The organism is Paenibacillus sp. FSL H8-0104, assembly GCF_038050215.1.
GTDB lineage: Bacteria > Bacillota > Bacilli > Paenibacillales > Paenibacillaceae > Paenibacillus > Paenibacillus amylolyticus.
Genome location: NZ_JBBOTC010000002.1, coordinates 1 through 57,671, shown reverse-complemented (window position 1 = coordinate 57,671; position 57,671 = coordinate 1). Strand labels below are relative to the sequence as shown.

At 39.8% G+C, this 57,671-nt stretch carries 55 protein-coding genes and 2 pseudogenes (1 of these 57 running past the window's edge); 42 read left to right on the top strand and 15 right to left on the bottom strand.

What is annotated here, in order from left to right; genetic code table 11:
- On the top strand, positions 1 to 2,077 hold the 3' portion of the coding sequence (locus tag NST38_RS30825) for an S-layer homology domain-containing protein (protein WP_341344334.1). Its footprint begins 749 nt before the window's first position; only the last 2,077 of its 2,826 coding nucleotides appear in the window; the start codon falls outside the window, past its left edge; it ends in the stop codon at positions 2,075 to 2,077.
- A 962-nt stretch (positions 2,078 to 3,039) separates the two neighbouring features.
- Positions 3,040 to 3,174, top strand: coding sequence for a hypothetical protein (locus NST38_RS30820; RefSeq protein ID WP_341344333.1), 135 nt, complete (start codon positions 3,040 to 3,042; stop codon positions 3,172 to 3,174).
- A 2,032-nt stretch (positions 3,175 to 5,206) separates the two neighbouring features.
- Here the strand turns inward: NST38_RS30820 and NST38_RS30810 are convergent.
- The 3 genes from NST38_RS30810 to NST38_RS30800 all read right to left on the bottom strand — a co-directional run bounded on the left by NST38_RS30810 (position 5,207) and on the right by NST38_RS30800 (position 7,574).
- On the bottom strand, positions 5,207 to 5,629 hold the full coding sequence (locus NST38_RS30810) for a hypothetical protein (RefSeq protein ID WP_341344331.1): 423 nt from the start codon (positions 5,627 to 5,629) through the stop codon (positions 5,207 to 5,209).
- Positions 5,616 to 6,386 (bottom strand): ParA family protein, encoded by a 771-nt coding sequence (locus tag NST38_RS30805; RefSeq protein ID WP_341344330.1) that lies wholly within the window; start codon positions 6,384 to 6,386, stop codon positions 5,616 to 5,618. The genes NST38_RS30810 and NST38_RS30805 overlap by 14 nt, the downstream gene beginning before the upstream one ends.
- 336 nt (positions 6,387 to 6,722) lie before the next feature.
- Positions 6,723 to 7,574, bottom strand: coding sequence for a helix-turn-helix domain-containing protein (locus NST38_RS30800; protein WP_341344329.1), 852 nt, complete (start codon positions 7,572 to 7,574; stop codon positions 6,723 to 6,725).
- A gap of 751 nt (positions 7,575 to 8,325) precedes the next feature.
- Between NST38_RS30800 and NST38_RS30795 the strand changes: the two genes are divergently transcribed.
- The 10 genes from NST38_RS30795 (at position 8,326) to NST38_RS30750 (ending at position 21,312) form a co-directional block, all read left to right on the top strand.
- Positions 8,326 to 9,447, top strand: coding sequence for a replication initiator protein A (locus NST38_RS30795; protein WP_341344328.1), 1,122 nt, complete (start codon positions 8,326 to 8,328; stop codon positions 9,445 to 9,447).
- A 135-nt stretch (positions 9,448 to 9,582) separates the two neighbouring features.
- On the top strand, positions 9,583 to 9,711 hold the full coding sequence (locus NST38_RS30790) for a hypothetical protein (protein ID WP_341344327.1): 129 nt from the start codon (positions 9,583 to 9,585) through the stop codon (positions 9,709 to 9,711).
- A 277-nt stretch (positions 9,712 to 9,988) separates the two neighbouring features.
- Positions 9,989 to 10,153, top strand: a complete 165-nt coding sequence (locus NST38_RS30785) for a hypothetical protein (RefSeq protein ID WP_341344326.1) — start codon at positions 9,989 to 9,991, stop codon at positions 10,151 to 10,153.
- A gap of 157 nt (positions 10,154 to 10,310) precedes the next feature.
- Positions 10,311 to 10,658: a hypothetical protein gene (locus tag NST38_RS30780; RefSeq protein WP_341344325.1), complete on the top strand. Its 348-nt coding sequence runs from the start codon at positions 10,311 to 10,313 to the stop codon at positions 10,656 to 10,658.
- A gap of 21 nt (positions 10,659 to 10,679) precedes the next feature.
- A complete protein-coding gene (locus NST38_RS30775; RefSeq protein WP_341344324.1) occupies positions 10,680 to 10,895 on the top strand; it encodes an aspartyl-phosphate phosphatase Spo0E family protein in 216 nt (71 codons plus the stop codon).
- A gap of 733 nt (positions 10,896 to 11,628) precedes the next feature.
- A complete protein-coding gene (locus tag NST38_RS30770; protein ID WP_341344323.1) occupies positions 11,629 to 11,976 on the top strand; it encodes a type II toxin-antitoxin system RelE/ParE family toxin in 348 nt (115 codons plus the stop codon).
- Between the two features lie 65 nt (positions 11,977 to 12,041).
- On the top strand, positions 12,042 to 12,362 hold the full coding sequence (locus NST38_RS30765) for a helix-turn-helix domain-containing protein (protein ID WP_341344322.1): 321 nt from the start codon (positions 12,042 to 12,044) through the stop codon (positions 12,360 to 12,362).
- 219 nt (positions 12,363 to 12,581) lie between these two features.
- Positions 12,582 to 12,965 (top strand): type II toxin-antitoxin system RnlB family antitoxin, encoded by a 384-nt coding sequence (locus NST38_RS30760; RefSeq protein WP_341344321.1) that lies wholly within the window; start codon positions 12,582 to 12,584, stop codon positions 12,963 to 12,965.
- Positions 12,966 to 16,921: 3,956 nt separating this feature from the next.
- Entirely contained in the window at positions 16,922 to 17,740 is an 819-nt protein-coding gene (locus tag NST38_RS30755) for a hypothetical protein (RefSeq protein WP_341344320.1), read from the top strand.
- 434 nt (positions 17,741 to 18,174) lie between these two features.
- Positions 18,175 to 21,312: a hypothetical protein gene (locus NST38_RS30750; RefSeq protein WP_341344319.1), complete on the top strand. Its 3,138-nt coding sequence runs from the start codon at positions 18,175 to 18,177 to the stop codon at positions 21,310 to 21,312.
- Between the two features lie 797 nt (positions 21,313 to 22,109).
- Here NST38_RS30750 and NST38_RS30745 read toward each other — a convergent pair.
- Together NST38_RS30745 and NST38_RS30740 are read right to left on the bottom strand one after the other, a co-directional pair.
- Positions 22,110 to 22,799, bottom strand: a complete 690-nt coding sequence (locus NST38_RS30745) for a hypothetical protein (protein WP_341344318.1) — start codon at positions 22,797 to 22,799, stop codon at positions 22,110 to 22,112.
- Between the two features lie 65 nt (positions 22,800 to 22,864).
- Entirely contained in the window at positions 22,865 to 23,350 is a 486-nt protein-coding gene (locus NST38_RS30740) for a GNAT family N-acetyltransferase (protein ID WP_341344317.1), read from the bottom strand.
- Positions 23,351 to 24,102: 752 nt separating this feature from the next.
- On the opposite strand from NST38_RS30740, the gene NST38_RS30735 reads away from it, so the two are divergent.
- A complete protein-coding gene (locus NST38_RS30735) occupies positions 24,103 to 24,621 on the top strand; it encodes a DUF3916 domain-containing protein (protein ID WP_341344316.1) in 519 nt (172 codons plus the stop codon).
- 631 nt (positions 24,622 to 25,252) lie between these two features.
- Here NST38_RS30735 and NST38_RS30730 read toward each other — a convergent pair.
- Positions 25,253 to 26,122 (bottom strand): LysM peptidoglycan-binding domain-containing protein, encoded by an 870-nt coding sequence (locus NST38_RS30730; protein WP_341344315.1) that lies wholly within the window; start codon positions 26,120 to 26,122, stop codon positions 25,253 to 25,255.
- 410 nt (positions 26,123 to 26,532) lie between these two features.
- On the opposite strand from NST38_RS30730, the gene NST38_RS30725 reads away from it, so the two are divergent.
- The 5 genes from NST38_RS30725 (at position 26,533) to NST38_RS30705 (ending at position 30,956) form a co-directional block, all read left to right on the top strand.
- The gene (locus tag NST38_RS30725; protein ID WP_341344314.1) at positions 26,533 to 27,393 is read left to right on the top strand and encodes a hypothetical protein; all 861 of its coding nucleotides are present in this window, start codon (positions 26,533 to 26,535) and stop codon (positions 27,391 to 27,393) included.
- 99 nt (positions 27,394 to 27,492) lie between these two features.
- The gene (locus NST38_RS30720) at positions 27,493 to 28,578 is read left to right on the top strand and encodes a hypothetical protein (protein ID WP_341344313.1); all 1,086 of its coding nucleotides are present in this window, start codon (positions 27,493 to 27,495) and stop codon (positions 28,576 to 28,578) included.
- Between the two features lie 221 nt (positions 28,579 to 28,799).
- Positions 28,800 to 29,363, top strand: coding sequence for a hypothetical protein (locus NST38_RS30715; RefSeq protein WP_341344312.1), 564 nt, complete (start codon positions 28,800 to 28,802; stop codon positions 29,361 to 29,363).
- 4 nt (positions 29,364 to 29,367) lie between these two features.
- Positions 29,368 to 30,039 (top strand): CPBP family intramembrane glutamic endopeptidase, encoded by a 672-nt coding sequence (locus tag NST38_RS30710; RefSeq protein ID WP_341344311.1) that lies wholly within the window; start codon positions 29,368 to 29,370, stop codon positions 30,037 to 30,039.
- A 248-nt stretch (positions 30,040 to 30,287) separates the two neighbouring features.
- A complete protein-coding gene (locus tag NST38_RS30705) occupies positions 30,288 to 30,956 on the top strand; it encodes a hypothetical protein (RefSeq protein ID WP_341344310.1) in 669 nt (222 codons plus the stop codon).
- A gap of 246 nt (positions 30,957 to 31,202) precedes the next feature.
- Here NST38_RS30705 and NST38_RS30700 read toward each other — a convergent pair whose 3' ends face one another.
- Genes NST38_RS30700 through NST38_RS30690 form a run of 3 tightly spaced genes read right to left on the bottom strand, consistent with a single transcriptional unit; the run spans position 31,203 to position 32,809 of the window.
- A complete protein-coding gene (locus tag NST38_RS30700) occupies positions 31,203 to 31,934 on the bottom strand; it encodes a metal-dependent hydrolase (RefSeq protein ID WP_341344309.1) in 732 nt (243 codons plus the stop codon).
- 19 nt (positions 31,935 to 31,953) lie between these two features.
- Complete coding sequence (locus NST38_RS30695) at positions 31,954 to 32,313, bottom strand: hypothetical protein (RefSeq protein WP_341344308.1); 360 nt, start codon at positions 32,311 to 32,313, stop codon at positions 31,954 to 31,956.
- 40 nt (positions 32,314 to 32,353) lie between these two features.
- Complete coding sequence (locus tag NST38_RS30690; RefSeq protein WP_341344307.1) at positions 32,354 to 32,809, bottom strand: hypothetical protein; 456 nt, start codon at positions 32,807 to 32,809, stop codon at positions 32,354 to 32,356.
- Between the two features lie 411 nt (positions 32,810 to 33,220).
- Here NST38_RS30690 and NST38_RS30685 point away from each other — a divergent pair, with 411 nt between their 5' ends.
- Both NST38_RS30685 and NST38_RS30680 read left to right on the top strand, forming a co-directional pair.
- Positions 33,221 to 33,433: a hypothetical protein gene (locus NST38_RS30685; protein ID WP_341344306.1), complete on the top strand. Its 213-nt coding sequence runs from the start codon at positions 33,221 to 33,223 to the stop codon at positions 33,431 to 33,433.
- Positions 33,434 to 34,171: 738 nt separating this feature from the next.
- On the top strand, positions 34,172 to 34,957 hold the full coding sequence (locus NST38_RS30680) for a hypothetical protein (RefSeq protein ID WP_341344305.1): 786 nt from the start codon (positions 34,172 to 34,174) through the stop codon (positions 34,955 to 34,957).
- A 140-nt stretch (positions 34,958 to 35,097) separates the two neighbouring features.
- On the opposite strand, the gene NST38_RS30675 is transcribed toward NST38_RS30680, so the two are convergent.
- Positions 35,098 to 35,709, bottom strand: a complete 612-nt coding sequence (locus NST38_RS30675; RefSeq protein WP_341344304.1) for a hypothetical protein — start codon at positions 35,707 to 35,709, stop codon at positions 35,098 to 35,100.
- An 839-nt stretch (positions 35,710 to 36,548) separates the two neighbouring features.
- On the opposite strand from NST38_RS30675, the gene NST38_RS30670 reads away from it, so the two are divergent.
- The 3 genes from NST38_RS30670 to NST38_RS30660 all read left to right on the top strand — a co-directional run bounded on the left by NST38_RS30670 (position 36,549) and on the right by NST38_RS30660 (position 37,931).
- Positions 36,549 to 36,683: a hypothetical protein gene (locus tag NST38_RS30670; RefSeq protein WP_341344303.1), complete on the top strand. Its 135-nt coding sequence runs from the start codon at positions 36,549 to 36,551 to the stop codon at positions 36,681 to 36,683.
- Between the two features lie 638 nt (positions 36,684 to 37,321).
- Entirely contained in the window at positions 37,322 to 37,513 is a 192-nt protein-coding gene (locus NST38_RS30665; RefSeq protein ID WP_341344302.1) for a Y-family DNA polymerase, read from the top strand.
- Positions 37,514 to 37,568: 55 nt separating this feature from the next.
- Positions 37,569 to 37,931 carry a helix-turn-helix transcriptional regulator gene (locus tag NST38_RS30660; protein WP_341344301.1) on the top strand — a complete coding sequence of 121 codons (363 nt, stop codon included), beginning with the start codon at positions 37,569 to 37,571 and terminating at the stop codon, positions 37,929 to 37,931.
- A 465-nt stretch (positions 37,932 to 38,396) separates the two neighbouring features.
- Here the strand turns inward: NST38_RS30660 and NST38_RS30655 are convergent, their stop codons facing one another.
- The gene (locus tag NST38_RS30655; RefSeq protein ID WP_341344300.1) at positions 38,397 to 38,933 is read right to left on the bottom strand and encodes a hypothetical protein; all 537 of its coding nucleotides are present in this window, start codon (positions 38,931 to 38,933) and stop codon (positions 38,397 to 38,399) included.
- Complete coding sequence (locus tag NST38_RS30650; RefSeq protein WP_341344299.1) at positions 38,930 to 39,466, bottom strand: hypothetical protein; 537 nt, start codon at positions 39,464 to 39,466, stop codon at positions 38,930 to 38,932. The genes NST38_RS30655 and NST38_RS30650 overlap by 4 nt, the downstream gene beginning before the upstream one ends.
- 87 nt (positions 39,467 to 39,553) lie before the next feature.
- Here NST38_RS30650 and NST38_RS30645 point away from each other — a divergent pair, with 87 nt between their 5' ends.
- The 11 genes from NST38_RS30645 (at position 39,554) to NST38_RS30595 (ending at position 48,050) form a co-directional block, all read left to right on the top strand.
- Positions 39,554 to 39,733, top strand: a complete 180-nt coding sequence (locus tag NST38_RS30645) for a hypothetical protein (protein WP_341344298.1) — start codon at positions 39,554 to 39,556, stop codon at positions 39,731 to 39,733.
- An 80-nt stretch (positions 39,734 to 39,813) separates the two neighbouring features.
- The gene (locus NST38_RS30640; protein WP_341344297.1) at positions 39,814 to 40,011 is read left to right on the top strand and encodes a hypothetical protein; all 198 of its coding nucleotides are present in this window, start codon (positions 39,814 to 39,816) and stop codon (positions 40,009 to 40,011) included.
- Positions 40,012 to 40,605: 594 nt separating this feature from the next.
- Positions 40,606 to 40,917, top strand: a complete 312-nt coding sequence (locus tag NST38_RS30635) for a GIY-YIG nuclease family protein (RefSeq protein WP_341344296.1) — start codon at positions 40,606 to 40,608, stop codon at positions 40,915 to 40,917.
- Between the two features lie 11 nt (positions 40,918 to 40,928).
- Positions 40,929 to 42,191 carry a DNA sulfur modification protein DndB gene (locus NST38_RS30630; protein ID WP_341344295.1) on the top strand — a complete coding sequence of 421 codons (1,263 nt, stop codon included), beginning with the start codon at positions 40,929 to 40,931 and terminating at the stop codon, positions 42,189 to 42,191.
- A gap of 208 nt (positions 42,192 to 42,399) precedes the next feature.
- On the top strand, positions 42,400 to 43,389 hold the full coding sequence (locus NST38_RS30625) for a S1 family peptidase (RefSeq protein WP_341344294.1): 990 nt from the start codon (positions 42,400 to 42,402) through the stop codon (positions 43,387 to 43,389).
- 123 nt (positions 43,390 to 43,512) lie between these two features.
- Positions 43,513 to 45,033: a lipase family alpha/beta hydrolase gene (locus NST38_RS30620; RefSeq protein ID WP_341344293.1), complete on the top strand. Its 1,521-nt coding sequence runs from the start codon at positions 43,513 to 43,515 to the stop codon at positions 45,031 to 45,033.
- A 391-nt stretch (positions 45,034 to 45,424) separates the two neighbouring features.
- Positions 45,425 to 45,751, top strand: coding sequence for a hypothetical protein (locus NST38_RS30615; protein WP_341344292.1), 327 nt, complete (start codon positions 45,425 to 45,427; stop codon positions 45,749 to 45,751).
- Positions 45,687 to 46,493: an alpha/beta hydrolase gene (locus NST38_RS30610; protein ID WP_341344291.1), complete on the top strand. Its 807-nt coding sequence runs from the start codon at positions 45,687 to 45,689 to the stop codon at positions 46,491 to 46,493. Before NST38_RS30615 ends, NST38_RS30610 begins: the two co-directional genes overlap by 65 nt.
- Before the next feature lie 555 nt (positions 46,494 to 47,048).
- Positions 47,049 to 47,465: a helix-turn-helix domain-containing protein gene (locus NST38_RS30605; RefSeq protein ID WP_341344290.1), complete on the top strand. Its 417-nt coding sequence runs from the start codon at positions 47,049 to 47,051 to the stop codon at positions 47,463 to 47,465.
- Between the two features lie 111 nt (positions 47,466 to 47,576).
- Positions 47,577 to 47,864 (top strand): hypothetical protein, encoded by a 288-nt coding sequence (locus tag NST38_RS30600; RefSeq protein WP_341344289.1) that lies wholly within the window; start codon positions 47,577 to 47,579, stop codon positions 47,862 to 47,864.
- A gap of 33 nt (positions 47,865 to 47,897) precedes the next feature.
- Positions 47,898 to 48,050 carry a hypothetical protein gene (locus NST38_RS30595; protein ID WP_341344288.1) on the top strand — a complete coding sequence of 51 codons (153 nt, stop codon included), beginning with the start codon at positions 47,898 to 47,900 and terminating at the stop codon, positions 48,048 to 48,050.
- Between the two features lie 351 nt (positions 48,051 to 48,401).
- Here the strand turns inward: NST38_RS30595 and NST38_RS30590 are convergent, their stop codons facing one another.
- The gene (locus NST38_RS30590; protein WP_341344287.1) at positions 48,402 to 48,629 is read right to left on the bottom strand and encodes an HTH-like domain-containing protein; all 228 of its coding nucleotides are present in this window, start codon (positions 48,627 to 48,629) and stop codon (positions 48,402 to 48,404) included.
- A 335-nt stretch (positions 48,630 to 48,964) separates the two neighbouring features.
- Here NST38_RS30590 and NST38_RS30585 point away from each other — a divergent pair, with 335 nt between their 5' ends.
- The 7 genes and pseudogenes from NST38_RS30585 to NST38_RS30550 all read left to right on the top strand — a co-directional run bounded on the left by NST38_RS30585 (position 48,965) and on the right by NST38_RS30550 (position 55,281).
- Positions 48,965 to 50,251: a hypothetical protein gene (locus NST38_RS30585; RefSeq protein ID WP_341344286.1), complete on the top strand. Its 1,287-nt coding sequence runs from the start codon at positions 48,965 to 48,967 to the stop codon at positions 50,249 to 50,251.
- Between the two features lie 84 nt (positions 50,252 to 50,335).
- Positions 50,336 to 50,728, top strand: coding sequence for a hypothetical protein (locus tag NST38_RS30580; protein ID WP_341344285.1), 393 nt, complete (start codon positions 50,336 to 50,338; stop codon positions 50,726 to 50,728).
- A 312-nt stretch (positions 50,729 to 51,040) separates the two neighbouring features.
- Positions 51,041 to 51,399, top strand: a pseudogene (locus NST38_RS30570) (cyclic-phosphate processing receiver domain-containing protein).
- Positions 51,400 to 51,506: 107 nt separating this feature from the next.
- Positions 51,507 to 52,031, top strand: coding sequence for a pyruvate kinase (locus tag NST38_RS30565; RefSeq protein WP_341344283.1), 525 nt, complete (start codon positions 51,507 to 51,509; stop codon positions 52,029 to 52,031).
- Between the two features lie 332 nt (positions 52,032 to 52,363).
- Entirely contained in the window at positions 52,364 to 52,969 is a 606-nt protein-coding gene (locus tag NST38_RS30560; RefSeq protein WP_341344282.1) for a hypothetical protein, read from the top strand.
- A 304-nt stretch (positions 52,970 to 53,273) separates the two neighbouring features.
- Positions 53,274 to 53,567 (top strand): hypothetical protein, encoded by a 294-nt coding sequence (locus tag NST38_RS30555; protein WP_341344281.1) that lies wholly within the window; start codon positions 53,274 to 53,276, stop codon positions 53,565 to 53,567.
- 415 nt (positions 53,568 to 53,982) lie between these two features.
- Positions 53,983 to 55,281, top strand: a complete 1,299-nt coding sequence (locus NST38_RS30550; RefSeq protein ID WP_341344280.1) for a DUF6602 domain-containing protein — start codon at positions 53,983 to 53,985, stop codon at positions 55,279 to 55,281.
- A gap of 719 nt (positions 55,282 to 56,000) precedes the next feature.
- Here the strand turns inward: NST38_RS30550 and NST38_RS30545 are convergent.
- Complete coding sequence (locus NST38_RS30545; protein ID WP_341344279.1) at positions 56,001 to 56,435, bottom strand: hypothetical protein; 435 nt, start codon at positions 56,433 to 56,435, stop codon at positions 56,001 to 56,003.
- 252 nt (positions 56,436 to 56,687) lie between these two features.
- Here NST38_RS30545 and NST38_RS30540 point away from each other — a divergent pair, with 252 nt between their 5' ends.
- A complete protein-coding gene (locus NST38_RS30540; RefSeq protein WP_341344278.1) occupies positions 56,688 to 57,341 on the top strand; it encodes a stalk domain-containing protein in 654 nt (217 codons plus the stop codon).
- Between the two features lie 69 nt (positions 57,342 to 57,410).
- On the opposite strand, the pseudogene NST38_RS30535 reads toward NST38_RS30540, so the two are convergent.
- Positions 57,411 to 57,671, bottom strand: a pseudogene (locus NST38_RS30535) (IS30 family transposase); the annotation flags it as partial.

Genomic DNA, 57,671 nt, shown 5'->3' with positions numbered 1-57,671 from the left:
GATTCAACGAAATGGCGTTAATATCGGCTCTGTTGCAACTTTGGAGTATACCGATACAACGGCTGTAGAGGGTGAAACTTATCAGTACACCGTTAAATCAGTTGATGGAAGTAACACAAGTGCCGCTTCCCCTTCCGTCACGGTTACCGTAACGGCTAATCCAGAAACACCTGTATTCCTGGATGTACCTCTTCATTTGGAAGCAACACCAAAAGCAACATCCATTAAGCTGACTTGGGACGCTGTCGAGGGAGCAACAAACTATATCATTAAGCAAGGTCAAGCTATCATTTATGAGGGTCCATTAACAACCTTCACACATACAAACCTGCCTAGTGGTACAACTTACGAATATTTTGTATATGCATCGAACGGTACGATTGAAAGTGGTCCTGCAATTGCTAGTGCAACAACACTAGTTGCTCAACTGCCGTACCCCGTTAACTTTAGAGTAACGGATCTACAGTATAACAACATCCGGTTGGAATGGGATGCTGTCGAAGGGGCCGACGAATATCTCATTACTCGTAATGGGATGTCAATCGGGATACCCATGGGTACATGGTGGTCTGAAGACGGAGACGACATAGCACCAGGCGCAACTTACACTTACCGAGTAGCAGCATACAAAGGTGCAATGATGAGTAAGGAAGCCGTTATCATCGTAACTATTCCAAATGAACCGATTGAGGGCGAGGCCCCTACAGGCGATCTCGTCGTTAAAGCGAATCGCGTTTCTCATAATCGTGTAGGTCTTAGCTGGTCAACAGTCACAGGCGCAACGCATTACGATGTGTACCGAGACGGAAACTACAAAGTATGGTCTGGTAGCTTGAACGCTGTGAATGACAACAATGTTGGTCCAAAAGAAACGCATACGTATAAAGTTGTAGCTGGTAACCAGTGGGGTACATTGTCCTCTAATGTAATTACGATTACGACACCTGCAACTCCACAAAGCATTGTGGTTACACCGTCTGAACCAATGGAAGGTACAATCACGTTCAACTACAAAGTTATTGATGGTGCCGTGATGTATACGGAACGTAATCCACAAACCAAAGCAGTACCGCTGGGTGATGGAACCTATAAGGTAACGTATTACAATGCAGCAACGGGTGAGTCCCGTGATTTGGGAATTCAAACTCCTGTTAACGGTATGTTGAAATTTGTTGAAACTGGTGTTGAGCCAGGCAAAAAATATCAATACGACATCACAGCTGTAGTGCTTAAAGCTAACGGTACAGAAGAAGTTGTAGCACACGAACAAGTAAGTGTGGACACGCCGGCTGACGGCAGCGGCGCAACTGTTCCTGGAACAACACCAGGTGGAGACACTGGGACAACTACTCCTCCTTCCACTGGCGGAAATAACGGCGGATCTACTGGTAGTAATGGAACTAGTGGAGGATCAACTGGAGGAAGTACTACAACTCCGACAGTTGGTAATCAAGGTTCTGTTCCTGGAACTGCCGTAGATCCTACTGAAGGTGAAGGATCTACAGACGATAAAGGAACTGAAGTTGAAAACAATACAACCTTCTCCGATATCTCCGGAAACTTCGCAGAAGAAGCCATTAAACATCTGACAGCTGCCGGGATCTTAAAAGGTTATACAGACGGTACATTTGGTCCGAACCAAAAAGTTACCCGTGCAGAGTTCGCGATCATGACAACACGTGCGATGGGTTACAAAAATTCCAGTTCCAATGTACAAGCATTTAAGGACCTCAATGAAAAGGCCTGGTATGCTGAAGAACTATTGGCAGCGCTGGATGCGGGAGTAACGAAAGGATTTACGGACGGGACTTTTCGCCCGAATGTATCCATTCTTAGAGAGCAAGCGGCCGTGATGATCGCAAACATCTTGGAGAAGAATAACTTTAAAACCAGTGTAGGTGAGAAGAACTTCATGGATGATACAGAAATTGCTGCTTGGGCCCAGTCTTCTGTTATGTTGCTGAAATCCAACGGGATCGTAGAGGGTCAAAATAACAGCTTCTATCCTAAGCGTGAAATCACTCGTGCTGAAGCAGCCGTGATGATCGACAGAATGCTTAATTTTTTGAACAACTAGTTTCGACTTAAACACCGAGAATTAAATATCTCGGTGTTTTTTTGTAAAATAAATGATAAATAAATACAACAAAATATGCACACACAATAACTAATTATTTATATAATTATAAAATGTGAAAATTTTTCATTATTTAATTCTATATAAATTAATAATGTAAGAATTTCTTCATTTTTTGTAACAATATTATTCTGATTTAATTTTTGATTAAACAATGCTTAAATAATTTATACATTTTTTAGCATATATATGTTAATAATTCTGTGCATTAGATTTCACTCTCTTAAAAGCGGTCAAACTTATACGATTCTTTGATTAAAGGAGCCCGGGGGATAGCCTTTAGTTTTCTCAAACTCATTCAATAGAAAGTACAGTTACATGTTTTTAGTTAGACGGACAGAAATCCCTCACTCTCCTCTACTCAACTTGTTCCTTAATTACCCTATGCGAACCTGTATGCTGATTCATCTTCTCTAACATGGAGAGATCATTACATGCCGCATATCGCGATTAATATATACTACTCAGAGATTAAGTATTTCTAGATCCATCTTAATCTAAGCAGCCGAATGATCCAACGAGCGAATTGAGCGGTGAGATAGCCAAGATACATAGCCAATGTGACCGCTACATCTCATACCACTGTCGGGAATGCTTTACGTCGCTATACCTGCTCATGCCGCTTGACGCTATGCTAATCCAGCATAAACGCTATAGCGGAGATTCGTGTAATGGGACAATATTTACTACGAAGAATTTATGCTTTGTTAATCAGATAGAGGGCTGTAGCGAATGGCTGTATATAAGGTGGCATTGCTATTAGTAGGTGGAGCTGCAATCCTGGCCTTCGGGAAGATGGATAAAACCGGTATATTAACAAACTCAATCAGATGCTTGCAGCGACAAACGAACAGTTGAAGAACTGACGTATATGGACGCTGGAGTGCTTTCTCATAGCGAGTATGACGCTGATAAAATGTACTCTGGATGTCGCAGGATCTATCTGGGGGCACGATCTGCTAGAGCTGCTACTCGGACAAAAAAATGTACTTGACCGCTATGTGGACAAAGTTAAGGCAGGTGTACGACTCCTCTAGTCAGATCTCTCGCATCTCATATACGAAGATTCTTTTAGTGGAGGTAGAAAGGTATGGAAGATAACCGAGGCCTGATCTTCTGGGACGATGTATTTGCCATACGCTAGCTCTACGCGGCGCATAACGCTGTAAATATCAAGAACTACAAGACAATTACGTTATCGATGTTCCTCAGCTTTCCCAATTAGTTTGGGAGATGGTTGATGAGTACCAGGCTGCTAAGGAGTAGCCACCATGCCCACAACGGATAAATTATAGCGTCCCCTCTCCCCTATTCATCTAACGGCTATGCGACTACAAGTAACTCCGAAGATTAATCATAGTCAGTCTCATGGCCTCATGTTTTATTTAGACTACTGCTGATAATATAAAACAAAGTTAACCTATTGAAAGCGAGATGATCCTTCATGGCAAAGCATACTGTTACACCTTTTGGATGGGCCATCAAGCGACGCCTGGCGGAACTTGAGCTCCATCAAAAAACATTCTGTGAACTCCACAACATCCCAGAGGCCCGATTGTCTGATCTGATCCATGGTAGACGAAAGTCAATAAATTATAGAGAGCAGGTGATTTCACTCCTAAACCTACACGAATTCGATAAGTGTAAATCGGATTCTCCCCCCTTTAAATGATACAAATTTCTACAGAAGGGAGATTATATGATAAACCATTCCTTTGGACCTTATTACGTGGGATATTCAGATGAACTACATCACTCGTAAGAACATTCAATGAAAGTGCTCGCCTGTATACTAAACCATACGTCGATCTCTATGAACCGTCTGAAAATCATCGTGACCCCTTGATCTTGAAGCGTATTGTCGTTCTAAGCGAGGAAGACGAGAATCTTTATCTGATGGATTAGCCATTGCCCTACTAAGTGCTTTGAATATGCGAATGGTGATTGTGGAGCCGAACCAGTCTGCCTCCAATCTCGATCAGCATGTGTTGATAAGGAGATGAACCACTGCATAGATAGATTCGGCCCCCTTTTTGTTTGAGCGGGATTTGATACAAGGTAGACTCTTTCCTGGATCTTAGTTCTAAAGGAATCAGGCAAACAACAGACTGATTATAAATTTTAGACCAACAATCTAATCTTAGACAGTTAGAAGCTCCTCTGTGTAGGAGCTTCTAAAAATCTCCTAGAGGAACTTTATGAACTAAACAATATTTTATACCTTATTGTTAATGCTAACATTAATGTTAGCATTAACAATAGCGTTTGTAATATAACTAATGTTAGTGTTATCTTTTGACTCTTTGAATCAGTGGTAGGAAAGTAAGTAGCAGTATGATACATGATGAAAATCCTAGACTAATCGTAGACATCCTTGCCCCTAAGGCACTTATCACTCATCAATTTCAGAATAGAATTGACTATATGGAGATTGATGAAAAAGGCTGTACGCTGTTACAACGCGATGTATGACCGATTACACAAGCCATAGTAATGGTTGGTAGGAATCTACAACCGGGCATCATAATTCATGGTAGGACCATGCCAAGACTCATCTAGATCGGGCAACGATTAGGCGTGATGCTCGCATGTATCGGTATTTAACGGAGCCGGAGTGCAAGACTCATTGTGTTTTCTGATGAAGACTTTGAGTAAATAGCAAACGAGTTCCCATTCACACAAGGATAAGCCTAACGCGTGCTGTATAAAGCGTGCCGGCAATTCAATCGTAATTTAAGTACTTGAAGCGATATTGATGCCAAGCGAGTAAAAAATCAAATTTTACAACTCATGGACAGCTGCAATTCCTCATCATATATCACCAAGGATTATATAGGGAATAATTTTCTCGAGACAGGCTCTTTAAGTGGAGTTACACATGTCTCAGGCATCCTTGCATTTCTTTGTCGCTTACTACCTTACAATACAATAACGTTAATGCTAACCTTAGTGCTAACATTAACAATAACATTATTCTTTATATATTTATCTTTGTACTCTACTCCGTAGGATGGTACACATTTTGCGAAAAAACGCCTGCCTCAGTAGAGACAAGCGTTTTCGTAAACGTTATTTAATTCTGCCTTGGCTGCGGTAATACTGTTCGAACAATGCGTTAACGATCTCAGTCATCGCCCCTCGGCGCTTGGAGATGTCATCGTTAATTAACTCTGCGAGATCATTTCTTATATAGAAGTTTTTCTGAGTATGTGTCTCGCGTATTCCTTGTTTAGGCTGAGCAATAGGAATAGACGTAAGATTAACATTAACACTAGCATTTAGGTTATTATAGGCATTTTCCTCGGCAATATCCTCTGTGCTAGCATTAATGCTAACGTTAATGTTATCGTTTGAAGTAGCATTATTGTCATTGCTATCTTTAGGATTATTGCTTGGTTTTGACTTAGGAGGATTAATAAAGAGGCTACTAACTTCTATGTCCTTTTTATCAGAGGCCCTTAAACTGCGTCTTAAATCATCAGCCTTCGACACGCTTCATCAACTCCTCAACAAAAGGCTTATACTGCGCTACGGCGGCTTTGATCTCGTTGTTATCGAAAAGCCCTTTAATAGCCACTCTACCGGCCGCTGCGTTCCGTGTTAACACGGAATCAAAACAAACATCCCCGTAATCTTCTGCAACCTGTTCGATGAGCACCTTATTATCCGATCGCCTTGCGTCAATAAGCCCGCGTAAGATGCCGGCAACGCGCAGATCCGGATTGACTAATTTTCGGACCTCATCGCTTGTTTTGAGAAAGCGGCCCAACGCGGAATAACAGAATTTACTTGCTTCAAACATCGCCACAACGTAATCAGACGCTGCCAGGGCGTTTATTGTTTGATCGCCAAGTGCCGGCGCTGTATCTATGATGATGAAATCATAGTTATCTCGAACGGTGGAGAGGGTTTGCGCAAGGACTAAGGCAGGTTCTTGTCCAGCGTAGTCATTGTACAACCACCGCGAGAACGTTGCCAATAGATCCTCCGCTGGCATTAGGTGCAACGTATCCGTGATCCGGCATATGTAACCAGACGCATCCTGTTCTTCCATTGCCTCAAGAACTGTCATGCCACGGAAATCCTCAACGTCACGTAGCGTGAGTAGCTCCGTTAAGTTCCCCTGGGAGTCCATATCAACCGCAAGTACGCGGTAATCCTGCGAGAGCAAGTATGAAACGATTCCGCTGGTCGTGGTCTTTGAACTGCCACCTTTTTGTATTCCAAACGTTATTATTTTCGCTGGCATTAGCGCTAACACATCCTTTAGCAATCAAATAAAAAGCTTAATTCAACCGTTTTACTAGTATCAATGCTAGCATTAAGGTTAGTGTTAGCATTCATCCTAGGCTTTACGCTAATAACTGTCAAGGCGGGTATCCCAGAACAGACGGTAAATACTCATCGTCAGTCGTTGCTAGCGAAGTAGCTTCTTATCCATTTTAACACGGCTTATACACGTATCGCCGATCATTTCATAGAAAGGGTACGAGAGAGAGTAATACAGCTCTTTTTAGCTCAGGACATCTTACATACTTGAATCTAATGCTGCATAAGTTATTCTGCCAGTCATCAAATAAAAACATTAAGAGACTTGGCCAATTTTCAGCAATTCGATCTCTGATCGCACCTTTAAATCCTCATTGCTGAAGGTAGACTTGAACCACGAGATCGGGTTATCAATCTTGTTTTTTAACAAACGCTCCGTGAATCTCTCAAGAGCTCGATAAATAGCGTCAAAATGGTACTTTTGTATGCTGCTCTCGATGTGTGGATATAGCGCTGTAATCAGGCGTGGGGGAAGGTTAAATAACTTGCAGCATGATAAAAATTCCTCTTGGTGGAAACAAATTGTGCCGGTGCCTTGGAATTTAATCATTTTTTCTACCACGTCTGCATATCGTGCATATTGTGCCAGTTCAGACAAGTGCTCGCGCGTAGTTGGTGTATCTTCTTCTTCTTTTAGTTCTGTAGAAGTATAAAGATCTAAAGAATCTTGATTAATAAAACCTGAATTATAGGGTGCATGCTGTGCAGATAAAAAATCAGTTTCAGCTGCATCTTGTGCATATCGTGGTGCATGCTGTGCACTTTCAGTCACTTCTGGTTGGAACTCATGAGCTGCTGCAGAAGAAACGACCTCAGAATACTGATTCGATGTCTGTTTTACGGGACGTCCTTCGATTTCTTTGAAGCGAGATTTCTTTTCAATGAGATTACGGCTAACCAAATCTTTAACAACATACTGGGCTTTGCGTTTGGACATCCCACCAGCTGCAGCAATGGTGTCGTAATCCGGAAAAGCATGCTCGTGTTCCGTTTGATAGACCTTAATTACGATCATGATCATTTTTTCATAGGTTTTGAGATCCTCGTTATTGAGTATACCTTTTAAACCCTTGAGCAGATGCTGGTCGGGCGAAATAAAATTAGACATGATTAGTCCTCCTTGGAGTGAGATCATGCCAATTCCCTTGAATTTCAAAACAATTTTCAATATAATAAGGGAACCGGCAGGTTAATTCGCTTTTGAGCGACTTTAACACGCCCCCAGGATATCTGTTTTTTCCAGAAACAGTTACCTGGGGTTATGTTCTTGATTGTTGTTGTTTAATTCTTGTTTGCTATCTTGAGGTGCAACTCTAGATAGCGGGTGTTTCAGTGTTTTGTTTTAAGTGGCCTTCAGGCCTGCTCCCATAGGGGAGCTTTTTTTTTAGCTATTTTTCGAGAACATGTGGCATAAACTACTAATTTCAGCTTTATAGCCATTGTATTTTTTGGTATTGAGAGAGTCAAGGTATCGGGGTTGAAAGGACGTTTTGCGAATATCGGGGTTGATAGGACATTATATCGGGGGAGAAAGGACAGTATATCGGGGTTGAAAGGACGTTTTAACGGGGGAGAGAGACAAATTGTCTTTTGAAAAAAAATTTTTGTATCGGGGCTGAAAGGACAGTCAGGTATCGGGGTTGAAAGGACATTTGCTCCATATCTCCATTACTCCTTATCTAGTAAGCAAATGTTATTTAGATCATCCCCAAACGAAATCATGTCAAAGTATCGGGGTTGAAAGGACATTATATCGGGGCTGAAAGGACATTTTTGTCTAACCTGTGGTCAATCATTTAAGCTATGGTATTCTATATACAATACGAGAAAAGAGTAACTAAGAAAGGAGCTGTTACTTTATGGCGCCTCGGAGAATTAACATCGAACCATGGATCAATAAAATAACAGCACTGAATCTACCTGCTGAAGACCCGAAAGTACAGGAACTGATTAATAAGGCAGCTGACCAACTGAAAACGTTTAGTAATGGGGTTGCATCAAAGCATATACAAAATGAGGGTGCCGGTGAACTCAAACTGTCGAAAAGACTGGTTCAGGAGCAACTTACGGATGAAGAAAAAGAGCAGATCAATAAAGAAATTTTCAAACATCAAATAAAACAATGGATCTGGGCGCAATCACAGATCCTTAGACGCGTAGCTTATTACAGTAAGCCCACTCATCCCTATGGGCACATCTTTTCGGAGAGTGCGATCAGTTCGGTATCGACTTCGAAAAAGACAGATACATCTACTGAAATGGGGGATACCCCTGTCCGAGATAATCGAAGAACCAAAATATATCATCCGGCAAAGAAAGAGCTGACGCTTCAGGACGCCAAGGTACTGATCGGAATTCATAAGCTTTGGGAAGTCAACGGGAAGAAGAAAGAGTTTGAGTTCACCATTTATTCTCTTGCCAAGGCCATGAATCGGGACACTGGTGGTAAAACGTATCAAGAGATCTGGCAATCCCTAGCATTACTCCAGGAGAGTATGTTCGAATTCACCTTTTACCATGAGAAAGGGTACATTGATTCATTAAATCGGATTTATCTCTTTCAAGCCATTGGACGACGTGACGTAAATAAAACATTTAAAATCATGTTCTCTGATCCCATCTACCGTTCATTACAGTCAGGTGCAATTGCTTACCTAAGTCTAGCCATTTTGGAAGATTTAAAAACAGGAACAGCTCAAAATCTGTATCTGTTTTTACCAGCACAAGTAGCCCAAGGGATTACACGCTGGCCACTCGATGAATTATCTCTTCTCATGGGATTAAAAGCCAACCGACCGGCGAAGAAAAAGCAAATTGTTGAGGAAGCTTGTGAGAACATGAAGGAGCTTTCTCTTCTTGATGGGTATAAACTACATGAGGATGAAACTGGAGAAAGTTTTCTTGAGATTCGGCCCTCCAAACTGTTACTCACTTCAGGAAATAGCGTTAAAACTGCGGAACAACTTACGTTCTCACTCTAAGAGGATGTAAGTTGTTTTCTGTTTGCGTCCTTTCAACCCCGATATAGATAATAAACCCGTCAAGGACATCGTGTTCTGTACAGTTCTGATCGACGTAGAGAAGGTAGCCCGATTAGAAAAGCGGAGCGATTCAACGTGAAGATTGAGATTACCCCAGCCAGTACCTTCGATAAAGTGTTATTCTCCCCGTATTGGTTCGCACTCATCTGGAGAAAGAATATCAAACGGTATCCGCTCGTTAAGGGAGTCGTTCGAATCCGCTAATAGTAATATATCGTATTCTCCTTACATTTATACTAATGTTAATGCTAGCATTTAGGTTAGTGTTAATATTCAGTATAAGCTTAACGCTAAGAACGCCGACATGATTTATCATGGCGGTGTTTTTTTGCGAAATTCGACGAACAGACAGGCAGACTCCTGATATCTAATCGATAGTTCGCCTGAGAGTATCGTATTTTCTGATTTTAAACGAAAAACGCCGGCAAGCCGGCCGATAAACAGGACGAAGAAAACACGAATACAGAGGGAGATTTTGATGATGATGAACCTGGATAACTATAACGCAATAAGCTCGCTGCCAACAGATCTGATCACAGGAGACATCATTGCCTTTGGGGAGGAAGTTGAACAGGTATTTGACGACTTCCTGATGCTCACCAAAGATGTGATTCCTAACGCATCGAACAACGAAGCTTCACCCTGACACCTACATTGTGGGGAAATGAAGTTGATTTTGATCGGATCAGCTTTGCTGCAGCAAGTGGGGAGCTCCCATGGGAAGCCCAAACAGATGATTTTTTTACGAAGTATACGCCGATACCCTTTAAATCGAAAACCAAAAAACATTAGGAGTGATTGAAATGAACATGAACATCAATAACTACAATGAATTAAGCCCGCTGCCGGTGGATGTACTGACGAGGAAAGTGATCCCGTTTGGTACGAAGATTGTGATTTTTAATGACAATTCGATCTCGATTGCAGATGATGGTATTGTAGCAAGTTTTTCTGTAAGCGCTCCCTTTACGATTAGCAAAGATTGGTGGGTTACTCAAGTCAAGCTTGAACGGAATGCTTTTGCCGATGCTGCAGGATACCTGGCATGGGAATACGAACAAGCCGATCTCGCGATCTCGGCTACCTGTATTTTGCTCCAGAATCTGAATTACAGCCGGTTGCCGGCTTATAGACTAGTTGCTGCTGTATAAAGGAGGAGGGATATAAAAGATTTGAAAAATCCAAGTTCATCAAAAGCAATACAGAATCAAATACTTATTCTCCAGATGGATCTGGTAGAACTACGTTCAGAAATGGTAAGGATCGGATTCGAGTTTGGCCTTCACAGTAAAGAAGTGATTGAGGCTTCTCAGAAACTGGACATAAAGATCAATCAACACATGGCACTCAAAAAACAACTGCATCAATGCAAAAAACCGACTACCTAAGTAATCGGCTTTTCCTTTGAGGCGTAAAACTTCGCGGATCTTACGCCTCTCCATACTAACAAAACAGGAGTGACTGTACAATGGGACAGAGATCTCTTTGCTGTTGAAAGGGCGTCCAAGTCATAAAGCTTAAGGGATCAGCTCTGCCGTCTTTGAAATTTCTTCACCACGACTGTTCAAGCAATCTGAACTGATGATTTTTCGCGAAATGTCCTTAAGATGCCGAGCCTCGAATGAGGTTCGGCCTTTTTTTTATGGTCGCAGTCAGTACGAACCTAAATATAGAACGTAAAAGCATCAAATAAGCCGCTTACGCGGCCAATAAAATGAGTGACTTAGAACACTAAAGGTCTGCAGTAGACGGAGACTCAAACTAATACATTGAAATGAGGAATAAATGTTGGCCGACTTTACTACAAAAGACAAAGTAACCGCTGCAATTGCAGTTATCATCTGGATGTCATTAATTATCATGGTTACAAACCATCTGAGCTAAAACCAAAAGGCTCTCGAGCAAATGAGCAGCATGGGAAGGATGTACATGGACTCATCGTTGACGAAAATGCTGAGCTACTATTCGAAGATGTAGTCAACGTTTTTGGAGTGAAGCTCTCCATCACGGAGAGCTTTTAGTTATATTTGATAAATATTGTTCTTCTATATCATTGGTGATATATTTATATCGAGGATGATATAATATTATTCTTGCTTAATAGAGAGAAAGAGGTTGTTCATGGCGGAAGTTATATTTTACTACACGGAGAAGGGCAATTCAGAAGTTGAAAAGGCTCTTACCGAACTAAACGTAAGTGCGAAGAAGGGTAATCGACAGGCAAACGTAGCACTTGAAGCAATCGAATACTCGATTGATAAAGTCGAACATGGAATGCCTCATGCTAGGCAGCTCGAAGGACCACTATATGAAATACGAGCCAAGCGATACCGGATTACCTATTTTCGATGGGAAGGTTACATAGTGCTTTTAACGATATTTCTGAAAAGCACTCAACAAACTCCCCGCTCTGAAATTGACAGGGCTCTAAAACGCATGAAGGACTGGGTTTTAAGGCAAGGCTCGTAATGTAGTGAAACATGTATAAGGTAAAGATAAACCTTTTGCCCGATCAAAGTGGGGGTGATAACAAGATGAAAAACAATGATCATCTCAGGACATGGAAAAAGTTCAAAGAAGATAAATTGGACTATAAGACTGAGATTGAAAAACAAGTTATCAGTGAGATGGCCAAGTTGGTTGTACAGATCGTTGAAAGAAGGAGATCTCTCGGACTTACCCAAACCCAAGTTGCAGAGCTAGCAGGGATTACCCAGGCACAGGTAGGAAGGTTGGAAACTTCGTCAACCATCCCAAGCATTGAAACAGTGGTGAAGGTCGCTATTGCTTTGGGTATGACTATCAATCTGAGTTCCTACGAAGAACAATCGGCAGCACGAATGACATACGTCTAAGTATGTCTCATATCGTTTAATATTTAATATGTAGTATGTAAACGCCATGAATATTGGGGCCCCAAAGGGTCTCTTTTTCTTTGGCCAAAAAAGATAAAAGGAATTAAGTCATTTGAAAATAATCCTAACCCATAATGGGTTAGGATTATTTTTTTGAGAAAAGCGCGGCTTTCGCCGCCAATACACTGTATGAGAAAAGCAAAATGAGGAGCTGACGATATGCATACTACAACCATTATCCCAACTCAGGATTTTTTGATTTCCGATTTATCAGGTGGTCATTATGATAAATTGGTCATTGGCAGACATAGTGAATCCCGTATTTTGGGGATTAAACACCATATGCCGGAGGGTTTCACTGGTCGAATTATTATAGACCGCGTGACTTTGCTAGGAACTAAAAACAACGAGCGGTTTCTAGAACTACAGATAGTTGAGGGGAAAATAGATCCCGATTCTTTAACATATGTGAAGCTGAAACTCAAGGACGACATCCGTGTTTTGAGTAATCGTACTCTGGTTCATCATAGCCCTGATTCCCTTGAAGCAAGTGTGCTTACTATAATCGAGAAAAAAATGCTACTAAAAGGATTATCTATATAATTGCGATTACCGAACCAATTCATAGGTTCGGTAATTTTTGCCGACGGAAAAATCGATATTCATCGGAAAGTGTGAATCAACTGGTTGCATCGGATTTCGAAATTTACCCATGAAGGTTTTGAAATCATATGTGTACCTTTCGATCAAGGCTCTATTCATTGGGTCGAATGACGAACTGATCGAGGTAAAGATCATGGTTCATGCTTATTAGAATCCGGTGTTGGTTGAATCAGCCGATGAAAAGATCAGAATGGTAGAAGACTTAATAATACCATCACAAAATTCCATAGGAATTATAACCCTCACCTTAGTGGCGAGGGTTTCTTTTTTAAAACAGATGAGAAGAAATTAGAAAGTAACAACAGAGGGAGAATAGTTTTATGTATAGACTGCACCAGTTACCGTATTCTAAGAAGTAATAGTGCGAACTGATTGCGGAATTTTATGCGAAATAATCTCAACATTTAGTTACAATATATTTTAATTAATGATAGATATGAAATAACGTGTCGAATTCACATCAAATAAAAGTAGAGAAAAAATGTCGCATTATTTACACAGAGAATATTTTATTAGCATTAATTGCGGCTTTTTTTGTTAATATTATTAAATATATTGTAAGAGTCAGAATATACTCATAAATATACGTATAAATTGTTTGATAAAATACACAATGGATGATATGTGTATTTTATCTGCAAATTTCGAATGATTTATTACGATATAAATACGAAAATTATTTATTAATTAAACGAAGTGTATAAAAATATATAAATTATTTAGGATAAAATGTAATAAAAATCACACATGACATGGTTTTTGTCGATTGGAGCAAAATATACCCAATCTAATCCCAATAATATGTCTAAACACTATTTCCCATCAAAAAGATGAGTCAAATCGACAAGAATTAAGTAAAATAGAGCAGCTAAAAGTTGTAGCAAAGCTACTTGATCCATATGGATCGTCCCCTTGTTTCCGTTGTTACCCATCGGTAGATATTTGATAAAAAGTACAAATGATTTTCAGTCATTGTATCTTAAATATCTCTTCGTAAAACGGCTGAGACATGGTATTCAATCAACACACACCTTGTATTACTTGGGTGCATCCTCACTCTTGAAACCGTGTCGTTCCTACCATCTAACAAACCCGTATAATAACCTCTTGGAACCGTCAATCATACTGCTGATAGACGGTTCTTTTTGAAAGCAGAATAGGCCGATCTAAAATGGCTAACAGAGATATTCACCAAGTTCAATTGATAACCGAGACGAATTATGCGGGCCCCTCGTCACTCCCAAATGCATATCGTTCCTACCCACACAATCCATCCCGAGAGAAGCTCTCCTGAACCGTCAATCTCAGACCAGATTGCCGGTTCTTTTGTTTTAACAGAGTGTCCCCTATAATCGATCAGTAGAAAAAAATCTAAAACTACATCCGATCGGTAAACGGGATGAACTTTGCGGGTCCTTCGTCACTTCCAAAACCATTTCGTTCCTTTCCACACAATTCATCCAAAAGAGTGATTTCCAATGACCGTCAATTACTCATCGGATCGGAGAGACGGATCTTCACAAAACAGAATGGACCACTTTGATTGGCTAACAGATAGGGGAGAAGCAGCACCCCATTGTCAGATCCGAATCGTAAGCTGGATGAATTGCACGGGTCCCTCGTCACTCCCAAAGCATGTCGTTCCTACCCCCACAACCCATCCCAAAAATCCATCTCTAAGACCGTGCGGAACAAACTTTTCTTAACGCGTACTTTGTACGCACAAAACCATTTTCTTGACGAAATAACCCCCAATTAATTGCGCCCAGTCATCTTGACGGATTAATTGTCTTGCTAAATCAAAATCGGCTGAATTAACGCTCCGCATGATTTGTTTGACTAACGTACCCTAGCCCAAATTGTTTGAATAACTCCGATCGCTGTGTGCAAAAAAATCGGCGTGAATACTGCCCCGAAAACCCCCGCCCCGGAAAAGAGCCAGTCGCAAGCGACCGGGTCGGAAATACCGGGCTGACAGACGCCCGGAATTGATGTACGTTGCAGCAATGTTGGCATACGCCATGAATCGTCGTTCGGCTCACGACAATTTTCATGAATCGCGTAATAGCGCCGTTCTTACGAAACGGAATATGCGGCGTATTTACTGTTTCTCTCGCAGAGACCGCTTCGAACACTTGCCACGCCTAACTTTATCGTCATCACACACAACTGATACGTTGAATCGGAAACAGCTAGGGTAAAGAGCATAAGAAACACGTATGACATTCCGCTTTCGCTCCATGTCAGTCGGCATAGCCGACCGTGTTTCCTACTGCGTCGTTTCGATGCGCTGCATCTCGCTCCTTGCCACTTCGGGGTGCTCATTAGAAGCTTCCTATTCGGGCGCTTCTAACATGTAAAACCATCACTTCACTCTCGTTCAAAACACGTGGTTTCTCTCTTTCGTTTCGTAAAAAACACGTGGAAGTTCAACCGCGCAGTTGCCTTCGGCAAAGCAGCTCAAACGAGTACGTTTGAGCTGCAAGGCGCGATAGAAACATTGTACGTACACCGACCTGAAAAACCGGTCGACAACGACATGCGTTGCCAACTCAGAAGAACCAATTCGGTGTACAAAACAGACGCTAAGAGTGAACTCTATTTTGTTTTCCAACAATGTGCGGTACCAACTAAACAGTAGCAATTCGGCATGCAAAAATGGCATCCGATTGAATACAAAAGGGATAACATAGGTACACCGATCTGATTAACAGTCGACAACGACGTGCGTTGCCAACTCTAAAAGTAAATTACCGGTGTACATAAAAGATCTATCAGACACAAAAAAACGATGTCTCTAATAACTACTCCACCGATCTAATAACCGGTCGCCAACGCATGCGTCGTCAACAAAAAAGTACCTAATCGGTGGAACTAAATGGCATCACTTTTTAGATCAAATGCGACTGCTAAAGATATATAACTTGACCCCTAACGACAATGCTTGCCAACGAAAATTGTCTTCGGTAGACATGCTCCCTTACCCAAAATAGACCGATATCTTTAGATGAAAATCCAGATGATTTCTGAATTAACACTCAAGAGATATTAAGAAAAAGCATAACGAATTCACACCTTTTTAATTGATAGCTGGTTAGGAGAAGAGGCAATAATAAGGGCGATCGCTTTAAGCGCATTCGACTTTTTTGTTAAATAATGAAGAGGGAAGAGAACAGATGCTTCCTTTCAGCAGACTTATTTACTACTCGTTAGAGCATTAGTTCCACCTAGAATTTTTCAAAATCATCTAACAATTTCAAAAATAGTTAAACGTTATAAAGTGCAAATGATATACATTACATTTTCGCTTAGTTTTACCTTCTGAAAATGAATGAATGAAATTATTTAACCCCATGATCGTGTTTGTTCTCCGCAGGGTAGATATAGATCATTTATGAGGTCAGATCTTGTATTTTACTTTTAAAGTGCAGATGTTTGCTCAGCGTAAGTTGAAAAGGTCATTACTGTCTTCCAATCCCTTAAAACTAACCTTACTCATTATTATCGACTATGAGTAACACTCAAATTGTTTGGCATCCCCAAGATCTCATTATTAAAAATCACATAATTCCATTCGGTCATATATAGTCTTATATCTTTATAGCCGCATTTCTGCACAAGTAAAAACGCAGACATGTAGAGGTTCAAATAAATATACAGTACTAAAATCAAAGGGATATGATAAACTGATGGCAACATTTGTATTTTTAATCTCGTTTTTAGTACTAGACTGTGACATGCCCAACACAAGATGATTTCAATAATATTGCGCCAACTTGGTGTCGTCATGTCCGGTATAAAGAGTGAGGCTAGTAAAAAGTAATCGGTTTACATAATTTATAATAAGTAATTTTTTCAACTAAAGAGTCGCTTACATAAGTAGAAAGGTGAGAACTATGAAGACAAAATCCATAAACAGCTTAAAAGATAAAAATATAATACGAAGAGAACACCTCAAATATCGGAAGGTATCACTACCTAGATTCAAAGACTTCGATCGACTTGTTGAGAATCCATTCGCAGAAAAGTTTAGAAAACGTATTTTCAAGAACGATATTTATTTCACAATGAAACCAGCCTTTGTTGTATGGGTATATATCAAAAATCTACTGCTGGCTAATATCCCAGCTTTCGTAATCCATGCCATTCTCAACTTCCTGAGTTTCATGAATAAGATTGTACTGGGCGAAGATGTTTCATTAGCAACTTCTGCAGGTGGACTCCAGCTGCTTATTCTGGCGTATGGGATTTGCACTATGCTTGGGATTCGCAAAATTAAAGACCATATGGCGTATTTCAATAACACCATGCTAGTTAGTAAACACGATATTAATCGAAAACTTGTTACAATGATTTGGAGAGAGATCGAGCGTGGTGATAATATAGAAATCGATGTAATGGATCACTACCGCCTAAAATTTATGAAGCTAAGTCTGTTCCCTACAACAAGAGAGCTTGCTCTTGAAGAACAGCTATACAGTACAAATCAAAAAAGCAAACATGAAGTTGTCCGTCAAGGTGCTGAAATGCGCTACAATCGTCTGAGCCTGGATAACAGAAGAGAAGAACACATTGCAGCCAAACACATCGCAGATTGGAAACAAGATGAATATGGTGGCCCCAATGAATACGACTTGCTGGTTCGTAAATATCGACACCGTGTAGCACCAGTCATTCGAGACATCATCAAAGATTTGGAAGAAAGCACAATATAGAAAAGCATCCAACGTATAATCGTTGGATGCTTTTCTTTTGCTACTTTAAGATATTGGGTCAAGCTTGGCTATAAATAAACAATTGAAAGGGAAACCCAGAGGGATTTCCCTTTTTTTACTCAATGATGTTTTGGAATACTAACTTAGGTCTCAGGTTCCATAGAATGCATTCGAGGAAATTATACGCAATCTCCCGGAATAATCTAAGGACGAACGATTGCCGATAAATGAAGCAGGTATAAGTTTTTATAATTTGGGTTTTCTATAATAAACGTAGAGGATAGTTGAGAACTTCGCAACTAAGGTCGGTATCAGTATCGAAAGTCCCCCAGTTTGAACTGTAAGCAAGCACAGAATCATGCTACTACAGTTCAAACGGGGAACTATGTTCGTAATAGTGAATTCATGAACAACAAGAGGAGGGAGAGGAGACCATGACCTATACATATAAAGCAGACGATATGTTCTACGATGTATCGTCTTTAAACAACGTATTCTTTGTGACCTGGTGGCTACCTGCAGCTAAGGCTATTATCATATCTTATTTGGATGACAGTCAGATCCTCCAGGGAGAGGAGAGCGAAAACAATATACGCGAGTATATCTATAAGCAGAATCCGGATCTTCGAGAAATTAAGACTGAAATTGTTTTCGAACATATTGGGACTACCGGATTCATTCGCGAGTTTAACCCAGATCCGGATGAGATTGGCGGCTATCTGGGATTGCAGAGCTTCGCCAAACGTTTGGGGTTAACTAACGCCTCCACATACTTGAATGCACACGTTCAAAAACGGCATGAAGAGGTGAACGGGGTTAAATACGATCCTGCCTTTTATCCGGTTAAACAAACGGACCCGGATTATAATGAACAACGTCATGGCTACCGATTCGGTTATAACTCGAAAAATTATCACATGACCATGTTATCAGCGTTGCTCTCACAGATACATCCAGGTTACTTCACCCGCCATTATATTAATAGCCCTGTGCTCGTTGAGCGGGGAATACCACTTACGGCTGCATTTCTTCGTGATTACCATAATGAGCTGCTGGAAGAACCATGGCGAACAGATATGCCCAAACGGCTTGCATATGCCGAGAAAGCAAATCAGGATCAGAAAGAAGATTACACGCTTCTTGGATGGTTAATGCGAAAAGGATGGCTATTAAGCGGTCGTTATATTGACGTAGCTCGCTTAAACGAAAAATCACAGGGTATTGAGCTCAAACGTTTACTGGGTACTCTCGGACTCCACATTAAAGAATCCCACAAAACTGAAAATAAAGATCAGATCGATACACTTGAGGAATTCGCTGATCGATTGAGCTGCAGCATCTACGATGTACTCAATCTCCAAACGTTGTTTGAGCAGAACCTATATCAAAAATCGTTCACTATACGTGGCCGGTTACTCTCCGATTATCCTCAAACGATCTACAGTCAGCGAAAAGGCATTGCTCCGGAGGATCAAGAAGCACAAGTTGATACGGGGAACTACTTGAATGTACGCAAAAACCGTCTTACTCGCGACTCGTCAAGTGCATCGTTTGTTGAATTCGCCATCGCTCCGTATAAGCCGATCAAGGACATTGAGAAGATTTCCTTCATGTATCCATCAGAAATCGAAGCAAAGAAACTCGGTATTGTCCCAACCGATATCCTTGAAGAGACAAAAGCTTATTTCGAGCAACACGTTACCCGAGATCCACACGATCCTGCTCACCAGGACTTCATGCAGATCTACCGGCTCTATGATGCCATGCGTGGCCGAAACTTTAACAGCTCGAAAACTTATAGAGAACATTATCCGGATGGAATCGAAAGTCTAGATAAATCCTATATCAGCAAACTCAGGGCCACATATAATACCAACTTGTTCTATCACCATAAGGATGAGAAGGGCCATGTGTATCGTTCATCTTGTTTTGTAAACTTCTCGATCGGGGGAGTTCACGGGGCTGAGATCAATGTAACGCGCCTACATGAAGATCAGGAAGAATGCCAGCGGGATAACGCCATACAAGAATACGTGGAAAGTATGTATCCATCTATAACCGATGCCCTCAGCGGTGACTTATCGGTGAAGATTCCCGATCATCTACCGCTATCCAAAAGACTTGAAAGTAAAATCAGCGCGGATCGCAAAATTAAAATCCAAGAGTTTACGAAATTTGGTTCGCTGAAGCCGGATGCGGTATGGCGCGACAAAATGAATGCAGATCTATTCAAGAGAAGTTCTTCCGGGAGCTGGTTGGTTCAGTCTAAGTATACGTATGTCAGCGCTGGAGCAAGCCAACACCAGGATTACGAGTCTTTTTATCCGCTTCTCCTTTCTCGCTTATCTGTCTTTCTTAATCCAAGCTACCACGGATATAAGGAGAATGGTGAACCGACAGATCCGTATTACGATATGTATTTGGAACGTGCTGCTAAGAAGGTACAATCCAAAGATCATTCCCTACCATTTGAGGTACGACACGACGCAGAGTTGGAACAAGAATCTCGCAAGCTACTCATTAATGCAGCTTCCGGTATGGGTGATGCTAAATTCGATAATCATATTCGCGTTAACAATGCCATTATCTCGATGCGGATCATTGGCCAGCTTTTCGCTTGGCGGATCGGACAGGCACAAACTCTGGCCGGCGCTCGTGTACCTTCCACGAATACGGATGGATTGTATACGATGGACATCTCGGCCGAAGAGAACGATCGCATTCTGCAGGAAGTCTCGAGAGACATGTATGTCAAAATCGACTCCGAACGAATCGATCAATTCGTATCCAAAGATTCCAATAACCGCTTGGAAAGCCATAATGGAAAGATTATATCCGCTAAAGGGGGAACACTTAACTCCTGGGAAGGTCCTCAGCTTACTCAAAGCTTAGATCATCCGGCAATCGTTGATCATATACTGGCAAAATACTTGTCCAGTAAAGCATTTGTAAATCCGGTCAACCAAGGGTTTAAACGGCCACTCGTCGATAAAATCCTTCGTGACTTCGTTAGTGATCATTTACGCGCTGGCACGCCGCAAACCGCGCTGAGATTCTTTCAGTGGATCATTTCAAGTTCAGGAGATACTCACCGCTATGTGTATGCATACTCGTTGCATAAAGACACCGGAGTAGTCACCCTCGAAACATTGCCGCGTCATAGCCGCGTGTTCCTAATTAAAGACGTTGGAAGGAAAGTGGTGCAAGAAGTAAGGCTCGCAACACGGAGCCTCATAAATATAGCAACTTGGGATAAGCGGTACAATGAATATCAAAGAGGCGATCGCTCTTATTCTACCCTTTGGGAGCATGATGAGGATGCGCTACAGATCTTACTCCAAAACGGGTTCGACCTAAAAGTACATAACTGTAATCGTACATCTATGTACTACAAAGACGAAGCCAAAACGCAAAAAATTAAAGCAATGTCCGACAATCAGCAAGTCGCGATATTCAATAGTAGTATCGCTGATCTGCCCAGTGATCGCGCAGCTGCTATGATTCAAGCGCTCGACATGAGTGCGTACGCAAACATGGTAGAAAAGACGTTCCAGTTGTGGTCGAATCTATAAGAAATACAATCAAACTGTACGAGAACCAGTAGTCGATGCGGCTGAGTGGAACAAAAACGCATCTCAGCCCATCAACCAGCTAGCAACTTGCAATATAAATCAATTTAGCCTAGTAAACAGTTAAGGACAAGAAAACCTCTGGCTTCCGAGTACACAGCGGGGAGGATTAACGTAAACGATATGAATTCAGACCAAGAGAAGGCATACATCATGGTCGATTCTGAAGATACAGGGATATGGTGAAAACTCATTGACTGGTCAGGCATTGAATGGATCACGTGGGAAATCAAAGATAGAAAATACTAAGAGAATGTACGCCGTTAACCATTTACCTCCTAAAATATTTATGGAGTAAAGGGTATATGGACGTATCAATTACCGTCAGTACATCAGTTTTTTATCCTATGAACTAATTAGAAGGACGCTCTTACATCCTAATGAGCGTCAATTTTTTTTTATTACGATATGTTAACGGTAAGGTGTAAAACATATATCTCCTTCTCTAGGAAACCCGAGAAGGAGATATCAATAAAGGATGTGAAAGGATAAGCAAGTCCAGAACAGCTGGAAAAGAAGAATTATGACTCCATATACCAAACGCCCAGGCATGCTTGCCGCGAATATACTGAGGTGTTTGGTATCTCATTTATCACCTTCAAAATTTACAATTTGAGTTGGAGAAAGTTTAATAGAATGGAATATTTAAAGTCAAAGAAGCCAACCACTAGTATGATTGACTTCACTTGAACTTATTGAGCTAACTTTCCCGTTAGTTTAATGACGGCAGGGGATTCTGATCATATATTCATTAACGATATTTGCCGGACTAACTTATTGTCTTTATTAAAAAGAGCAACTTCATTCAAAGAGACCCAATGTATTTTTCCGAGATGTTGAACATAAGCCCATTCGTTTGGACGATCCCGAAACACCTCTGTACGAAGAACTTCTTGATTTGATTTATCAAAGACAATTAAGTTACCAATTACAAAAGTTACTTCATGCACAATATATAAACCTGCTTTTAATCTTCTGTCAGGACTTGAAATTATTCTTCTCCAAATCCATTCGTTTCTCATTTCTGCTTCAATCACTTTTGAGAACGCTCGCTCGAAGGAATCTGAATCCCATCCTTTTTCAGGAATGACCTTCTCAAGCCCTTTTCTGAGCAAATCAAGTGTTACTTCTTTCTTTTGTTGATCATTCATCGAGAAGAATGAATCAACATGAAACTGTATTTGTGTTTCACAAACTCCTCCATAGGTAACTACTCTAGGATCAGTAATTTCAGATACACAACTAATTAATACCTTCCAAGCATCATTCGTTTTATATTTTCCGAAATGACGTTCGTAAAGAGAAGCAATGCAGCGTATTTCATCTCGGAATTGCACTCTTTTTTTTCTCCAATTGACTTCATAATCTTCAGGTGTTCCATCTCTATTAGAGTAAGGAATATCTAAGTCAAATTCTTTTAAAGTAGGCAACTTATGATACTCCTTTCCCAGTCAGCTTCAACTAAATAATATTTTATGGCCGATCGGTTCCTAAACTACATTGAAGTAAAGTTCAATGACCTCTTTAAATCAACCCTTGTATAAGTTTTCTGATATGTTGTCCCGTCTTCAGTGTGGAATAGAGTTGTTCTTGAGTATGGCTCAGTAATTCTTTTATATCCAAGCTTGGTTAAAAGCTTTATCATTTTCGGATTCCCAATTGGGTCAACACTAACGAATATTTCAGAATAGCCGAGTTTCCTTGCAAGTTTTTCACGATGTCTAATTAAAACCGAACCAATACCATTGCCACGATAATTTTCATTTACATATAAGTCACTTAATTTGGGCGAAAAGTTGTTACTATTAAGTTTTAGAAGACCGAACCCCATAATTGTTGATCTATCCATTTCAGCAACAAGGAGATACACTTCCTTTTTTTCTTGTTGGTTCAAATACGTTGTAAATAAATCCTTGTTATTTCTCACATTAAGTAAAACGCTGATATCTTCTTTCTCTGCCAAGCGTATGCTGTATTCCATACCCACCTACCTCCCCTACACTTCAGACTCTCACCGATAGTATAGCTCCTACATATTATCATAACAGAACTAACCTGCCCGCTAGTTTAATGAAAAGTTGTCCTAATGGGGACTCAAGGCAACTTTATGCTTCCATTTTCGACTTATGGCAAACTCATACTGCCCAATACAAGCGTGTTTGGACATTAATATCGGTAAATATCTGATTCTTTTATGGATTAAGCCCCACGTTCCAGCTTGATAAAAAACACAGAGCTGACAGCATAACTTATAAGATTGCAACGAATGCGATACGTTGAAGCGCATGAATGTTTCTCTTTGAACCTTCCCACTATAGCCAAAGATTGAAGTGTAGGATTCTTACGAAAAAAAAGGTGACCACCTCTTTTTCAGCAGGCGATCCCTGCGTTTACCCATTTCAATGATACTCAACCTTCTAAAAGAAGCGAAACATTATACAGATTAAGCAAATAAAAAATTACTGAATCACCCAGTAAACAATGAGAAAAGATCATCAATTTCTTGTCACAGATTTATCAGTAGCTGGAGCTGGTAGAAACCATCATTATAGACACGTACCCGCAGGAGGGTTAAAGTAGACCAACATGTATAATGTCCACAGAACAGACGGCAAATTTCGTGAATCACTATAATTGTTACAATGAACAAATGACTCGTAATTTTTGATATAAACGCTGATATGATTTATAATCATTAATTCTGAGATTAAAGAGAAGGGACGACTCCTCGTCATGAAAACTATCAACAGCAAAATCCGGGGCGCCCGACGAAATGCTGATCGTATCATCCAACGTATTGAAGAACATACCGAATCTTTTCCGGAGATTAGTTCGTTTCAAAATGATTGCTGCCATATAGAAATGCCGGCATCCCAGGAATTTCTTCGTTCTGAACGAACACCAATGAAAGAAAAGCGTCGCTGCCTTCAAACCTTAATTGATCGTGCAGAATACTTAATCCAACAGCGGCCTAAAAATAACGAATTATTTCAGGTCATGGTGGTTTTAGACATGGGCGACCTCTGGAGTTCACAAATTATCATTGGTACAAAAGATGCTGATTTTGATCGTTTCATTCATCCGATCAATCCGAACATTCGTCGATTTGAACAACCTGATCCAGGGAAGCTAAGACGTGATTGGGGCCTTGATATCCCACATCACTGGAAAATTACTGGTTTTCGTGAATTTATCCGTGATGAAAAATGTCAGCTCGAAGGCGAAATCTGGTTTGTCGGTGAGTGGAGCTGACCTGTATCAATTCTAAATAACCGCAGTATCCACTACCCATTAATTATTGGGGGCGAGAAAATCTGCGGTTTTTTGTTGTAATAATTTCGTATTTAATGTTAAATAAATAATTGAATTTTTATAACTATTTCTAATATCGATTTTTTGATCGAATTATATCTTATTTAATATCATAAAAATTACATTTTAATCAGATATAATTTTTTTAGTAATTTTATTCACATTTTATATGACAAAGAAGAAGAATAAAGTAGGAAAGTAAATACACGGTATGAACGCCTTTTGAGGAAGAGATCTCGAAGAAGAGCGCTATCTAATTGAAAAGATACAACCATTCAACGCGATAGGGTTGACCAACTCTTTTACCGACTTGTTATGGAATACTGAGATGCGTTGCTCTCAATGATGCATTAAAAGAAATTCAGATGGGAGGGGAAGAGAATGGAAAACGGTCACGGCTGGGGAGCTTAATTGTTAATCACATCGTTGATACAGTATTACATACACCATCATGTAAGCATGTAGGCTAGCATTAGTGCTACATCTGAGCGTTCAGGACACAAGAAGCCATATGGTCAAGAATGTTACTAAAAATAAACCCACCCAAAGTTAAACTGGATGGGCTTATTATTTATTTTCCGCTAAGATCCGGTTGTTGCGTATCCCCAGGAAACAGTAAAATTTGACCAGCTCGGATAACATCTGCATCATTAAGACCGTTCACTTCAAGGAGTTGTCCCAATGAAACACCGAAAGCTTTGCTCAAGGCGAGCATCGTGTCGCCGTCTTCCGCAACATAATACAAATAATCGGTTGAGTTCAAATCTTGGACCAATTTAAGCCGTTTAGAGCCGTTGATTTGGCTGGCGGACTTACGTTCTGCTTCAACGGCAACATCCACTGCAGAAGTCTTCTCAGAAGTGCTAGACGCCACTGGATCGACACTAGGCGTGGCTGTAGCGGATGTCGATCCCTCAGTAACCGGTGAAGGAGATCCAGCAACCTGATTATCCTTCACGTCTTCCGACCGCGTTTGGAAGGATTTAAGGATCATTTCCGCTTCGACGTCCGGTAAATCCCCCACATAAGTCAAAAGATCTTCTTTCGTCATATTCGCACCTGGTATAACAACGATACGAGGGAAAGAAGTCGTTTCCTCCTCTGGATCTAGCTGCGAATCACCGGAAACCGAAGTCACAGCAGTTGCCGGCTGAGCAGCACTTGCACTCAAAATCTTACCGGGTAAATCCGTAGTGAAAAACAAAACGAAAAACAGCCCTACACATGCAATTGTGACGACAGATACGATGTTCGCATGCCGGGTTCCACTACTAGGATCGCCGTATTGAGAGTATTTCTCTTTAACCATCGTTCCAAGATTTTGAGCATCCTTGTTAAAAAGGTTCGAATCGGGAACGGACGCCGCAGGCTCTCCAATACTATTCGACTCCTGTTCTAATAGCGGCGAGTCTTTTTTTCGATGGATCTTAATAAACGACATTATGTATTCACTCCCTTTGCTGATTTAAGTATAACGAATCCTTGTAATAGTCACAATAGAAAATACGCCATATTTTTATTATAAATCACTGAACATACAGCACTTTGTATAACTTATTATTAAATATTGAATGGATTCGAGTAAGAAATTCACTTATGATAAGACGGATACCGCCTATCGACTTATTGATGTACACGTGTCGAAAAATGTATGTAGCTGGGAAAGCAGGTCATATCCCCATTTCACCTATATATCTTTTGCTTATGAACATAAGTATAACCGCTTAAAATGTTTATAAATAAACTATAAAATATTGTATGTGTAGCGTTTTTGAAGTATAATTTAATTAAAATATATTAAAATTTATCTTGATCATTGTAATCCAATAACCTAAAAAAGGATCAATAAATATGACAAAATTAACAAGAGAACAATGTGGAGTCGCAGTAGGCGACATGATAACTATTCGTGGTACCGTCAAGTTCGCAAAGCTGGATAGACCGATTGAAGGAAAAGCACTCGATAAGTTGAATCAGCGGCGCGTGAATAAAGGGATGAAAGAAACAAAACCTTTCCGTCGGATCACGATTAAGAATCCCATTATCGTAGAAGGGCAAGGTACGCCGCTCGCAAAATTCTACGAACAAGATATATACCGAAATATCATGACACTTGAATCGAAATCCTTATTTCCACCGGTGTACAAACACATCCAAGACGGAGAAGCCGTTCACATGGAAGATCCGAAAAAAAACCCTGTGACCGGCCAAGAAATGATGATTAAGCTCTCAGCATACCAATCTAAAGGATTCGCTTACCTTGGATCCGGACTAGATTCCATTATATTTCCAGAAGGACCAATACAGTTTTACGAAGTAAGTCGGGCGGAGGAGAATTTAGCAGGTTTCGGTGAATCAAAGGATCTTCTGTTTGAACCGTCCATAGTAAACACCAGAGCCTTTGCAGCTGCGCCGATCATTGGACCAGAAAAAATGGGAGTAGACATCAGCAGCTCGCCTTTTGGTGGAGTAGTAAACAGCGTGGTAAACGAAGAGGATTTATCGGTACAAACAGTAAATATGACCAGAAACGACGCTACTATGGTTCCTCCAGCAGTGGAAGCATCCGAGCAAAAGATCCTTCATGTTAAGGACACTAAGGCAGATACGAATGCCATCGACATTGACTCTCCATTTGGCCCAAGCCGCATTCCGGAGTCCACTAAAAAAGCGGACCCCAACAGCACAAGGCCACTAAGTCGATTCACATAAAAGGACGAGTCACCGAGGGGATTCGTTCTTCGGTTTTTTATGGTGAATTTGCATGAAGTCTTATAAACAAATGCCGTAGCGCCGAAAGGAGGCTCCCTCATGAATACATACCCGATGGTTCACCCGTTACTGTTTAGCCGAAACCCGTTGATCACCCATTTATCAGATGATCCGAACTGGACGGTATCCGACGATAAAAAGCGACCAGTAAACGCCAAAGTTTTGCTAGAAACATACGAACTGTTTAACGCCAAACTTGACGAAAATAGAGAATGGCCACTTGTGACGTTGCCCGAACTAGATGCAGATGAGAATTTAGATGGTGTTAACCGAGCGTACCGCCTCCGTGCTAGAGAAAACCGCGTCATCGCTATCGACGTTGAGCCTGTCGCACCACAATGGATGAAACATCAAGTTCTCCATTTTCCGGCGCAGTATACCGAATTATCTAAAAATGGAGGCGTCCATGCACTAATCCTTGTCCCTGAAAGTTTGATTAACGACGATAATCGATATCTCTTCGAAGATCTGTCTGTTTTCAAGGAACCAATACCCAAAGACAAGAACGGTAAGGATCTTCGTTCCGCCTTTTTTGAAGTCATTTTTAATGATCATTACATAACGTTCACGAAGCGTATGCTTACCGAAAAACCGTGTGCAGACTATGAACATGATCCCGTAGCTCGGCAATTTCTGGTTTCTTTTCTAACCAATATTGTGAATATGGATCTAAAAAGAAAAATGGAACGGGAAATCGCCAAACAATATCAAATCCAAATGATTGATAAGGAATTAGATGAACAAAAACAAGCGGATATTCGGTCATTCATAGACATGGAAATATTCGATAAGGCTAGAGCGAGAAGTATCGAACGAAAAGCACACGACTTTGCTGGCGATGCCTCTCGGTATGAAATGAGCGTAGCTAGTGCCATTGCGTTTTATGTAATTCAAAATTATAAGGTTGCTCTGGACACAGCATCATCGCGAGAACTTGCAGAATCGCTTACTGAAAAAGATCTGGCGTACGCCATTTATCTCATGCTCAAAGATGCCGTTCCTCACCGGGAAAAGCACGATGAATACCGAAGTGACATGCCTTGGTTGCTGTTCATCTCCAAACGAGCTTATGAGTTTGTGAAAGCAAAGATTGACCAAGGTAAACAGAGTTGCTCTAAAATCTAATGCTCGCATGCGGCTTGATCGCTACAATCTGGCGACTGGCCTTTCTGTGTGAGAAACGTACCGTCAACATGTATAGGAGGCTATAACCGATATGATTATTAAGAAGGAACGTCAAGCTGGTTACATGGAGTGCAGCGATTTGCGGAATAGAAAACCCGAAGGTAGAGGCGCAAACTCATATATGGAAAATCAACTCATAAGAAAAAAAGGTGAACTATGCCGTGCCTAAAAGCATAAGTACTAAACATATAGAGCGGATGTTTCCATTCGAATTTTACGAAGAACTCAGTCCGCAGATTCCTGGTTATACCATCATGAATTCAGCGTTTTTCAATCATGACGCTATTCACTTCAGTGAAAACGAAAAACGTGAAAAATTCGCAAAGCACAGAAAAGAAACAGATAAGCTTAATCAGATGAATATATTGAGCATCGAGCCTGTGGGGGAGTTGTTAATTCTCGATACGTGCTACGCTAAGGAGCATACAGAAGCTATGTTGGAGGGAGGAATACAACGAAGCCAGGTTCCTATGTCCATGCTTACGGTCCAGCTTTATGATTCATCTAACCAGCCGGTTTTTGCGTCTGATGTAAGCGAGGAGACGATCGCTCGTATCCCAGAAGTTTTATGGGATGATCCCAATCTATTGATTGCTATTGTTTCTCTTACTGAAGAGGGGCCTAAGCTCACCATATTTAAAGCTCCACCGCAAATCGAACGACATATCGAGCAAATGGTATTCGAAAATAAAGAATCTGTAGGAACTCGAAACCATGAGGAATAACGATATGAATACAGCAAACGCTTATCCCATTTTTCGCTGGCCTTCCATCAAAAAAATGTTTGGCCATCGCGAGTTATACCAAGCTATCGCTTTCTTACTAAGTCCTCAACTGTTTCCAATCGCGGTTTTGTTAGGAACAATGTATCCTGAGTTAACAGCACTTATCAACGTTGTCACGATTATGGTTGGACTGATTATACTTACCTTAGCGATTCGCGTGATTCAAAAAAGACAACGTAAATTTGGCTACGTTAACCGAGTTCGAATACTTCCCGTAATAGGAGTCTTCATTGGCTGTATAATCGCTACAATCATGATGACCTACTTGTACACCTCAATGGGGGTAACAATGCCTTCACAGTCCAACCAGGTGTCTCTGGATACCTTGTTTGGCAGGTTTCCTGTAATTATGTTCTTCATGATCGCGATAATAGCTCCTGTGACCGAAGAACTTGTCTTCCGTGAGCTGCTGCCGAATGTCCTTGGTCCCAGTTATCTCAGCTTCATTGCGTCGGGATTCCTTTTTGTGGTTATACACAGTCCGTCAGGTATCATGGGGTGGACGTCATATGGAATTATGGCCGCCGGCTTTTTGTATGCCAGACTCAGTCAAAGAAGCATTTATGCCAGTATTGCAGTTCATATCATATGGAACATGGTCAGCATTATCGCCTAAAAGGCGAGTAACCCAGTCGGACTATATTTGGTGTAATCATTAGTTTTTTCAGATGTTTTGAAGCTAAATTATGTAAAATATTAAAAGCGAGTAAATTCTCAATTACGTGAGGACCGACCAACAAACATATACAGAGAGCAATTGCGCCGGAGTACCTGTCCGGCGTTTTTTAATGAACTGTTAGCTGATATATCTGAGCTCAACGACTCAGCCGTACTTACATATAAGACTAAAAGGAGATATTGAATATGAAAAACGCTTTATTGAAAGGGAAAATTATCGAAATCGTAAGAAAAAATTCTCCTGAATTTGAAAATGAAATGAACCCTCTTGAAATTATACAAATGCTTGATCGCATGCACACAGAGCTCAGTCAAAACCCGAATGAAGAGACTGCACAGATGGTCCGGGAAGAACTTCAATTGTTTGAGGTCATTACGATCCGTAATGAAAAGAATGGAACAAGCTGGATCACTAAACCGATGACATATGAATGGAGAAGGGTCGAACGCTCAACATTACGTCGCATTCTTTATCTTCTCAGTACAGGAACTCAGTGGATAAGCAAATACGTGCTGAGCACACAAGTTAAAACTGATTTGAGCTTTCCTATTCCTATGATGATGTCAGTTCAATCACCTTTTCTCAACATGGCTCAACAAAATGACATCGCCAAACTGGAATTTTCTATCGCGGCTTTGAAAGAAAATATCTATGAACGCCTTCAGTCCAACGTAACGTCAATAGGTATCTTTCAAAAACCGAATAGTGTCATCAATATGAACTTGTTGAACGCTTGGCTTGAAGAAAATAAAGCACTGGACGGTACGCACGGGACCAATAAGAATCCATTAGCGCTCTTAAACTTGGATCAAATTGTAGATAGTGTCCATTTTCAACTTCAAACGGATGTCTAACCGAGATCGGTATCTGTAGGAATCACAAAAGATGGAGGATTTTGATCCGAGTCTCTGTATGGAAGAAGCTTTTGTGCTACGAAAAATAACAAAATGGCTCGGCACAAGGGGCGGCCTAACGTTACCTTTTTGGGAAACTTCAAAAACTCAGAAGACAAGTTTGCATAGAACAGAAATAAAGGACTCCCCAAAGGGAGCCCTTTTTGTGTCTTTAACCTTTAAGGTTGCAACATCTAAAAGTAACAGTTAACTCAGAACGCTAACGAACAATCCCATACATAAAACATGGATTCCTAGGGAAGAGATGAAGAATATCTGTTCCACTGCACCGCCGGTGGCATATGCAAACGTCGTACTTCGACCAACCTTCGTGGTCTTCCCACCTGACCGAGTAGCGTACTTCCCAATTACGGGATAAAACCAGCAAATCCCATGATTACTTAAGGAATCTTCGATGATATGAATCGTGTACCCCAGTGTGAGTGCAGCCAGATAAACCGATTGTAAAGCCCATGATATGGACGCTAGCAGGATTACAAACCAGATGGTGTGGGTGACCTTACGATGCGGGATGACCCGACTTAATAATCCGAAGTAACGTCCAAGCGATGAGTCTTCCGAATCGATATCTGGCAAGAGTGTACCGAGTGTGAAACTAAGTAAAACTAGTGTTGCAGCTAGAGGCTCGCCTGTATCTGAAAACCTATCGAGCAAGAAAAGTGATGCAAAAACGCCTAATACATAAAACAAAAGCAATTTTCTTCTGCCCGTTCGTAGAAGCAAAAATACGAACAGAATCACCGACAAAACGGTGAGCCCATATTCTAGCAACGAGCTGGGGAGGTGAATGGAATGGCCAAATACCTGAACATCTTCTAATCTACTATTGGCCGGAGAACGAGTCGCGAAGAATGCATACCCGATCAGTCCCACATGAAGAGCAGCCAGTGAGCCGACAACATGCGTTTTGCCCATCATAAAGCTTCCACCTCATATTCTATTTCCTTTTTTCTACACGGCGCTGTGCCTGCCCGAGAATAAAATCTCGCTGACCATCGGTGTCTTCTGAAATCACAGTTCGATGTATAGCTATAAGTTCGGAGAGCAATAAATTCGTGACTTTAGTGTCCTTGGATAGTTCGTCAACTTTATGTAAGAGACGCTCTGAAATATAGTTTTGCTTATGAATTGCTTCTAACTGATGGCTAGAAAGAGCCATTTGATTCTTAGTCATTTGCTGAAGTATGGCTGTTTGCTTACGAATGCCTTTTAAGATAGCGGGAAATTCCGCCATGAACTGCTGCTGTTCAGCAAATGATGGGAGCCCGCTGCGTTTTGTTTCGGGTAAACTTCCCATTAATGATCCTCACTCCTTCGTTGAATAAGCCGTCCCTTTTTTAATAAATAAGAGCTGGGGCATCTCCCAGTTCATCATAGCCAATTAATGGCGGAATCTCATCGTCGGCTAAAACATTCATACCATCAAAATAAGGAAGGATAGGAATCTCCATATACACCATGGCGCTAATCAAGCAATAATTCTGGTCTTTAGGTGTTCCATTGGTATAAAGAGGATGTGGTGAACGGAAACGGAGCGTTTTCTTTCTCCCGTTTGTATCCTTAATACGTTCCACAATTTTGTATGCTTGCGGCATGCGTTTACGACCGAATGCTGTGGAAATGGTCCTAATAAAATTGATAAGACTCACATCAACCACCTTAGCATCGGGAAACTGTCTCTCATCAAAAACCGGAAGTACACTAATCCCGTCACCCTGTGATAAAAAATCATTCAAAGGTTTTTCCAATACGGCATACATCGAAAAAGATTGTATTTTATTTTCGGTACTCATTACCTGCATCACTTACCTTTCATTTGTAGAAATTTGTAGTCTGAATTTAAGGATTTACTAGGACAATATTACCACAAATGTTTTTTGTTTAACAACAAAACATCTGACTGTATAGATATTTAGTAAATATTTTATGTATTTTAAAGAATTATATCTAAAGTATTATAAAAATGATAAGTTTAACCGAAAAATTAAGATGGAGAGATCGAGATCGGTCTCTTCATCTTAATTGGGTCAAATTTCTATGTTGAAAGCAGATCAAAAAATCTCAATAAAAATGATGGATGAAAAGAGCATTCCGCTAAAGGAACAATCGAAACTACATGTAGAAAGAGCAAGGATATCTGGATCATATTGCTACAAATGTACAAACGAATATTACGAGAGAAATCAAAAACAGGGGGTATACGAATGACTACAAATATGGATACAAGAGAGGAACTTCGGCCATATCGGAATCGAAAGCTTCATTTCGAAGGTGTTCTAATTGATGTAATTCAACCTAATTCTCAAAACAAGCTAAATAGTCTAACCTATGGTCTTGTATTTGGTAGCGTTTATGCACCAAATGAAAAAACAGTACTTCCGGTATCCCTAATACAAAAGAGGAACTATACAAAATAATTGAGAACCTTAAAAACAATGGGGATGTCGAAGAGTTTTGCGAAAAATTACATACGTGGTCTTCAACCTAATAGAGTGAGCAAGCACGACATGATCAATACGCTTTACAACCAAGACATAGTCACAAAAGGCGCAAATCCATATCTTGAGTACAAACGTTTAAGCGACGATTTATCACAGAATAACAATAAAGGTGGACTAACCCTTGTCAAACGCTCTATATATCACTCTTTCAGTCGTGGGGGCTTATATCGTGGTCGGCATATTGTGCAGTTTAGCTGATTATGCCCTATACCGTCTGGACAAAAAGAATGAAGAATCTGAAGTTGAATTCCCTTGGATACTACGCGCCATAGGTTATACCTTGGCCACTCTCATTTGGCCGATTTACTTCTACAGTACCGTAAAAGCAATCGTTATGTACTTTAAAAGTAGAAAACGAATGAAGAGCAAATGAAATAAATAAGACGTTCAGGGCGCTGTTGTGAGCGTCTTATGAGCGTTCGGATGCTAATCCATATTACACCGATCCTTCGTCAAAAGGGGGATCAGTTATAGAGGGAAGCAAGAATATAAAGAAGGAGAAGAAGTATACGTTGAAAAAATAGAAGTACGGAGAATGAGAATTTCACAAAACAATGTATTACACATATCTCGTGGCGCGATTGTCAATGTTATTGAACATGAATATGCTATAGTTGAAATGAATCTAAAACACTTTCAAATGAGGTGCAGGGAATGACAATTAAAGACCGAACCATAGGTTTACTACTAAACTTGGAGAAATACATAATCCAACGTGGAAGAAATATACTCGATGAATATGTCCACGAAAAGAAGACACTAGCAGAACCACAATTCATACAATGCATAATTGAAGATATAAAAAATGGGATTCAACATACATATGAAGATCGAAATTATTCTAGGATATTATCTTGGATTCCTAAAGTAGCGCTGTTAAGACAACAGTGGAATGAGAAAGAGTTTGAAAAACTTAGTCTTGCAACAAAATCTGAGATTGAACAATATGTTCGTAAAACCTTAAAGAATTACGTTGAGCAAGTTGTGATCGGCGCTTGGAATTTAAACGATAATCGTATCAATTTCAGCCCTGAGAGTCTCACATATCTGACCGAACAGGACATCTTTAAAAACTTAGACTTACAAAAGGCATACGCAACTTTTTATGCTGAGGAAGAGGTGTTCCTAAATAAACAAGTTCAAAATTTTATAGAGTATTTTCTTGAAAAAATTAAGGATACGGTTCCCTCCGAAACCAAAAAGTATGTGATCATTGCAACCGTCATCCAATCTGGAATTACCTACCGCACCTTTGATGACCAGATCATTACTGTATCAAATATTTGGGCAACCGACTACTTTGGTCCTGTTTATGTCTATGAAGCAGCACTCATTTCTATCGTTAGTGGCGACTGTGTAGACATTTCGTCATCTGAAAAAGAAGATCTGCCTGGCTTTGTTATAGCCACTGCAGCCGATCAAAAATATGCGATTGGCTAACGAATTCTTTTGCAATGTAATTAAGAAGTGTAAGTAAATTCAAAGCCCTCGGATCACGGTCAGGACTCGAATCATACATGAGATCCGAGTCCAGCTAAAAAAACGTAAACTTAATATGATCCCCACAGCGGGGTTACACTTTATACCCTCCTTAACCACCCGCTTATAATAATTCGAACTTTCACCTGCTCTTCAATAGCCTTTTCGAGTGCATATCCAAGGACCATACTTAACGTGATGTATTCATGTGGGCTCTTCGAATTGATTTGGCTGGCTAATCTCCTGATCTGTTCATTTGTAGCTTCATCCAGGTTATCCCTTAATAACTGAGCGATGATGTCATACATCAATTTTTCGTGTCTTAAAGCTTCAGTTATAACGGAAGCTGCTGCACCCTGCACGGATAGGTCCATTGCATAGGCAAGCTGGGATATGAGCTCGTAGTCGGGAGTTCGTAGACGTACAGACAATCGCTTTTCTGGTTTTCCGTGCAAGACATAAGCATCGTTATCCAGGTGACCGATCAAAAATCGGTTTGTTTTGTATGTTAAATTACGACGCAAATGCGCTTGGAAAATATGGACCACTTCTTCTTTTTCATATCCCTTGATGATCAAAGCTTCGCCGATCGTTTTCATCGGTAATTCGCATAGATAGCTTAGCATGACAATCTGTTCGTATTGAGCTGCCGTCATTGGAGCTGCTATCGCTCTTTTTTTATCCGTTCTGATTTTCCTTCCCTCAACGGTCAAATTTGATCCCTCCCGCTAAGATTATGTCTGCAACATTGTTCACGCGTTGCTGAGTTATTTTAATTTTATGTTCATCTCAGTAATGTATGACAACCATGTATGCAGCAAAAAAGCTTTGGCGATACTGAGGATAGAGGTGATGAGTGTGAAAAGTAAAAGTAGTGATCCCGGAACTCGATTGGCTCAGGAAATTATTCAATTTGCTAAAAAAAATAACATGAAGATCCGGAAAAAGGGGATTCAACAAACAGAGCACTCCAAGAATTTTCAGAAGCGGTCATCAAGTTAATTCAACTTTTATAACGTAATTACGTACTAATTCAATCAAGCGAAATTATGAAATGCGCACCCTCATAGATGGTGGAAGTGATTTAATAAAGGATCTATATTTGTAACGAAGAAAAGGACCTGCAATTGTCTTCATGACAATCACAGGTCCTTTTTGATTGTGGATTTGTATGCAAATCCGGAGTATGTAACCAGGTGATCCATGAGCATTATGGTATAGCATAATATACCTTCAGTGTGGAAGGGTCGTCTCCTGGGAAGGAGTTGGACATTTGAACTTCTCTTTCTCTTACATATCATGTTTGCAACAATTATCGAGCTGTACTGGCTTATACAGAAAAAAAGAAGAAGTTACCTACTCACTGGTTGGCGCCCAAATGTGGATTACTTCTTGTCCCTGAAACATTGTAAATATGGATATGAGAGTCCTGCTCATTGAATGCTCCCCACTAAGCTAACGCTTGAAGTGGGGGATTCTTGCGAACAGAAAAGGTTCCTCTTCTTTTTTAGCAAGCGATCCCTGCGTTCTTGCAGTTCTATCGTTTGGTTAGATGCCGGTTAAACCGCTGCTTGTGCAAAATTATGAGCGACGTTTTCATCACGGTCATGAAGCGTATCGCAAGCGATGCACGTCCATTGCCGAACCGCAAGATTCTTTACTAGGGTGGATCATGCCACACACGTGACACCTCTGACTGGTCGGCTCGAACGGATCGGCGATCCGAAGGGTTCGTCCAGCTGAAATTGAGCCGAATCGTAGTGGTCCAAAATATCCTAAGCGTAAAATCATGCATGCAGAAGCAGCTGTGATAATTAACATAATGCTTAGCGTTTTGAAGAAATAGTTTCAACCCGGACACCGAGGAAATTATTCCCTTTGGTGTTTTTTTATTGACCATTGGGTACAACAGCCGCAAAAAGTTGCCAACGGCTAATAACTTAGACTAATGTGATAAATTAACAATATGAAAAATTCACAATAGAAAAACCAGAAAAAACCGAAAAGAGGAATGCCCTACCCACACCCCAAAAGCAACCCTAACCGAAAATTTGATCAATCTCAGTCGGGACCAAAAGAATATTTATCATAAAAGAGGTAGGTGGCCCAATGACGCTGACACATTATTCACCCGCAAAAATCCATGCGGACTATCCTTACCGGCAATGCCGAGATGTCTAGCGAACGGCGCTTTGATCAACGTATAAAAGACTGCTAGGTTAGCAGATCAGTGAAGAGCTGATTTCTTATCGAGATCCCTTAAGTGGGCGAGAACACAAAGAGCTGCAAAAAGGTCCTAACGAAGAGTTAGGGTCTGCTTTCCCGTTGCTGAAACACCTACCACTCTGGCAGTCTCTTCAGAAATGTCCTGAACTGATTATTGTAAAACCTCATATGCAAGAATTCATTGAAATATCCACTCAAATCATGTCCATCATTGAAGAGTTCACAGATCTGGTTGAACCGCACAGTATCGACGAGTTATTCGCTGATTTTACAGAGCCTATGCACCTTTAGTGATATTATAGAATAAGACAGAAAGCTGTAGTGGAAGATTCGGAGGAGATTAAGCATGGGTTTTATGATTGCTCAACGCGCATACATCAAGCTGTATCTGATTACAATGGTTGAACAGCATAGGGGGTACGGTTACGAGATGCTTGAGGCGATGAAGCAGGAATTCAAAGCTTACGGTTACGTACCACCCCAGAGCGAAGTATATCGTGCATTACACGAATTAGTACAGCAGGGTGTATTTTATCGGACAAAAAAGCTGAAGGGCAACGATCCGAGGGTCGATTTTCAAGAAATCGTTCTATATCATTTCACAGATGATGGTGCGGAGAAAGCTGAGTTATATAAGAAACAGGTCAAAACGGATCTAGATCGCTGTTTGGGTATACTACACAAAGCAGTGATCGACAATTATTCGTAAATTTTTATTATAAGTGAAAACCACGAATTAAATATCAAGTTGTTTAAGTTTCATACGGAAGAGAACCTGGTCCCTAAACTGAATCTACACCAATCGTAAAAAGAAGTTGTCCCAGAAGTGCGCGTCATTTCAGACGTCTAAGTGCATCCACTGAGGTAATCACACCAAATAAGCTGTGTTAGAGTATCCATACTCTTGCACAGCTTATTTTTCTAAACAAGGCTCGCCCTGTAGGTTATATAAGTGACGAGAGACAATAACATAGTCGCATTGATGTTCTTGTCCGCTGCAGTTCATTTGCTGCATGCCACGCGGGGAAACAAAAACCAGGCTCATCGTGTGATAGGCTCCAAATAGATGCGTTTTTTCCGAGCGCGTTCAATGAGTTTGCTCATATCGTTGATTTCTTTTTGAGAACATTTAGAACTAAAGAAATATACAAAAAAGAAACCACCCGTTGACTGGCTAGTTGGATTTTATGATTTGTTCCAGGCGATCGCAAATAAAATAAAGGATCTGAAAGTCGATCTTTTTACGTGGTAAGTTCGGTACCCAATATCGACCGTGTGCGAGCCAGTGGCGATAATTCAACATGCCATGAAAATCGGATACATAACGTTTTTCGGTAAGATGTACTTTCCACGTTTCTAAGATATGAGCTTCAAGGGAGATCTTCGAGCCATGCTCACGATGAAGGCTTTGAAATTGTCTAGCGACCGCATTTTTTTTTCTTTTACTGACGCGTTGATAAAAATCGATGCGCAAACTGGCTTCTGTCGCCGAGAGCAAACTAAAAGAAGCGAGACGGTCGAGTTCGAGTTCGTGCTCTTCAAAAATTGTATTCACTTCTTGTAGGGTAAGCCCAATAAAGTGATCAGGGAACGGTGGTCGATTTGCGAGTACGCGCGCTTTTAAGGCGCGAAGGGAAGCTAACGAGTCTTCATAATACCGCTCAACCTCTTGAAGTGTCAGTTCCTCTTCGGACCAATGAGGGGAGGTCATCCGTTGATCACCCTCATTAGCATTTGTTTGAAGGAATCTGGACTGAATTCAAGATAATGACTGCGGGGAACTCGTTCCAAGAACTGCCATTCCATCGCAGTTAAACGTTCTAAGGTAATTGCTTCGGGTTGCGGTGCTTCGTGAGGACTGATATAAGTGTTGATTTGCGGTCCGGCTTCCCGCGTTAGCAGCATAACTGCAGACTTTTGAGGGCCTCTCATGTCGATTCGGCCGACAGCGCCGATAATGTTGGCACCTACAGGAGTCAAATGGACTTTATCTCCACTTACGTCAATGATCAACTCTTGAACGTCATACTCCCCATAATCTTCTTCAATGATGTGGCGTTGTCTCCGTTCTATCACGATGGTTTTATCCGCAATAAACGGTTCTAAGATGTCTTCGATGAAAATAAATAGGGTGGAGACCCGTTCAATAAAATGATCGACGATCATTTGCATATCAACGGTCACTTTATTGCTTAGTTTGGCTTCCATCTGTTTCGCTTTTAAAAATTGCTCAAACTCATCCATGGTTCAAACCCCTTTTTGTTAAAGATCTAGATACGCCCAGTATACCATAGGCCTGTTGGCAAGTGAAAAGGCAGAGAGGCGATTGCTTTGGATCGTGAAATTCAGTTGACACTGACCGTGAAAGAAGTGCAAGCGAATAGCCTGCAAGTAGTACTTTTTCTACTCTTTTTCCAAGTGTGGAGTCCTGATCAGCAAGGACTTGCAGAAAAAGTTGAAGATCGCTTAACCAGTCATCGAACAAAGGACTGGCGATTCAAACGGAGATAATCTCGAAAACGAGTCCGTTTGGATCAGTCCATCTGAACAAGCTGAATTTGAAATCATTTCGAAGCATGGAGGCGAATGATGTGAGTGACCTTAATAAGGAAAAAGCTCCGATCGTCGTTCAAATAACGCCTGATATGGCGAACTGGATGCACCCTCAGAACAATGCATGTAAACAGCATCGCTTGCTCGCGGAGAAGCAACTAAACAACGTTATCGTAAACAAAGAAAGATCCGCTAATTTACGATACAAACCAAAATGTGGTGAGAGTCGTAGATAGCATTGCGGCGGCAAAAGCACACCGGATTCCTCGACAAAAAGTAATCGACTATTTAAAACTATTTAAATCAGACCAACAAACCTTGGCATCGCATGGACAAATGAGACCATGTCCGAAGTTCGGCATATTCCAATTGCCGAACTTCGGATCTTTTGATGTCCAGCAGAAAAGCACAGTCTATAATTGGTGTGAAACTTGATTCTTTTCATTTTCAGATGAAGACCTTCCTTAGCCGGAGGTCTTTTTTTTTGATTGATGGAGCTAGCTAATGGGTTCTTAGCCACTTGTATCAATGCAAAAGCAATTTAGAAATCGTTTCTAAATAGAAATACAGCCCAAAGTAGGCCGTTATTCTCGAATGCCCATTCAAATTGACTCCGATCCTCTGACTCCGACCAGAGGATCGGTTTACTATCACAAAACGTAGGGAGCGACGTACAAATACATGCTGAAAGAGTAAAATGAGAACAAACAAATCATTTGTTTGTACAAACTTTATATTGTTTTTGAAAAAAAACTATTGTTTTTGAAATTATATTGGTATATTATAACAAGGAAGAAGTTGGGCAAGACAGAAATGAGAGGTGATTATCGATGTTGATTCGATTAACAGGAAAAACAGAATTAGTCAGGTCAGGCACGTGGGATGTTCCAGAAACAGCGGGAGTATATCTTATACATGACTTAAGAGGAACGTTATACGTTGGTAAATCTATCAATTTAAGAAAGCGCTTTGAGCAACACTTGGAAAAAAGTCATAACTTCTCATTAAGGAAAGCTATTTTTAATCCTATTGGCGAGTTAACATTTTCTTGGATCGTATCTTCAGAGATTGATCATCTTGAAAAGACGCTAGTCCATTACTTGAATCCAATATGTAATGAAATTAAATATAAATCTAGTTAAGGAGTGATCACATGACAACATGGGCATGTATTAGAGGGAAAATGGGCACTACGGAGTACTATTTGCTAAAGTTGAAAGCTGGCGCACTAATCAATAGCGTGGGCTACGCTTCTCAGATGGTAGAGTGGGACGATATGGATATTGATGAGAAAATCCAGCGAGAATTAGATGATAAACGAGTGGTGAATGAGATCGTTCCTTATCTCATTCAAGATGAAGATCGTTTTTTTGGATCTTTCATTGTAGACGTCTATCGTGGATGGGAAGACATAGCATTTGAATCGCTATCTTCCATATCCAAAGTTCCTAAAGCCTATGAGAATAAAATGGAGGACATAGGTTTTGTAACCATACCTGATAACCAAAGCCTTATCGCTCTAGATGGACAACACCGGTTGTTATCTTTAAATGTAGCGATTAAGGGTAAAAATGGACTGCCTGCATCAAGCAAATTATCTGATGAGGTAATAAATAAGTTAAAACCACACCCTGATCTGGTAGAAGAGGAATTGACGGTCATCCTTATTCCTCATACCGACACAATGAAAGTGAGAAAAATCTTTAATAAAATTAATCGATATGCAAAAGGGACAAGCCGTGGAGATAACATCATTATGGATGAGGATGATATTTATGCTGTAATATCCCGCCGCATCATGAAAGCGGGAGAACCTTTAGCTCCTAAAAACAAGCAAGATCTGGTTAATTGGACAAGCAATACGTTATCTGTACGAAGCAAAAATCTTACTACAATTAGTGCAGTTTATTCCATCACAGAAGAGATAATCGGTAAATACGATAAGAATCTTCTTCCTTCAAATGATATCGTTGAGGAAAAGTATGAAGAAGTATCTGAATTTTGGTCCTGTTTCCTTGAAGGTATGGATGACTTTACTACGTACGTAAAAATCATCGAAGGTGTAGAAAAAAATAAAGATATTCCTACACTACGTGCTGAGAGTTTATTGCTGAAACCCGTAACTCAAATGGCTATATCCATTGCATATAAACTTTGTCTACGTGAAGGAATTACGCTTTCGGCATTTATCGAGAAACTTAATCATATTTCGTGGAAATACGAAAGTGAACTATGGCAATCAATTATCGTTATCAAAGGTACAACCAAAATAATTACAAACAAACAAGCGATAACCTATGCTGGTCGCCTAATTGCTTACTTGATTTGTGGTAATCAATATTCAGATTCAAAAAAAGAAGCGTTGAAAATTGACATCCGAAGAATTAAACCAGAATTTGAATTACCATTACTATAAGAGGACAGCAGCAAGTAGGATATTTCCTGCTTGCTGCTAACAACCTGAAAAGGGAGGTTTTTCAAATATATTAAATCGAAACGCCATCCTTTCCCGACTCTTGTAGTATAAGCTACTAAATACACTACAACTACATAACAGCTATTGCACAGCGAATTACCATTCCATTTCTAATATACTAAAAATCAAATTTAAGGATGGTGCCTTCATGAAAACTCCAGAAACACAAGAGCTTCAATCATTTTCGGTCTCCCAAATGGGTGGCCTGTTACTTGCATACCTTCGTCGTAATACTCGAGAAGCTGCAGATCACCAAGGCCACCGATCTTTTCATTATTATCCTACTGGTGTTGAAGGAATCTTAGAGTTTGAGATATTGCCGATCTGGAACGGTAATGCCGGTACTGAACCGTTGAATCGGCTTCGTCATTTGTTTAATGATGCCATTACTTTACTGAATCGGGAAGATCTTATCCGCCCGGACCTTTCTCAAAGCAGCTCCCGGGAATTTTTTCAGTTAACGTCTCGAGGAGAGTCTGTTCAAATCCGCTCGAATTGGGAACTGCGTCTTATGAAGTCGACTACCGATGTCATCGAAATGGTCAGGCCTTCCGTTTTGCATCTGGTCGCCTATGACCAAAATGATGATCCAGCAAATGGGACCTGCTTTATTATCGATGGGAACCATCTACTTACATGCAAGCACAATCTAGATCTTCAGCGCTGGGAAATTCACTTTCCTACAGGGCAGCAGATTTCAGGAGATCGATTTGTAGTCCACCCTCACCCTACTCGGGACCTGGCGATTCTCTCACTTCGTGAACCGGAAGATGCGGTGTTGTTTAAAGGGCTCTCACCTCTCTTGCTCGGCCATAGCACCCTGATCTCACCTGGAGATACCCTCATTGCATTTGGTTATCCAGACATCCCGTCTAGATATCCAATACAACTTCATGTCGATGGTATTTATCAGGGGACAACCCGGTATTACAACAATGATCCATATGTAACGATGAGTAACCCGGTACAGGGAGGCTACAGCGGTGGTCCGGTTTTGTCCCTCTATGGTGAAGTGGTGGCCGTCACGACTCAATCGACGGGGCGCGGTGACGATACGAATGGTGCGGGAATAGAGAGATCCGTTCACAATCATGGAACACCAATCGAGGAAATCTTTACAATGCTGCAAAGTGTGTGAGACTTCTGTGGGCTTCTGTGAAGGATTCTGAGGAGTATCCTCAAAACAATACCACTGCATAAGACATTTCTCAGTTCTTAAGGCAATGCAAATAAAAAAATTAATAATGGGGAGATAGTTAATATGGACTACTTGTTTTATAAATCCTCGAAAAGCTACCCTGTAGTAGGATTGGACATCCTAGATCTTCGCAATAAATATTGGAGTAAGTTAGAAGAAGAATCTTACGAAATTATGGATGAGTGGACGAGAACTGTACAAAAAAACCCTCAAAATATTGAGGTAATACTTAGTGGTGCGAGAAAAATCTTGGGTGTTGAGCTGCCCTTCGCTCTGATAAGTGAGGAAGTTCTTAGTTGGCATCACCATTCACCTTCGAACGAAATGCGGATTATCGTTCCCCAGAATGTTGATTATATTTTTGAGTTTTCTCTCAATGAGTCGACACAATACGGCATTGAAATGGAATACGATCCAGATCGGTACAATGATTATAATAACGAACATGAGGCAGATTTGGAATATTTATACGAGTTTACTGAGGGCGATCTTAGAAAACAAAAAATCAAACTTAAACTCCTCCACCGTACAAATCTTAAAGCTCAAAAACCAGGCGAGCGATTTTTTCTCTTCATTCGAAACTTTAATCGCACGAGTGCTGCTATTTTCCAAAAATACGAACCGAGATTTTATAAATTGGACTCAAGAATGAATGATCGGAAATTGGTAAATATCACCTACAATTCGATTCCTGAGCCGAAAAGTGACAAGCCTGTAGCTGTGATTGTTCACGGATTTATGTCCTTTACAGAAGAAAACTTTGATCCTCTTAAAAAAGCACTTGTCGCAAGTGATCTATATTCAGCAATTTATGGGTTTAGTTACCCGCCTAACAGGATGGGGATTCGCGATAGCGGAGCGGAGTTAAAAAAGGTACTAGAAGATGCTCGTTTGTTGTTCGGTGAGCGAAAGATCGACTTGTATGCCCATAGCGAAGGCGGATTAGTATGCAGAAGCATGATCGTACGAGACTTGAAAAATTGTGACTTAGAGAAACTAAATATTAGACACCTTGTTACGGCAGGTACACCGCATTTGGGAACACCTTTAGCCAATATGGCATTACAGGGGCTAAAAATGGTGAATTTTTCAATCTATATTGTGAACATGCTTATAGGCTCCTGTTTACACGGGCATAATCTAGAATCGATTCACATTATGAAACAGCTTATGCTATATAGTTATTTATCAAAGACTGGAAATCTTGGATTAAAGGATCTAGCAACAGAATCAGAATTTCTCGAAGACCTGAATCTCAGATGCCAAATCGACAGTTTTAACATCGATGGTTCTGTGATCTTAGTCAGCTACGAGCTACCCGATCATTCTACTGTCCGCTCATCTGAACGTATATGGTTTAATCTCATAAATTGTGTATTCAAAAAAAATAACGACAGCGTTGTTTCTACAGAGAGTTCAGCCTATGAGTTCACACCGTCAAAACCGTTTATCACGTTGCCTGGTACGGGAAAACATTCTCAGTATTATGGAGACAGAGAAAAAGCAGACGTTATAGTAAACGCAGTAGTGTCCTTAGAACGCGTGCCAGCTACACAGTTAAATACCCCCTTAACTAATGTTTGAAGTCAACGCAGACTCGACCCAGAAGGCGATGAAAACGGAGCCCGGAAACTTGCCTGACTCCGTTTTCGTTGTGTTGGAGAAGTCATATAATTCCTCAGGGTCTACATTTATAAATTCACCTAACATCGATAGGAAAACAATGCATACTATATAATTTTTTCATAATTGTTCAAAAAGCCCGCATTACCGATGAATGGTTCATCAAATGGCTTCTTTAATTGCAAGAACTTCTCCGGAGTTTGGCATACCCCAGTTTCCGAATTCCGGGTTTTTAATAACAGTGGAAAACAACTCATTAGCGTACGATCACCTAGGTACTAGAGCTTAATCAGAAGCTGGTGCAAATAATAATTAGAAAGGTATTCCACTCATACAACGTGGATATTACAAGGTGAGCATGATGAAATTTATTCAAATGAAAGATGCAGCAGTTGCTTTTATTAGTAAACATAAAAAAGCAGTTACCATCACCATTGTAGTACCCTCATTGATTCTCTTAGTACTGTCATATGCTACAGCAGAACGTAAGACATTGTCCTATAAAGCATCCAGTAACCCCTTAAATGATGGGGAGCGTGGTTGGCATGCACTCAAATATGGAGGTAAGGCTCCACAAATTAAAGGAACCGGCTATGAAAAAATAATAATAAGGGATGATAAAAAAAGTTGTTCCCACCTTATTTTTACATGGGTTCAACGGCTCAGGAGATACCTTTAATGGAGTGTTTAATGGTCGATGGACTCCGGGTGAAGATCTAAATAAAGATATAGCATTTACAGATATCATTACTGTTGGAAGCTTGGAATATAACGATGACCATCCCTATGTGAAAGTATGGTCTAACTTTAACGAATCCCAAATAACAGCAAAAACTTCAGAAAATCCGTTCATTCAAGTTATCTTTCTCCAAAATGTGCATACGTTCAATCAACAGGTGAACTGGCTTAAAGAATCTATTAAACGATTACAATCAGAATATAATTTTGATACAATAAACATTGTTAGTCATAGCATGGGAGGATTAATAGGCACAAAGTATATCGAGGATACATATAGATCGATAGATTTTCCAAGAGTGGATAAATTAATTACACTTGATTCTCCAATTAATGGCGCAGTAGTAGCAAATTATATTAAATATTCCTCTACAGCCACTAAGGACCTTTCAATAAGAAGTAATGCTATAGAACAAATTTATTTAAATAAGGATTCATTTGATCCTCGTACAAAAGTTGTATCCTATGCTTCAATAGATTCAGATTTGGGAGTGGATATCGTTAGCCTTGAAAGTGCCCTTTCATTAGAAAATATTGCTCAAGGACCGGTGACACGAGTAGTTACTCCGTATTCTCACTCAGGAAAAACAGAAATTGTTAACCCTGAAATCATGAATGATGTTGCTAACTATCTTTGGGGGGACTCTGAAATAAAAAATCAAGTACTCATCTTCCCTGAGTAAAGAACACATTACCTTGTATCTCCTGTCCTGATCTGGTGAAGAACACTGTATGCCGAACAGATCAAGTTCATATCCTCAACAAAACGTAACACTTAAGATCGTTTAATGATGAGTTAATTTGAAGCAGGTATAGACTCTAATGAGTCGTGAACATTGGCTTCCTTTTTGATCTTGAGTGAAAAATGGTGGTACTGCGTTCACAAAGAGAAATGCTTATAGTTCACCGTCTTGGAGGGGGGCATCCATCCAAATATAACTGAAAAGGATCTTATACTCCTGGCTGAATTGTCGGGTGCGGTTCTTTTCGTAGGAAGAGTAAACCCATTCTTCGTTATAAGGTGGGATTAGACCATGGAGAAAAGGATAATAGCGACGTATTTATGATGATATCGGAGAAGTTTTATGATTCTGATATCGCCGCTCTATTTGTTCTAATACATAAAAAGAGTGGGAACTAAGAGAGTTCAAGCAAATTAAAATAAAACCAATGAATTTTAGAAGCTATCCACGGGAAAGTTGAACGTGGCTTAAAAAGGCTAAGGAGAAATATAGTTCATGAATCTGATCCGAAAAATTGATGTAGAAGGTAGAATTGTTATTCCCATAAATACAAGAGAAATACTGATGATTGATCCGACCTGTAATATTATTATCAAAGAACACCCTGATGGATTAGTGCTATTCATCCAGAGAAATTATTGCGTCTTCTGTGGATCGACGTCGAAAATCGCCAAATTTAAAGTTCACGAAGTATGCAAGGCGTGTATTGAAACAATTGGTGCAGAAGCAAAGCACGTTCCTAAGCTTGAGGATTTTGTTTATGAGGAAGAAGTTTCACCGGCAATTATCAGACTGAAGGAGCTGCTAAAAACACATCCGGATATTAAGCAATATGAAATGGCCAGGATATTAGGCGTGTCCAAGCCGAGAGTGTCACAGCTAATGAAGAAGATACGTGCAAAGGAACAATAAGGAACAGGAGTCAGGTGTAATGTAGCATACTCCAGAAGGAATACATAGAAGGTGTGAGCATTTAGTGAAGGTTGATTAGATAGTGGCCTACATTTAAGGAGGAAAATTAAAATGAAATATTCCCCAATGACGGATATTGTGAAGAAGTTTAGTAATAACCACAGGTTTTCGTATCATGTTGTGGCGAGCATATCAGCCCGCAAGGGTGATCATGAAGATTATATAAATAGAAATATTCGTATCAGTTCAAACGAGATCTTAAGTAAGGATGAACTCGCAGAAAGAGCAGCTCTTGTAGCATCAGGACTTATTGATTCACAGTCGGAATTTAAGCTTTGCGACCACGTACAAATCGTGGGGATTGCTTTTGCTGGAGCCTATGACCGTGATTTAAAGTAGTGAACCACCCCCACCTGTAAAGGTGGGGGCTTATTGGAAACAACCCAGAACTGGCCGAATGGCTTATGTCATCGAGCAGTAGTTAAGCTTATTGCCCGAGCGATCTCCGCAGTACCTGCGGTTCTAAATTCGTTCAGACGAGTATGGATGTGGCTTGAAGCTGTCTCGGTCCTACGGCTTGAATAATCAAGCTTTCATGGATGTCCTGGTCATGATGAATGCCGCAACTTGGTCAATGTCATTCGCGGATCCGATAAGGCTGTCTTTCAACTGTGATACCCACAATGCCGAGTAGATCCGAATTGATGAAACCAGCGGTCGATCGGATAACGTGTTTACTATACCACGTTGTTTTATACGTCAGTTTGGTTAAAAAGTACGAGTAGCTTTTCGAGTTTGTGGTTTTTGGCCATTCCTTGGACGTTAACACTCTGTCGTGGGTGGATACCAGAAGTGATGAATAAGCAATCATCCCAAAGCTTCACCTATGTGATTGCGGATAGAATGTTCTCTGTATTGGTCATATTGTTCATCAAGTTATTCCTTCGGAAGAACATACTCGGAAAGCTTGATTCCTTTGCTGACTTCAGTTTCATATGACTGATTAATTCCAGAGGCAGTCACAATTTCTTTTACACTGAAGCCATTCCTGAGAATGACATCGGCATACTTAACACCGAACAAGTGGATTTTTGCTACTCGCTTTCCGTGTGGTGCATTTTGAGACATTTCGCTAAGGATTTTTCCAAGTTCACTGACCGTCATTTTCTATCCCCTCTTTCGATTCAATCAAATCAAGATAGGTACATACTTCTGGGCATTTTGTTGGAAAACCTTTTTTCTAAGAATTAAAATGACTTAGGACGGGGTAGTTGTTTTGGAAACCGGGGATTGTTATGTAGAAAACATCTGTTGTCACAGCCCTAAACCACGAGCACTCTAGCTACTTGTTGTCAAAATAAGAACATGTGGTAAAAGTCCATAGATCTATTGATTAGGGGTGTTTGATTACAGCTAATCCAGTTGAGGTAGTATAATGTGGTTAGCGTTATGATGGTGGAACTCTATCCCTACTTGATAAGGATTATTAATAATATTTAATGAAGGAACGTGAGAATTCTATGGGAGAGGACTCTAAAGGCAGTAGAATGAGTCAGAAAGATAGGATAACTTCTCTACTCGGTCTAAATAAAGATGAAATAACGTATAATTCAGACCTCGACGTGTACATAAAGAGACTTCGAACGATCAGAGAAACGCTTACTATAAGTGATAGTGAACAACTCGAATTAATACTAAAATGGTTGCACACTAAAGATATGACGTTGAAAACACTTACCGCAAAGAATAGGGATAAAGATCGTTTTGAGGCTGACTTGAATGAAGTATTACAGATACAGGAAGCGTACTATGAGTCTGAAATATATCCTAATGCTTACGAAAGTGCATGCAAAAGCTGTCATAGCCACTCTGATATGGCCATTCTTATGGATGAGAACCGATACAGATATTCAGTTCCATTGAGGGCTGAATCAAAACATCTATTTGACAAGGATATTGTCTTGAATGTGATTGAAGAGAATAAAACCGAGCTCAACCAATATATTAACCAAACTCTTAGACTAGTATTTGTTCACTATTTTGAAGCTTCCAATGATGAAATACTAAATGTTAAGGACTTTGAAGAAATTGTACTGGAGGCTATCAATAAATATAAACAAGTCAAAGAAAATAAGAAAGCTTCTGATACTCAGCAACAACTGAACCCATATCTAAGACTTTATCATTTTATGAGAACAGCTTACGTTAATAATTATTACGAGCTTCAGTTACCCGATAAAAGTTACTTTACAGAATGCAAAACGAATAAAGTCACTGTTGATGTGAAGAGTGTTTATGGGCTAAATGACGTGGCTGTTGTACTTGCTAAATTACTCACGGGCAGTAATGATCCATCTTCAAAAGAAATAAAAAAGAGCTATGAAAGGCTCAAAAAGTGCTTTCAAGAATATACTCCCATTCAGATTTATAAAGATAAGAAAGATAATTATGCGTTTAAAGAAGTAGCAACCCCACTTTCGCATTATTTATTTTTACGTAAAAAGAGTAATAAAACCGTGAAAGTAACAGGATATCGTGGTGCAAGTGATGTTATTTTGTACAGGATAAAGCCGATCTTGCAGTCCATAATAAATGGTGAGGAGGATAGGCTTAATACTGCATTTGAATATATTGATTTCATTAAGACTGAATTTAAAGATATCGTAGAATCAGCTGATCATCGGTATCAAGTTACAATGTTGAATTTTTGGTTTGAAACTATTGTGAATATTTACTATAGAACAATGGGACTCAAAAGTAAGCCAGTCTATCTTCGATATCCATAGGGGAAAATTCATTATTAAAACTTTCCACGAGAATTTTTGCTTTCCTCAGTACAATTGAGTTATCAAATCTGAGGAGTGATTAATATGAGAAATCGTCTTAAGGGAAGAATCGTGAATATCGAAAAAACTGTTCACCAAGTAACTCACTTACTTACTGGAATCAAAAAGAAAGACCAGTCAAAGTACGGCCATCTTCCAGGTTCAAACGGCACTGTAGTAACTGGTTCCGAATACTATGGGACCACAATTGACATGAAGATATTTGTGTATGATTATGAAGAATGTATTAAATTTGACATCAGGGATTATGTTCTGAGAGTAAACGACAAGAAGAAGATTTCATCCAAACTACTGGACTACATCATCAGCACTAATGAAGGTCAAAAGGTTTTTGTTGAAGAAGTCAATGAGGGTTGGAGATTCGATTTCAATCAATTGGATGTAATACCTCCAAAGAAAACATCAAAAACCAAGTAATAATTAAGGAGCAGTACTGAACTTGTTAGCTGGCTGAGGTCGGTACTGCTTTTTTATATGTTCGTTTATTAAGCCGACCTCATCCTATTTAGAATTTGTGATATGGAATAGCAGCATTTTGATCGGCTGGCTTATCGATGGTTTCATCGCCAGACTAAAACGAGATGATCCTATGCTAGTAGGTGTGTAATGTATAATTATAGGTGTACCCGAACTATAGCTTAATTCTCTAGTATTATCTTGGCTTAAAACATTCTTATTCATCCAAAAAAACGATAGCAGATACGATCACCTTTAAATAGGAGGGGGATTATGGCAAAGCAGATCAATCTTTATGTAGATGATCTCAGAGAATGTCCAGAAGGTTTCATCCTGGCTCGTACATATGATGAGCCATACATATTCTTCAAACAAGTGAGGTTAACATTCTCACGCTAGATCACAACTTAGGTGAGGATGTAGATGGAAATGAGTTGCGTAACGGTTATGACCTAGTGAAGTACTTTTGTGAACATGGTTTGAAGGCTAAGAAGATCTACATGCATACCGATAATCCGGTAGGAAGCAAAAATATGTATGAAACTTTACTGGCTGCTCAGCGAAGAGGGTTTATCAACAAAGGTATAGAGATTTATCATTATCCAATTACATTGAATAAGTACTCTAGATAACTTCAGGACAAATGATAAACTTTTGTACGAATCAAACGGGATGGATAGAAGAGATTAACACTTCAAAAATGACTCTTTTATCCACTCCAACAATGAGGAGATAATAAATGATTGATATACAGCGACTATACGAAAAATACCTAACCTTAGAGATTCCCAATCCTTTCACATTAGAACAAATTCATAACCGACTAACTGAAACCTATTATGCTGAACGAGTAGATCTTAATGTTTTCTCAAGTTTAAGGTTTGATCCTGAAGCAGGCTTTGATCAAGCTCTTGCTGCGTATGTTTTCAAAGATGAGAGAGGCATCCAGAAAATTTTGAAGCTCAACAACGACGACGAGATACACGAACCTTTCGAATTTGCTTGGGTCATTAATTCAACGCTGCAAGGTTTTTCTCACATGTTGGTTCTTGAAATTGATGTGCTTCGAGGAAAAATAGAGGAAGAGGAAATGTATTTAGGAAATCTTCCGTTCGAAGAGTACTTAATTACACTCTATTTGACGGGGCATATAAGATTTGAAGATGACTTGTTCATTGACAAGTTGATGGCTCGTTTCCGGGAGGGTTACCGACTACGTTACTTTGGAATGCAAAATGGTGATGAAAAGTATTTATATAAATAACTTTGGTTCTTGTTATTAGAAGCTCTTTCTTCGGTAAGGGCTTTTTTATGTTTGTGTAAAATTGAACATTGAGATTATGAAGAGCTAGACTATTCGCTTCTAATTCTCAACGTGTACAGAAAAGGAAATACTCCAGGTTTACCTGTTACGGCTTTTACTATTGTGTTAGGTCACACGACTATTTGATATTAGTAGCTCTTAATTGGTTTAATCATTTTGTAGAAAGTAAAACACCAAAAATTCAATAGATTAATTTAAGCTCTAGGAATATCTTTGTATGAATTGGGATATAAATAGAATTAACAATATATCAAAATGAGGGAGTGTTCTCAATGGAGACACGTAAAGATAGCTGGGACGTTGAAGCAGATCTGCTTTTAGCCCAAACTGTACTACAATATATCGAAACGGGAAGTACTCAGTTAAAAGCTTTTGAGGAAGCTAGCGAAAAGTTAAATAGATCGAAAGCAGCGTGTGGATTCCGTTGGAATAGTGCCTTACGTAAACAGTACGAAAAAGATATTGAGGAAGCAAAAAGAACCCGAAGCCAAAATAAAAGTGATGGCAATATCGTATCGATTAATAACACCCATACGGATCCTGCAGATACATCTCAAAAGAAAGTTGCAAAGGGCAAAAAGAACGCATCCGTAGAAGAGAAAATCGTCCGTTCCATTGAGGTACCAACTCAATTGAATCAGGATTTTTTAATTACGTTTAATGAGGTCATGGACCAGCTGGGTAACAATATAACCGTGTTAAGGCAGATGACTATCGTATTGGCCGAACGTCTTGAAGAGGCAAACGATCAGAATAAGAAACTTAAAAATGATTATATAAATCTACAGAACGAAATAATCAATGCCGTTGATATGAATGTTCTAATTAGACTTACAGATAAGGTGTCTAAACAGAATGTAGGACAAATCACGGGTTAAACTGAACACTTCTGTAAACTTCAGTTGTGCATAATAAAAGAGAAGCTCAATACCAGATAGCTCGGTATTGGGCTTCTCTCTATATATTCAATATCATAGGATTCATACATTTTGTTGAACCTCCTGATTATTCAAAATTGCATTTTTCAGTAGTCTTTATAAAACGAATAATCTTACGGTTTATACACAGATACAGCATCAAAGAGTTTGCTACGTTTAAAGGATTACAGTACTATACGGTGGATGAACAGTAAAAACAACATACATAAAAAAGAATCGATAATTTATCAAGTTCAATACGTTAATGACTTCCATAACCGTCAATGCCCTTGAAGGTACGTTTCTAAGGAGTTGCACGGAATTAGCTTCATATGAGAACCCGACAGCTGAATATGAGAAAGGGCTTCTGACAGGGCTAAGATGGATGATAGAGAAAATTGGAGTTAAGGAACATCTATATTCTGAAGTGGCAGAAGTATCTTCAATCTTGATCAAGCAAGATTTTATTAACGAATGTACGCAGAAATTTGAAGAGAATTGGATAGACGAGGTATGGAACAGTGGTTTTGCGTTGTCAATAATTGCGGTTAGCCTTTAAACTAACGGGAAACGATAGCTCACCAAGGAAGCAGCTGATCCATGATCGTGCTTTTGTTCAACTAATGGGCAGGATACTATAACTGACCGAAGTTGATACGAAGTAAGAATCATAGATGTTGATCTTGGTTTATGGTCCGATGATCAAGTTACTGCTACTTCTACTACATATCAACGTCTTGTATCTGAAGTTCAAAAGTATGGATGGACAAATATTCAAATTGCAAGCTCGTAGAAAGACAGAGGATGCTACCCAACCAGTATTAAAGAAGTGTTATTCCTGAAGAGACGAAATATGGGGAGTTGAGAATTCCTAGACCCCCTAATGATCGAGGGAATTAACCGAGTAATTTTAAACCATTTTCCGGTTAAAACTATTAGCAAAGGAAGCTCTCTCTTTATAGTATACTGGAAGTATGATGCAGTTGAGAGGTGGATTAAAATTGATATCAACAGTAGCCGATCTATTGAATTCTCTTATGACTAAGGAGAAAGAATTATTAAAAAAATACAGCATAATTAAACATGGTCCTACAATTGGCGATATGTATGAAGGTCTTACAGCGAGTCTTCTGAATAAAGCTATATTTGAAGGGTTAGATATTAGAATTGTGTCTGGCAAAATACGAAATGAAGAAGGCACCTTTAGCAATGAAATAGACTGTATGATAGTAGAGGGAGAGGGCGAAGCCATTCCATATACAGGAAAATTTATATATGATCTTTGTCAAGTAATTGCAGTACTAGAAGTTAAAAAAAACTTGTATCAAGATGACCTAATAGATGCCTACAATAAAATGAAACAAATATACTCAATTACTGATCCTAGCAACGAATTAATAAACATGAAGGCATTTAGAGATGCATTTAGACATATAGTACAGAAAAAACTTCCTGACTATGAAGAAGTGACAGAACTACCTGTGCATGAGCAAATGATTTACCACAGTTTGTTAATAGAAGAAATGATGCCGATTAGAATAGTATTTGGTTATTATGGATATTCTTCTGAATTTGCACTAAGAGAAGCATTTAATAAATATTTAGAAAAGAATTCAGGTATTAGGGGATTTAGTCCAACTATCTTTCCCGACCTTATAATATGTAATAACAGTGTTTTAGCAAAGTTTGATGCTATGCCTTACATAAGTCCTCTAGATAGGGAAGGATACTGGAATTTCTATGGTTCAACGACTCATAATCCGTTTTTAATACTTCTTGAGTTTATTTGGACAAAGTTGAGCTATAGATACAACCTTAGCGATGATATCTTTGGGGAAGATCTTGATTTTGAAGCTTTTCATCCGTTTCTGCGGACAAAGGCTAAAAGAAAAGATGATAAAATAGGTTGGGAGACAAGTTATATTTATATCCCGAAAGAAGAACTAAATCATGAGCCTTTATTTTGGGAATGGAAACCCGCAGAACTTGATGAGGTAGAATGGTTTATAATCAATTGGCTATGCTTACATCAAGAGCTTAATACAGAGGAACCTGGATTCCAAAAATGGTTAGAACAAAAAGGGGCAAAACTAGAAGATCTTATTAAGAGCCTCTCAGAAAAGAGCCTAACTACTTTTGAAAAAAATACATTTTATTTGTTGACAGATCATTGTGCAGTTGTAACTGTTAACGGTAAGTGGTATGCTGCTGAAAATAAATCAGGTAGACTGACCAACTGGGTTAAAAAGATGATGCAAGGTAGGAATGAATAAACCGTTTTTTAACGGAAAAGCTTACCAGGCTGTAGAATATTCGATTTTAAACTTTCTGGTTTGGATTGTTGATTGCGGCAGTAGCCTTCGAGTGATGTTCACCATGATCCCCTTGAAGAAGTAAATCCACTACAGATTTAAATGACCTTAATTTCCACACCAACTGGAGATGGAAAATGTTGAACAAATAAAGCCGCAAATATGGCGGTTTTTTAGTGACATATGCACAAAGTTAGGATTTTGTACATATGTATATATATGAGATATGTTGTTTCCTGTTGTCCTTAAACTATCCTGCCCTTTAGTTGAACAAACAAGAACAGCCGATCATTTTGATCAGCTGGTGGTTCTTTGTATTATTGTAAAACAAAATTTTAGATTCCGTATGATTTCAGAGGATGATACTACTGACTTCTCATAAGCTGAATGGGAAGAAGCAGTTGCCGCGACGGCAAACTGGCTCTTATTTAGTCTTACTCACCTACCATACCATCCATATCAGCATCGTGCATATACGGATATAACCAATGCTATATTTAGGTTAAGTAAGTTAAACTGTTGAAATTAAAAGGACCACACATATTAGATATGTCTAAGATGTATGGTCCAATTTTATTTTTCTTCAACTAAAGTTTCCCGTTAGTTCATTAGGGAATTCTTAATATAGCCTTCTTAACTCAGTATAGATTACTTCCCCTTTATTAAGAAAATGTGGAATGTCACATGTTTTGAATTGTTTTTTTCAGCTGCTCATCGAACGACCGATCTACTTCTGATTCGTTGAAGTAAACTATCATAATGTTCTTTTTCTCATATATATTTGGATATGTTATTAGATTTGCGTTTTGCAAACGCTCGTTGAAAGATTCACGTGCTTCCCCTCGTGCCTTTTCCGACTGGAACACATAAACTAGCAAATTTACCGATTCGTCATTACTGACGCTATTCTCGATCCAATACCCGTAGGGCTTCACATTGTCTAAAACTACAAATGGTTCGTTGATTGTTCCCTTCTCACTTAGTTTGATACTTTGTCCTTTAATAGACTGCGTTACATTTCCCATCGTCAGATTTCTTTTTATGTCTCCTCCATCTAAACATCCCGAAAGTAATAATAAAAATGAAAAACAAATTATCACTATTTTATACCTCATCGTGCGACACCCTCCTTCATATTAGGAACGATTATCCAAGGGAAAGTGTTGCACATATTTTTCGATGTGAAGGTTAGTCATTGAACTAACCTGCCCGTTAGCGTAATGAAGCTGCCGGTCCAACACAGGCAGCCTCGCAGAACGGTGAAAAGAAGTGCCCTTGTTGTCTTCACCAAATACCTCTATAATAATTATCGAATTTAAAGATAGTGTAGGTATCACAGATACCGATTTTCGAAAGGAAGAATCAACATGAAAAACAAAATTATTGCCGGACTCCTATCAACTGCTTTACTACTTAACCCATTAGCTGCTCATGCAGATGAGGCAGTTCATCTCAATGGGAAATTGGTTGATGGTCGAGTATTTATGCCTTTGAGAGCAGCGGGTGATCAGATCGGCGCAGTAACAACTTGGAACCAGAAAACTAAAGCTGCAACTGTTAAAAAAGATGGAAAAGTGTTGGAAGTAAAGCTAGGGGAATACGTTAAAATGTTTGACAATCGAGTGTACGTCCAGTTTCGAGAGTTCAATGAAACATTCTTTGAGCAAGACCATATCGTCTGGCATCCAACTGATTTGGTTGCTAGTTCAGAACACATCACTGTCGATATTGGAACACTGGATAATACCCAAGCCTTCAAATTGGTGAAACCTTTATTGAGCAAACACGAAGACTCTAAGGAATATTTTGAAGATAAAGACAACTCATACTACGGTCTTTCAATCTCTTACTCTGGAACTGATAAAGCAGTAGTAACCGTTAGCACTGGACAGAAAGACGAGGACGGAAGGTACATTTTCATATGCTCATACAAAGTTAACGTAAGCAAGTATAGCTCTGGTTGGAAAGTCGTCTCCTACAATTACACCAAAACGGAAATTCCTGACTGGGTTTATTCTTAATAGAACCAACGCGGTACAAGACTTCTGGAGTCCTTAAACAGGCTCCTTTTTTATTTATATGACAGATTGTCAAACCAAGTGCGACAGTTCCTCTGTGAAAGATTCGTGAGCGGTTCTCCAACCCAAGCATTTTCGTGGTCTGTGGTTTATTAGATCTAGTGAACTGGCAAGATCTTCATCCTCGACTTGAGCGAGATCGGTGCCTTTCGGGAAAAACTCTCGAAGCAATCCATTCGCATTCTCATTGGAACCGCGTTACCAAGACGAATATGGATCAGCAAAATAAACGTGCAGGTCATGGCTTGTTTCCAGATTGGCATAGCATGTTAT

What these genes read in the sequence shown, in the direction of transcription:
- NST38_RS30820 (WP_341344333.1), top strand. Translation starts at nt 3,040, where the DNA reads ATGACGCTGATAAAATGTACTCTGGATGTCGCAGGATCTATCTGGGGG.
- NST38_RS30740 (WP_341344317.1), bottom strand. Translation starts at nt 23,350, where the DNA reads ATGGAATACAGCATACGCTTGGCAGAGAAAGAAGATATCAGCGTTTTA.
- NST38_RS30710 (WP_341344311.1), top strand. Translation starts at nt 29,368, where the DNA reads ATGAATACAGCAAACGCTTATCCCATTTTTCGCTGGCCTTCCATCAAA.
- NST38_RS30695 (WP_341344308.1), bottom strand. Translation starts at nt 32,313, where the DNA reads ATGGGAAGTTTACCCGAAACAAAACGCAGCGGGCTCCCATCATTTGCT.
- NST38_RS30805 (WP_341344330.1), bottom strand. Translation starts at nt 6,386, where the DNA reads ATGCCAGCGAAAATAATAACGTTTGGAATACAAAAAGGTGGCAGTTCA.
- NST38_RS30770 (WP_341344323.1), top strand. Translation starts at nt 11,629, where the DNA reads ATGGCGGAAGTTATATTTTACTACACGGAGAAGGGCAATTCAGAAGTT.
- NST38_RS30720 (WP_341344313.1), top strand. Translation starts at nt 27,493, where the DNA reads ATGAATACATACCCGATGGTTCACCCGTTACTGTTTAGCCGAAACCCG.
- NST38_RS30780 (WP_341344325.1), top strand. Translation starts at nt 10,311, where the DNA reads ATGAACATGAACATCAATAACTACAATGAATTAAGCCCGCTGCCGGTG.
- NST38_RS30630 (WP_341344295.1), top strand. Translation starts at nt 40,929, where the DNA reads ATGACAACATGGGCATGTATTAGAGGGAAAATGGGCACTACGGAGTAC.
- NST38_RS30545 (WP_341344279.1), bottom strand. Translation starts at nt 56,435, where the DNA reads ATGAGGTATAAAATAGTGATAATTTGTTTTTCATTTTTATTATTACTT.
- NST38_RS30725 (WP_341344314.1), top strand. Translation starts at nt 26,533, where the DNA reads ATGACAAAATTAACAAGAGAACAATGTGGAGTCGCAGTAGGCGACATG.
- NST38_RS30550 (WP_341344280.1), top strand. Translation starts at nt 53,983, where the DNA reads ATGATGCAGTTGAGAGGTGGATTAAAATTGATATCAACAGTAGCCGAT.
- NST38_RS30635 (WP_341344296.1), top strand. Translation starts at nt 40,606, where the DNA reads ATGTTGATTCGATTAACAGGAAAAACAGAATTAGTCAGGTCAGGCACG.
- NST38_RS30730 (WP_341344315.1), bottom strand. Translation starts at nt 26,122, where the DNA reads ATGTCGTTTATTAAGATCCATCGAAAAAAAGACTCGCCGCTATTAGAA.
- NST38_RS30735 (WP_341344316.1), top strand. Translation starts at nt 24,103, where the DNA reads ATGAAAACTATCAACAGCAAAATCCGGGGCGCCCGACGAAATGCTGAT.
- NST38_RS30560 (WP_341344282.1), top strand. Translation starts at nt 52,364, where the DNA reads ATGGAGACACGTAAAGATAGCTGGGACGTTGAAGCAGATCTGCTTTTA.
- NST38_RS30585 (WP_341344286.1), top strand. Translation starts at nt 48,965, where the DNA reads ATGAAGGAACGTGAGAATTCTATGGGAGAGGACTCTAAAGGCAGTAGA.
- NST38_RS30750 (WP_341344319.1), top strand. Translation starts at nt 18,175, where the DNA reads ATGACCTATACATATAAAGCAGACGATATGTTCTACGATGTATCGTCT.
- NST38_RS30590 (WP_341344287.1), bottom strand. Translation starts at nt 48,629, where the DNA reads ATGACGGTCAGTGAACTTGGAAAAATCCTTAGCGAAATGTCTCAAAAT.
- NST38_RS30760 (WP_341344321.1), top strand. Translation starts at nt 12,582, where the DNA reads ATGCATACTACAACCATTATCCCAACTCAGGATTTTTTGATTTCCGAT.
- NST38_RS30680 (WP_341344305.1), top strand. Translation starts at nt 34,172, where the DNA reads ATGACAATTAAAGACCGAACCATAGGTTTACTACTAAACTTGGAGAAA.
- NST38_RS30605 (WP_341344290.1), top strand. Translation starts at nt 47,049, where the DNA reads ATGAATCTGATCCGAAAAATTGATGTAGAAGGTAGAATTGTTATTCCC.
- NST38_RS30540 (WP_341344278.1), top strand. Translation starts at nt 56,688, where the DNA reads ATGAAAAACAAAATTATTGCCGGACTCCTATCAACTGCTTTACTACTT.
- NST38_RS30670 (WP_341344303.1), top strand. Translation starts at nt 36,549, where the DNA reads ATGCCGGTTAAACCGCTGCTTGTGCAAAATTATGAGCGACGTTTTCAT.
- NST38_RS30565 (WP_341344283.1), top strand. Translation starts at nt 51,507, where the DNA reads ATGATTGATATACAGCGACTATACGAAAAATACCTAACCTTAGAGATT.
- NST38_RS30610 (WP_341344291.1), top strand. Translation starts at nt 45,687, where the DNA reads ATGATAAAAAAAGTTGTTCCCACCTTATTTTTACATGGGTTCAACGGC.
- NST38_RS30785 (WP_341344326.1), top strand. Translation starts at nt 9,989, where the DNA reads ATGATGAACCTGGATAACTATAACGCAATAAGCTCGCTGCCAACAGAT.
- NST38_RS30580 (WP_341344285.1), top strand. Translation starts at nt 50,336, where the DNA reads ATGAGAAATCGTCTTAAGGGAAGAATCGTGAATATCGAAAAAACTGTT.
- NST38_RS30685 (WP_341344306.1), top strand. Translation starts at nt 33,221, where the DNA reads ATGACTACAAATATGGATACAAGAGAGGAACTTCGGCCATATCGGAAT.
- NST38_RS30690 (WP_341344307.1), bottom strand. Translation starts at nt 32,809, where the DNA reads ATGAGTACCGAAAATAAAATACAATCTTTTTCGATGTATGCCGTATTG.
- NST38_RS30705 (WP_341344310.1), top strand. Translation starts at nt 30,288, where the DNA reads ATGAAAAACGCTTTATTGAAAGGGAAAATTATCGAAATCGTAAGAAAA.
- NST38_RS30620 (WP_341344293.1), top strand. Translation starts at nt 43,513, where the DNA reads ATGGACTACTTGTTTTATAAATCCTCGAAAAGCTACCCTGTAGTAGGA.
- NST38_RS30660 (WP_341344301.1), top strand. Translation starts at nt 37,569, where the DNA reads ATGGGTTTTATGATTGCTCAACGCGCATACATCAAGCTGTATCTGATT.
- NST38_RS30655 (WP_341344300.1), bottom strand. Translation starts at nt 38,933, where the DNA reads ATGACCTCCCCTCATTGGTCCGAAGAGGAACTGACACTTCAAGAGGTT.
- NST38_RS30795 (WP_341344328.1), top strand. Translation starts at nt 8,326, where the DNA reads ATGGCGCCTCGGAGAATTAACATCGAACCATGGATCAATAAAATAACA.
- NST38_RS30765 (WP_341344322.1), top strand. Translation starts at nt 12,042, where the DNA reads ATGAAAAACAATGATCATCTCAGGACATGGAAAAAGTTCAAAGAAGAT.
- NST38_RS30600 (WP_341344289.1), top strand. Translation starts at nt 47,577, where the DNA reads ATGAAATATTCCCCAATGACGGATATTGTGAAGAAGTTTAGTAATAAC.
- NST38_RS30755 (WP_341344320.1), top strand. Translation starts at nt 16,922, where the DNA reads ATGAAGACAAAATCCATAAACAGCTTAAAAGATAAAAATATAATACGA.
- NST38_RS30625 (WP_341344294.1), top strand. Translation starts at nt 42,400, where the DNA reads ATGAAAACTCCAGAAACACAAGAGCTTCAATCATTTTCGGTCTCCCAA.
- NST38_RS30555 (WP_341344281.1), top strand. Translation starts at nt 53,274, where the DNA reads ATGACTTCCATAACCGTCAATGCCCTTGAAGGTACGTTTCTAAGGAGT.
- NST38_RS30800 (WP_341344329.1), bottom strand. Translation starts at nt 7,574, where the DNA reads ATGTCTAATTTTATTTCGCCCGACCAGCATCTGCTCAAGGGTTTAAAA.
- NST38_RS30700 (WP_341344309.1), bottom strand. Translation starts at nt 31,934, where the DNA reads ATGATGGGCAAAACGCATGTTGTCGGCTCACTGGCTGCTCTTCATGTG.
- NST38_RS30650 (WP_341344299.1), bottom strand. Translation starts at nt 39,466, where the DNA reads ATGGATGAGTTTGAGCAATTTTTAAAAGCGAAACAGATGGAAGCCAAA.